General features: G+C 37.6%; 51 protein-coding genes, 2 riboswitches and 1 other annotated feature (1 of these 54 running past the window's edge). Of the genes, 43 read left to right on the top strand and 8 right to left on the bottom strand.

The features are described from left to right. The first annotated feature begins 534 nt into the window (after window positions 1-534). The 6 genes from glgB (at window position 535) to RDV78_02470 (ending at window position 10,116) form a co-directional block, all read left to right on the top strand. A complete protein-coding gene (gene glgB, locus RDV78_02445; protein MDS1029361.1) occupies window positions 535-2,439 on the top strand; it encodes a 1,4-alpha-glucan branching protein GlgB in 1,905 nt (634 codons plus the stop codon). Between the two features lie 39 nt (window positions 2,440-2,478). After that, window positions 2,479-3,684: a glucose-1-phosphate adenylyltransferase gene (locus RDV78_02450; GenBank protein MDS1029362.1), complete on the top strand. Its 1,206-nt coding sequence runs from the start codon at window positions 2,479-2,481 to the stop codon at window positions 3,682-3,684. Window positions 3,685-3,754: 70 nt separating this feature from the next. After that, window positions 3,755-5,188, top strand: a complete 1,434-nt coding sequence (gene glgA / locus RDV78_02455) for a glycogen synthase GlgA (protein MDS1029363.1) — start codon at window positions 3,755-3,757, stop codon at window positions 5,186-5,188. Between the two features lie 17 nt (window positions 5,189-5,205). Then, window positions 5,206-7,176 (top strand): glycoside hydrolase family 13 protein, encoded by a 1,971-nt coding sequence (locus RDV78_02460; GenBank protein MDS1029364.1) that lies wholly within the window; start codon window positions 5,206-5,208, stop codon window positions 7,174-7,176. Then, complete coding sequence (malQ, locus tag RDV78_02465; protein ID MDS1029365.1) at window positions 7,173-8,672, top strand: 4-alpha-glucanotransferase; 1,500 nt, start codon at window positions 7,173-7,175, stop codon at window positions 8,670-8,672. The genes RDV78_02460 and malQ overlap by 4 nt, the downstream gene beginning before the upstream one ends. Before the next feature lie 163 nt (window positions 8,673-8,835). After that, on the top strand, window positions 8,836-10,116 hold the full coding sequence (locus RDV78_02470) for an ArsB/NhaD family transporter (protein MDS1029366.1): 1,281 nt from the start codon (window positions 8,836-8,838) through the stop codon (window positions 10,114-10,116). 67 nt (window positions 10,117-10,183) lie between these two features. On the opposite strand, the gene glgP is transcribed toward RDV78_02470, so the two are convergent. Then, window positions 10,184-12,724, bottom strand: a complete 2,541-nt coding sequence (gene glgP, locus RDV78_02475) for an alpha-glucan family phosphorylase (GenBank protein ID MDS1029367.1) — start codon at window positions 12,722-12,724, stop codon at window positions 10,184-10,186. Window positions 12,725-12,878: 154 nt separating this feature from the next. Here glgP and RDV78_02480 point away from each other — a divergent pair, with 154 nt between their 5' ends. The 3 genes from RDV78_02480 to RDV78_02490 are packed head-to-tail and all read left to right on the top strand — an operon-like array spanning window position 12,879 to window position 15,410. Next, the gene (locus RDV78_02480; protein ID MDS1029368.1) at window positions 12,879-13,805 is read left to right on the top strand and encodes a metal ABC transporter substrate-binding protein; all 927 of its coding nucleotides are present in this window, start codon (window positions 12,879-12,881) and stop codon (window positions 13,803-13,805) included. Then, on the top strand, window positions 13,789-14,550 hold the full coding sequence (locus RDV78_02485; protein ID MDS1029369.1) for a metal ABC transporter ATP-binding protein: 762 nt from the start codon (window positions 13,789-13,791) through the stop codon (window positions 14,548-14,550). The genes RDV78_02480 and RDV78_02485 overlap by 17 nt, the downstream gene beginning before the upstream one ends. A 17-nt stretch (window positions 14,551-14,567) precedes the next feature. Beyond that, complete coding sequence (locus RDV78_02490) at window positions 14,568-15,410, top strand: metal ABC transporter permease (GenBank protein ID MDS1029370.1); 843 nt, start codon at window positions 14,568-14,570, stop codon at window positions 15,408-15,410. Window positions 15,411-15,475: 65 nt separating this feature from the next. Beyond that, window positions 15,476-15,653, top strand: a riboswitch (cobalamin riboswitch). Window positions 15,654-15,920: 267 nt separating this feature from the next. Here the strand turns inward: RDV78_02490 and RDV78_02495 are convergent. Continuing rightward, window positions 15,921-16,046 (bottom strand): hypothetical protein, encoded by a 126-nt coding sequence (locus tag RDV78_02495; protein ID MDS1029371.1) that lies wholly within the window; start codon window positions 16,044-16,046, stop codon window positions 15,921-15,923. 191 nt (window positions 16,047-16,237) lie between these two features. On the opposite strand from RDV78_02495, the gene RDV78_02500 reads away from it, so the two are divergent. From RDV78_02500 to RDV78_02520, 5 genes are all read left to right on the top strand, one after another. Then, entirely contained in the window at window positions 16,238-16,399 is a 162-nt protein-coding gene (locus RDV78_02500; GenBank protein ID MDS1029372.1) for a hypothetical protein, read from the top strand. A gap of 323 nt (window positions 16,400-16,722) precedes the next feature. Continuing rightward, window positions 16,723-17,361 (top strand): energy-coupling factor ABC transporter permease, encoded by a 639-nt coding sequence (locus RDV78_02505; GenBank protein ID MDS1029373.1) that lies wholly within the window; start codon window positions 16,723-16,725, stop codon window positions 17,359-17,361. Between the two features lie 10 nt (window positions 17,362-17,371). Further along, the gene (locus tag RDV78_02510) at window positions 17,372-17,689 is read left to right on the top strand and encodes a PDGLE domain-containing protein (GenBank protein ID MDS1029374.1); all 318 of its coding nucleotides are present in this window, start codon (window positions 17,372-17,374) and stop codon (window positions 17,687-17,689) included. 30 nt (window positions 17,690-17,719) lie between these two features. Further along, the gene (cbiQ, locus tag RDV78_02515) at window positions 17,720-18,505 is read left to right on the top strand and encodes a cobalt ECF transporter T component CbiQ (protein MDS1029375.1); all 786 of its coding nucleotides are present in this window, start codon (window positions 17,720-17,722) and stop codon (window positions 18,503-18,505) included. Continuing rightward, window positions 18,502-19,326, top strand: a complete 825-nt coding sequence (locus RDV78_02520) for an ATP-binding cassette domain-containing protein (GenBank protein MDS1029376.1) — start codon at window positions 18,502-18,504, stop codon at window positions 19,324-19,326. Before cbiQ (RDV78_02515) ends, RDV78_02520 begins: the two co-directional genes overlap by 4 nt. Before the next feature lie 127 nt (window positions 19,327-19,453). Here RDV78_02520 and RDV78_02525 read toward each other — a convergent pair whose 3' ends face one another. The 6 genes from RDV78_02525 to RDV78_02550 form a co-directional block, all read right to left on the bottom strand. Further along, window positions 19,454-20,305 (bottom strand): ATP-binding cassette domain-containing protein, encoded by an 852-nt coding sequence (locus RDV78_02525; protein ID MDS1029377.1) that lies wholly within the window; start codon window positions 20,303-20,305, stop codon window positions 19,454-19,456. A 67-nt stretch (window positions 20,306-20,372) separates the two neighbouring features. After that, entirely contained in the window at window positions 20,373-21,140 is a 768-nt protein-coding gene (gene cbiQ / locus RDV78_02530) for a cobalt ECF transporter T component CbiQ (protein ID MDS1029378.1), read from the bottom strand. Between the two features lie 3 nt (window positions 21,141-21,143). Continuing rightward, window positions 21,144-21,431 (bottom strand): energy-coupling factor ABC transporter substrate-binding protein, encoded by a 288-nt coding sequence (locus RDV78_02535; GenBank protein ID MDS1029379.1) that lies wholly within the window; start codon window positions 21,429-21,431, stop codon window positions 21,144-21,146. 1 nt (window position 21,432) lies between these two features. Beyond that, window positions 21,433-22,182 (bottom strand): energy-coupling factor ABC transporter permease, encoded by a 750-nt coding sequence (locus RDV78_02540; GenBank protein ID MDS1029380.1) that lies wholly within the window; start codon window positions 22,180-22,182, stop codon window positions 21,433-21,435. Window positions 22,183-22,193: 11 nt separating this feature from the next. Beyond that, on the bottom strand, window positions 22,194-22,958 hold the full coding sequence (cobK, locus tag RDV78_02545; GenBank protein ID MDS1029381.1) for a precorrin-6A reductase: 765 nt from the start codon (window positions 22,956-22,958) through the stop codon (window positions 22,194-22,196). 354 nt (window positions 22,959-23,312) lie between these two features. Further along, window positions 23,313-23,497: riboswitch (cobalamin riboswitch) on the bottom strand. 523 nt (window positions 23,498-24,020) lie between these two features. Further along, the gene (locus RDV78_02550) at window positions 24,021-24,494 is read right to left on the bottom strand and encodes a hypothetical protein (GenBank protein ID MDS1029382.1); all 474 of its coding nucleotides are present in this window, start codon (window positions 24,492-24,494) and stop codon (window positions 24,021-24,023) included. Window positions 24,495-25,086: 592 nt separating this feature from the next. On the opposite strand from RDV78_02550, the gene carA reads away from it, so the two are divergent. The 29 genes from carA to RDV78_02695 all read left to right on the top strand — a co-directional run. After that, window positions 25,087-26,154 (top strand): glutamine-hydrolyzing carbamoyl-phosphate synthase small subunit, encoded by a 1,068-nt coding sequence (gene carA, locus RDV78_02555; protein ID MDS1029383.1) that lies wholly within the window; start codon window positions 25,087-25,089, stop codon window positions 26,152-26,154. A gap of 26 nt (window positions 26,155-26,180) precedes the next feature. Continuing rightward, window positions 26,181-29,381, top strand: a complete 3,201-nt coding sequence (gene carB, locus RDV78_02560; GenBank protein ID MDS1029384.1) for a carbamoyl-phosphate synthase large subunit — start codon at window positions 26,181-26,183, stop codon at window positions 29,379-29,381. A gap of 106 nt (window positions 29,382-29,487) precedes the next feature. Then, window positions 29,488-30,240, top strand: coding sequence for a prepilin peptidase (locus RDV78_02565; protein MDS1029385.1), 753 nt, complete (start codon window positions 29,488-29,490; stop codon window positions 30,238-30,240). A gap of 54 nt (window positions 30,241-30,294) precedes the next feature. Beyond that, window positions 30,295-30,795 (top strand): type II secretion system protein, encoded by a 501-nt coding sequence (locus tag RDV78_02570; GenBank protein ID MDS1029386.1) that lies wholly within the window; start codon window positions 30,295-30,297, stop codon window positions 30,793-30,795. Between the two features lie 83 nt (window positions 30,796-30,878). Further along, complete coding sequence (locus RDV78_02575) at window positions 30,879-32,552, top strand: ATPase, T2SS/T4P/T4SS family (GenBank protein MDS1029387.1); 1,674 nt, start codon at window positions 30,879-30,881, stop codon at window positions 32,550-32,552. Between the two features lie 24 nt (window positions 32,553-32,576). Beyond that, window positions 32,577-33,797, top strand: a complete 1,221-nt coding sequence (locus tag RDV78_02580) for a type II secretion system F family protein (protein ID MDS1029388.1) — start codon at window positions 32,577-32,579, stop codon at window positions 33,795-33,797. A gap of 13 nt (window positions 33,798-33,810) precedes the next feature. Continuing rightward, complete coding sequence (locus tag RDV78_02585; protein ID MDS1029389.1) at window positions 33,811-34,215, top strand: prepilin-type N-terminal cleavage/methylation domain-containing protein; 405 nt, start codon at window positions 33,811-33,813, stop codon at window positions 34,213-34,215. Between the two features lie 4 nt (window positions 34,216-34,219). Beyond that, a complete protein-coding gene (locus tag RDV78_02590) occupies window positions 34,220-35,254 on the top strand; it encodes a prepilin-type N-terminal cleavage/methylation domain-containing protein (protein MDS1029390.1) in 1,035 nt (344 codons plus the stop codon). 1 nt (window position 35,255) lies between these two features. Then, the gene (locus RDV78_02595) at window positions 35,256-35,873 is read left to right on the top strand and encodes a hypothetical protein (GenBank protein MDS1029391.1); all 618 of its coding nucleotides are present in this window, start codon (window positions 35,256-35,258) and stop codon (window positions 35,871-35,873) included. 32 nt (window positions 35,874-35,905) lie between these two features. Next, window positions 35,906-36,910 (top strand): pilus assembly protein PilM, encoded by a 1,005-nt coding sequence (gene pilM / locus RDV78_02600; protein ID MDS1029392.1) that lies wholly within the window; start codon window positions 35,906-35,908, stop codon window positions 36,908-36,910. Between the two features lie 12 nt (window positions 36,911-36,922). Then, window positions 36,923-37,612, top strand: a complete 690-nt coding sequence (locus tag RDV78_02605; protein MDS1029393.1) for a PilN domain-containing protein — start codon at window positions 36,923-36,925, stop codon at window positions 37,610-37,612. Continuing rightward, window positions 37,602-38,321, top strand: coding sequence for a type 4a pilus biogenesis protein PilO (pilO, locus tag RDV78_02610; GenBank protein MDS1029394.1), 720 nt, complete (start codon window positions 37,602-37,604; stop codon window positions 38,319-38,321). Before RDV78_02605 ends, pilO begins: the two co-directional genes overlap by 11 nt. 131 nt (window positions 38,322-38,452) lie before the next feature. After that, window positions 38,453-38,683 (top strand) — a binding site (T-box leader). A 51-nt stretch (window positions 38,684-38,734) separates the two neighbouring features. Next, on the top strand, window positions 38,735-41,383 hold the full coding sequence (locus RDV78_02615; GenBank protein ID MDS1029395.1) for a valine--tRNA ligase: 2,649 nt from the start codon (window positions 38,735-38,737) through the stop codon (window positions 41,381-41,383). Window positions 41,384-41,401: 18 nt separating this feature from the next. Beyond that, window positions 41,402-42,700: a folylpolyglutamate synthase/dihydrofolate synthase family protein gene (locus RDV78_02620; protein MDS1029396.1), complete on the top strand. Its 1,299-nt coding sequence runs from the start codon at window positions 41,402-41,404 to the stop codon at window positions 42,698-42,700. 13 nt (window positions 42,701-42,713) lie between these two features. Beyond that, the gene (locus RDV78_02625; GenBank protein ID MDS1029397.1) at window positions 42,714-43,289 is read left to right on the top strand and encodes a Maf family protein; all 576 of its coding nucleotides are present in this window, start codon (window positions 42,714-42,716) and stop codon (window positions 43,287-43,289) included. An 87-nt stretch (window positions 43,290-43,376) separates the two neighbouring features. After that, window positions 43,377-44,063, top strand: coding sequence for a DNA repair protein RadC (gene radC / locus RDV78_02630; GenBank protein ID MDS1029398.1), 687 nt, complete (start codon window positions 43,377-43,379; stop codon window positions 44,061-44,063). 169 nt (window positions 44,064-44,232) lie between these two features. Then, entirely contained in the window at window positions 44,233-45,273 is a 1,041-nt protein-coding gene (locus RDV78_02635) for a rod shape-determining protein (GenBank protein MDS1029399.1), read from the top strand. A gap of 14 nt (window positions 45,274-45,287) precedes the next feature. Then, window positions 45,288-46,124 carry a rod shape-determining protein MreC gene (gene mreC / locus RDV78_02640; GenBank protein MDS1029400.1) on the top strand — a complete coding sequence of 279 codons (837 nt, stop codon included), beginning with the start codon at window positions 45,288-45,290 and terminating at the stop codon, window positions 46,122-46,124. Further along, window positions 46,125-46,628, top strand: coding sequence for a rod shape-determining protein MreD (gene mreD / locus RDV78_02645; GenBank protein MDS1029401.1), 504 nt, complete (start codon window positions 46,125-46,127; stop codon window positions 46,626-46,628). A 40-nt stretch (window positions 46,629-46,668) separates the two neighbouring features. Continuing rightward, window positions 46,669-48,747: a penicillin-binding protein 2 gene (gene mrdA, locus RDV78_02650; GenBank protein MDS1029402.1), complete on the top strand. Its 2,079-nt coding sequence runs from the start codon at window positions 46,669-46,671 to the stop codon at window positions 48,745-48,747. A 317-nt stretch (window positions 48,748-49,064) separates the two neighbouring features. Continuing rightward, window positions 49,065-49,457: a septum site-determining protein MinC gene (minC, locus tag RDV78_02655; protein ID MDS1029403.1), complete on the top strand. Its 393-nt coding sequence runs from the start codon at window positions 49,065-49,067 to the stop codon at window positions 49,455-49,457. A gap of 42 nt (window positions 49,458-49,499) precedes the next feature. Then, window positions 49,500-50,294 (top strand): septum site-determining protein MinD, encoded by a 795-nt coding sequence (minD, locus tag RDV78_02660; protein MDS1029404.1) that lies wholly within the window; start codon window positions 49,500-49,502, stop codon window positions 50,292-50,294. Between the two features lie 23 nt (window positions 50,295-50,317). Next, window positions 50,318-50,590, top strand: a complete 273-nt coding sequence (gene minE, locus RDV78_02665; protein MDS1029405.1) for a cell division topological specificity factor MinE — start codon at window positions 50,318-50,320, stop codon at window positions 50,588-50,590. A 115-nt stretch (window positions 50,591-50,705) separates the two neighbouring features. Beyond that, window positions 50,706-51,851: a rod shape-determining protein RodA gene (rodA, locus tag RDV78_02670; GenBank protein MDS1029406.1), complete on the top strand. Its 1,146-nt coding sequence runs from the start codon at window positions 50,706-50,708 to the stop codon at window positions 51,849-51,851. 1,303 nt (window positions 51,852-53,154) lie between these two features. Next, on the top strand, window positions 53,155-53,889 hold the full coding sequence (locus RDV78_02675) for a M23 family metallopeptidase (protein MDS1029407.1): 735 nt from the start codon (window positions 53,155-53,157) through the stop codon (window positions 53,887-53,889). Between the two features lie 8 nt (window positions 53,890-53,897). Continuing rightward, a complete protein-coding gene (locus RDV78_02680; GenBank protein MDS1029408.1) occupies window positions 53,898-54,776 on the top strand; it encodes a M50 family metallopeptidase in 879 nt (292 codons plus the stop codon). Window positions 54,777-54,885: 109 nt separating this feature from the next. Next, the gene (locus RDV78_02685) at window positions 54,886-56,763 is read left to right on the top strand and encodes a TIGR03960 family B12-binding radical SAM protein (protein MDS1029409.1); all 1,878 of its coding nucleotides are present in this window, start codon (window positions 54,886-54,888) and stop codon (window positions 56,761-56,763) included. Beyond that, window positions 56,760-57,464: a TIGR03936 family radical SAM-associated protein gene (locus tag RDV78_02690; GenBank protein ID MDS1029410.1), complete on the top strand. Its 705-nt coding sequence runs from the start codon at window positions 56,760-56,762 to the stop codon at window positions 57,462-57,464. Before RDV78_02685 ends, RDV78_02690 begins: the two co-directional genes overlap by 4 nt. A 14-nt stretch (window positions 57,465-57,478) precedes the next feature. Next, a protein-coding gene (locus tag RDV78_02695) for an Rne/Rng family ribonuclease (protein MDS1029411.1) crosses the window boundary here: on the top strand, window positions 57,479-57,671 show its 5' end (the start). The gene runs 1,493 nt beyond the window's last position; the window shows 193 of its 1,686 coding nt (coding positions 1-193); the start codon lies at window positions 57,479-57,481; its stop codon lies off the right edge, out of view.

Here is a 57,671-nt window from a genome sequence, read left to right on the forward strand (position 1 = left end):
AGTACATTAATTCTATTGAACCGCCGTATACCGAACGGTACGTACGGTGGTGTGAGAGGACGCTGAATTAATTAATTATTCAGCTCCTACTCGATTCTACTTCATGTTCAAATCCCCAAAATTTTATCACGGCTTGTGGAGGTAATCCACTTTGCACATTTAGTAGCATGTAGGAATATACTACCAAAGAATATTCTTGTTATTAATTTTAAAAAAAATATAGGTTAAAGTTCTAAAGCAGCCTCTGTAGACATAAGTTTAGATTTATAGTGGTCTTCTTGCCTCTTAGCTTCTGTACTAGAAAAATCCTTTCTTGGGCATAATTCTGATAAGAATACTATTGAAAGTTAATTAAAAACATAACTGTCAGCTGCCAGGTATAATTTGGCTGCTGTTTTTAGGTTCCGGTGCTATATTATGGAATAAAAAATTACATTTTTTTATTTAATCAAAAGGAATTATTTGGAAAAAATAGTAATATATTAAAGAAGCTAATTTGCCGTAGAAAAAAATACAAGAAAAGTAGGAATAGGAATGGATTATTTGACACATAACGACTACGATTTATATTTATTTCACGAAGGAACCCATTGTTTTAGTTATAAAATTCTAGGAGCTCATTTAATAGAACAAGATGGGGAAATGGGTGTTCGGTTTTCGGTTTGGGCTCCTAACGCTAGGGAAGTAAGGGTAGTTGGTAATTTTAACAATTGGAATGGCGTCAAACACTGCATGCAAAGGGTAAATAATACTGGACTATGGTCGATTTTTATTCCTGGTCTGGGCCAAGGTGAAATTTACAAGTATGAAATTCATACTCAGTACGGGCAGGTTTTACTCAAAGCAGATCCTTATGCTTTTTTTGCAGAGTGCAGGCCAAATACAGCTTCAATTGTTTATGAGTTAAATAATTATAAATGGCAAGATCAAGAGTGGCAAGAAAAGAAAGCCCCAAAAATATATAACCAACCGATGCTGATTTATGAGGTCCATCTTGGGTCTTGGAAATATAAGGATGGAAAACCACTAACATATCGGGAGTTAGCACAGGATTTGGTTAATTATGCTGTAGATTTAGGTTATACCCACTTGGAGCTTTTGCCTGTAGCAGAACATCCTTATGATGGCTCTTGGGGGTACCAAGCTACAGGTTATTTTGCTGTTACCAGCCGTTATGGGAAGCCAGAAGATTTCATGTATTTTGTGGACTGTTGTCACCAAAGAGGACTAGGTGTAATTATCGATTGGGTCCCAGGACATTTTTGTAAAGATGCTCATGGTTTATATAACTTTGATGGAACTAATTTGTATACATACCAGGAAACATGGCGCAGTGAAAATTGGGGTTGGGGTACCCAAAATTTTGATTTGGGCAGGCCGGAAGTCAGAAGTTTTCTGCTTTCAAATGCTATCTTTTGGCTGCAGGAATACCATATCGATGGAATCAGAGTAGACGCAGTAGCAAGTATGTTGTACTTGGATTACGACAAAAAACATGGTGAGTGGAGACCCAACAAATATGGCGGAAAAGAAAATTTGGAAGCAGTAGATTTTTTACAAAAACTAAATGCAACTGTTTTTAAATTTTTCCCCCATACTTTGATGATTGCTGAGGAATCCACAGCTTGGCCAATGGTTACTTGGCCCGCTTATGCAGGCGGCCTTGGTTTTAATTACAAATGGAATATGGGCTGGATGAACGATGTGCTGCGCTATATGGAAATGGATCCTATTTACCGCAAGTGGCATCACAATTTACTTACTTTTTCATTTATGTATGCTTTTTCGGAAAATTTTATCCTGCCGTTGTCTCATGATGAGGTTGTGCATGGGAAAAAATCTTTGCTAGATAAAATGCCAGGAGATTATTGGCAAAAATTTGCTAATTTAAGGTTGTTTTATGGCTACATGTTGGCACACCCAGGTAAGAAACTCCTGTTTATGGGCGCAGAATTTGGTCAGTTTATAGAATGGAATTACCAACAAAGCCTAGACTGGCATCTCTTAGACTATGAAATGCACTGGAAGTTAAAAAAATATATGCAAAGTATAAATAATTTTTATAAGCAAGAAAAAAGCTTTTGGGATTTAGATCACAGTTGGGAAGGCTTTGAATGGATTGATCCCCATGATTACTCCCAAAGTGTAATTACATTTATGCGCAAGGGACAGAAGGAAAATGAATTTATCATTGTCCTCTGTAATTTTACACCGGAGGTTAGATGGGTCTATCGCATTGGAGTGCCTAAGCCTGGCGAATATCAAGAAGTATTTAACAGCGATAAAGTAGAATTCGGAGGTTCCGGGCAAACTAATTCTCAGTTGTTAGAAACTGAAAATTTTCCTTGGCACAATCAACCCTACAGCTTGGAATTAAAGATTCCGCCTTTAGCGGTTATATTTTTAAAGCTTGTTAAGGAAAAAGTACATACAGATTGAGTATTTTATTTTGGCAAGAAAGCGCAAGGGGGAGACGAAATGACAAGAAAAAAAGAATGTGTGGCTATGGTTTTAGCCGGTGGCCAAGGAAGTAGGCTGGGTGTTTTAACAAAGAATTTAGCTAAGCCCGCTGTACCTTTTGGAGGTAAATATAGGATTATCGATTTCACCTTAAGCAACTGTACCAATTCAGGAATTGATACTGTAGGTGTTCTTACTCAGTACCAGCCTTTAACTTTAAATTCATATATAGGTATTGGCAGTGCCTGGGATTTAGATAGAAGAAATGGAGGGGTAACTGTTTTACCGCCTTATGTTAAGCAAAAAGGCGGAGAATGGTATAAGGGAACTGCTAACGCCATTTATCAGAATATGAACTTTATTGCTCAATACAATCCAGAGTATTTATTGGTTCTCTCTGGAGACCATATTTATAAAATGGATTACTCTAAGTTAATTGAATATCATAAGTTAAAAAAAGCCGCAGCAACTATTGCTGTTATACCAGTTTCTTGGCAAGATGCCCATAACTTTGGCGTTATGGAGACAGATTCAGGAGGTAGAATCATAAACTTTGAGGAAAAACCAGAATGCCCCAAAAGCAATTTAGCTTCTATGGGCGTATATGTTTTTAACTGGAAAACATTAAAAAAATATTTAATTGAAGACGAAAAAGATCCCAATTCATTTAATGATTTTGGCAAAAATGTTATTCCTTTAATGCTTAAATCCCAGGAAAAAATGTATGCTTATGCTTTTCAAGGTTACTGGAAGGATGTTGGTACTATTGAAAGTTATTGGCAGGCTAACATGGATTTGTTGAGTCCTGCGCCTCAATTGAAGCTTAACGATCCTTCCTGGAAAATATACTCTGTTAATCCAGTGTTGCCACCTCAACATATTGCCTCAACTGCTAAAGTGAGTAACTGCTTGATTAGCGAAGGATGTGTAGTCTGGGGTGAGATAACAAATTCAATTTTATTTCCTGGTGTTTACGTTGGAAAGGGAACTGTTCTAGACAATGTAATAATTATGCCCAATGTTAAGATTGGAGAAAACATTATCTTAAAAAATGCAATTGTAGGTGAAGGCACAGTCATTGGCGACGGCTGCCTAATTGACGAAAACAGCCCAGGTGCTCATTTAGTTTGCTCAAGAGAAAAAAATATTTTGGTAATTGAAGAACAGAGTAGATTATACAGCTTAGCATCTGCTGTAGATGAAACCAAACTTCCTGTAGCTTAACATTGTAGGAAATAACTTTAAAGTGGAAATGAATTTAGCTGTTCCGCTTGGATGGATGAAGGGTGAGATAATGCTAAAAGTACTTTTTGCAGCATCAGAAGGGGTACCTTTTGCCCAAACTGGGGGGCTGGCAGATGTAATTGGTTCTTTGCCCAAAGAGCTCCTAAAACTAGGCGTAGATGTTCGCATAATTATGCCTAAATATGGCATAATACCCTCGGTTTACAAAGATCAATTTCAAAAGTTGGCAACCTTTACTGTCCCGTTAGCCTGGCGGAAACAGTATGGTGGTTTAGAAAAATATGAATATGCAGGATTAACTTTTTATTTTATAGACAATGAATATTATTTTAAACGGGGTGGCTTATACGGCTACGGCGATGAAGGCGAACGCTATGCTTATTTTAGCCGTGCCGTCCTGGAAGCTTTGCCCCATTTAGATTTTAAACCAGATATTTTACACTGCCATGATTGGCAAACTGCTTTAATTTGTTTTTTTCTCAAGACTCTGTACCATAACATTCCCTTCTACCAGAACCTGAAAACTCTTTTTACTATTCACAACTTAAAATATCAAGGAGTTTGTCCCAAGGTTGTTTTAACAGATATCCTTGGGGTTGGGTGGGAATATTTCACAAAGGATTCTTTAGAATTTTACGATCAGGTAAATTTTCTTAAAGGTGGTTTAGGCTACGCTGATTTAATTACAACTGTTAGCAAAACCTATGCTGAGGAAATAAAAACAGCTTATTATGGGGAGCAGTTAGATGGACTGTTGCGGCAAAAGAGTGATAAATTAACAGGTATTATTAATGGCATTGATTATACTAACTTCGACCCAGCAATGGACGAGAATTTGTCAGTTCCTTACTCTTGGCAAAATTGTACTTTAAAACAACAGAATAAAAAATTTTTGCAAGAAAAATTAAATTTGCCTGTAAGAGATGTACCTCTTATAGCTATAATTGCTCGTTTAGTGAGTCAAAAAGGTTTAGATTTAATTGCTTGTGTTTTAAATGAAATCTTAGCTCAGGATGTGCAGCTAGTAATTTTAGGTACAGGTGAGTATAAATACGAAGAACTCTTTCGCTGGGCAGCACAGCACTATCCTAGCAAGGTTTCAGCCCAGATCACTTTTAATAATTCTTTAGCCCGGCAAATTTACGCCGGTTCGGACCTGTTTTTAATGCCTTCTTTATTTGAACCTTGTGGTTTGGGACAGATGATTGCTTTACGGTATGGCAGTCTGCCCATTGTCAGGGAAACAGGTGGTTTAAAAGACACGGTACGCCCTTTTAATGAATTTACAGGGGAAGGCAATGGATTCAGCTTTACCAATTATAATGCCCATGACATGCTGTACACAATAGAGAGGGCTCTTTCCTTTTACTACAACAAGGACCTATGGTGTCAGTTAGTGCAAAACGCCATGCAAACAGACTGCAGTTGGCAGCGGCCTGCCCAAGAATATCTTAAATTATATAATCTTGCAACTCTAGCTTAAGAATGAGGTTGATTGGAATGAACAAAATCCATATTTTTCACAATTCCCACGATGCCTTTTATCGGTTGCCTTTTGGAGCTGTACCTTGTGAAACTAAAATACTATTACAAATTGAGGTTACATCTGTTGAAACAATTAACAATGTGTATTTACGTGTATGGAAAAGTTTAGAGGCCCAAGAAGAAAAAATACCAATGGTACTTGCCAAAGAGTCAGGTCAGAAAAAAATTTATCAAGCACAGGTAACTGCCCCTCCTAAGCCAAATGTATTATGGTATTATTTTATGTTAAATGTTGGAGATAGGACTTATTATTACGGAAATAATGTTTTTAAAAGAGGGGGTATTGGTCAAATTTGGCAAACAACTTCCTTGCCATCTTATCAAATTACTGTTTATAAAAAAGATTTTACAGTTCCCCAGTGGTTTAAAGAAGGGATTATGTACCAAATTTTTGTAGACCGTTTTTATAATGGGGGGGAAGATGGAAAATTTTTAGATTGCAAAAAAAATTCTTATTTCCACAGTCATTGGGATGAAACACCCTTTTATATGTTTCACCCTTATACAGGCAAAGTTATTGGATTTGATTATTTTGGCGGCAATTTACAAGGAATTAGCCAAAAATTATCTTATTTGAAAGAGCTTAATATTAATACTATTTATTTAAATCCTATTTTTGAAGCAGCCAGCAACCATAAATATGATACAGGAGATTATAAAAAAGTCGACTCCATGTATGGCACGGAGAAAACATTACATGCTCTTTGTACAGAGGCGAAGAAACTAGGCATTAATTTAATTTTAGATGGAGTTTTTAGCCACACAGGCAGCGACAGCATTTATTTTAATAAAGAAGGAAGCTACCCTAGTGTAGGAGCATATCAATCCCCTAATTCCATTTATTTTTCCTGGTATCGTTTTGGAAAATACCCTACCGAATACGAATGCTGGTGGAATGTAGATACTCTTCCTAATGTGAATGAATTAGAGCCTTCCTATTTAGAATATATTATTACTGGTGAGGATAGTGTTTTAAAGCATTGGATGCGCCAAGGCGTTAAAGGTTGGCGCTTAGACGTAGCAGATGAGTTGCCTGATGAGTTTATCCAAATTTTTCGTAAAACCTTAAAGGAAATAGATAAAAATGCTATTCTGATAGGTGAGGTTTGGGAAGATGCCTCAAATAAAATAAGCTATGATCGGCTGCGGCAATACCTCTGGGGTGATGAGTTAGATTCTATAATGAATTATCCCTTTCGTAATATTACTATAGACTTTGCATTGGGGAGGAAGGACGCTACCAGTACTCACTTAGCTTTAATGCAGCTTTACGAGAATTATCCCTTAGAACATTTTTATGCCAACATGAATTTGTTGGGAGGCCATGATGTTGCCAGGATTTTAACAGTTTTAGGGGAAGCACCTCCTGAACATACTCTATCAAAAGCGGAAAAAGCTAACTATAAACTGCCACCGGAAAAGCATCAATTGGCGGTAAAAAGGTTAAAGTTATTAACACTTTGGCAAATGACTTTTCCAGGTATACCTTGTATTTATTATGGCGATGAAGCTGGTTTAGAAGGGTATTCAGATCCTTTTAATAGAGCTCCATATCCGTGGGGTAAAGAAAACTATGAACTTTTAAATTGGTATAAACAAATTACGACACTACGCAGTAAAAATGATGCACTTAAAACAGGAAAGTGGATTTGCTGTATTGCCCAAGGTGATATTTATGGTTATTTGCGCACAATCGAGGAAGGAAAAGATGTTTTTGGCCAAAAAAAACAGAACCAGACTTTTTTAGTGTTGTTTAATAGAAATACGGAACAAAAGATTAATGTAAAAATAGATGTAAGCCAATGGTGCTCAGGTAAGTTAAGAGATGTACTTAAGTATGAAATTTATAAACCTATCAACGGTTCTTTAGATATTACCCTTGCTCCCCTAGAAGGCAAGCTTTTATTAGAAGAGGCCGAAGTATGATCTTAGAAAGAGGGGCCGGTGTTTTACTACATCCTACATCTTTACCGGGCAAATGGGGAATGGGTGAGTTAGGCAGTGAAGCTGTTGCCTTTCTAGATTTTCTGCAGAAGAGCAAGCAAAAATATTGGCAGATTTTGCCTTTAAATACTGTGGGAGAATACTTTTCCCCATATCAATGCTATTCGGCTTTTGCTGGCAATCATTTATTAATTTCTCTCGAAAAACTAGTTCAACAGGGGCTTTTGGCAAAAGACGATCTAGCAGTGGAGAATGTTTTTGACACTAAAAAAATTGATTATAATAGGGTAAGATCTTTTAGAGAAAAATTGCTAAAAAAAGCATTTGCCCAATTTCGTTTGCAGCCAAAAGATCAATTTTATTGGCAGTTTGTTCAAGAAAATTGCTACTGGCTGCGGGACTATTGCTTTTTTATGGCTTTAAAAGAGTACTTTCAAGATGCTCCTTGGAACAAATGGGATCAAAAAATTGCTTTTAGAGAAGAAAAGGCTTTAGCATATTACCGAAAGCTCCTTGCTGCAGAAATTGAATACCACCAGTTTTTACAGTTTGTTTTTTTTCAACAGTGGCTGGAGGTTAAAAATTATGCTGGAAAACTGGGCATAAAAATTATTGGGGATTTACCTATTTTCGTTGCCCATAACAGCAGCGATGTTTGGGCTCATACCCAACTATTTAAATTAGATGCCCTAGGCAATCCTGAAAAGGTAGCAGGTGTGCCTCCCGATTATTTTTCCCCTACAGGCCAGCTGTGGGGTAGCCCTGTTTATAATTGGAGTGAGATGGAAAAAGATACATACCGATGGTGGCAGGAAAGGTTTAAGTTTTTATTAAAATTAGTAGATATTTTGCGAATTGACCACTTTAGAGGTTTTGAAGCTTATTGGGAAATACCAGGGAGTGCTAAGACTGCAGCCGAAGGAGAGTGGGTCAAAGGTCCCGAATCTAAGTTTTTTGCTGCTGTGGAAAGAAGTTTAGGCCCTCTTCCTGCCATAGCAGAGGACTTAGGCTTTATTACCCGTAAAGTAATAGAGTTAAAAGATCAATTTTCTTATCCAGGCATGAAAGTACTGCAATTTATACTAGGGGCTGGGGAAGAAGCTGATTATAATTTTGCTAATTACGATAAAAATAGTGTTATTTATACAGGAACCCATGATAATGACACAACCCTAGGCTGGTATGAAAAAGTTATTAAAGAAAATCCTATGCTTAAACAGCTTTTTAAAAAATATTTACAGCTAGACTCTAGGACACCTAAAGAAGAAAAGGTTTGGCAATTTATTAAATTTGCCTATGAAACTAAGTCTCAAGTAGCAATTATTCCTTTACAAGATATTCTTTCTTTAGGCAGCGAAGCTAGAATGAACTATCCTGGTACTACTAAGGGCAATTGGCAGTGGAGATTTGCCAAAGGAGACTTAACAAAAGAAATTGAGAAAAAATTAAGTTCTTTAGTCAAAATATGTGCACGCTAAGGCAATTTTATTATTGCGAAAGATAGATAATTGTGCTATTTTAACTTAATAAGGAAGCTGAATTATGGAAAAATTTTGACTTAGGCAGGGAAGTCAAGTAAATTGATTTTCCATTTTTATTTATGTTCTAAGTTTTAATTAGACAAGACCAAGAGGTGACGATATGTCCAGCGTTCTTGTATTAACTATCATAATATTTATAGGCACTTATGGACTGATTATTTCTGAAAAAATTCATCGTAGTATTGTTGCTATGTCTGGAAGTCTATTAATTTTATTTTTAGGCATTCTTAATTTTAAAGAGGCTAAGGAATACATCGACCTTAATACCATAGGGCTTTTAATCGGTATGATGATTATTGTCGGTGTTGCTAAAAAGACAGGTATATTTGAATATTTAGCTGTACAAGCAGTACGCTGGGCCAAGGGTAGGCCGGTTAAAATCTTGCTTGCTTTATCTGTTATTACAGCTGCTATCTCAGCTTTAATGGATAACGTAACTACAGTACTTTTAATTGTACCTGTTACGATTTCAATTACCCAGTCCTTACGGCTGAATCCTTTTCCTTTTTTAATTTCGGAAGTGTTAGCTTCAAATATTGGTGGCACAGCTACATTAATCGGAGATCCTCCCAACATCATGATTGGTAGTGCAGTTCCCCACTTGAGCTATCTAGACTTTGCAGTAAACCTGGGGCCGGTTTGTGTTGTAATTTTAGTTGTCACTGCTTGGCTAATTAGCCTTATTTACCGCAAAGAATTAGTTTTTAATGCTGAATTGTCTAGGAGCTTTATGCAGCAAGCTCCTAATGAACAGATTAAAGACTATTCACTAATGAAAAAATGTTTATTAGTCTTTAGTATAGTTGTCATAGCTTTTTTACTTCACCAGTTTTTACACTGGGAATCTTCGATTATAGCTTTAGCTGGAGCTTTTTTATTACTGATGATTGCCAGGGAAGATCCTGAAGAAATTTTATTAACTATAGAATGGCCTACAATCTTTTTCTTCATTGGTCTTTTTATTTTGGTGGGTGCTTTGGAAAAAGTAGGCGTAATTCATGCCTTAGCCGTAGGAGCTTTAGATTTAACAGGGGGAAATTTAGTAAGCACAGCTTTGTTAATTCTTTGGCTATCGGCTATTGTATCTTCTTTTTTAGACAATATTCCCTTTGTGGCTACAATGATCCCCTTAATTAAAACCCTTGGAGAATTAGGCGGTATTTCTAATCTCGATCCTTTATGGTGGTCTTTAGCTTTAGGAGCATGTTTAGGTGGCAATGGAACATTGATTGGTGCTTCCGTCAATGTAATTGTTGCTGGGATAGCTGAAAAAAACGGGATTCCAATTTCCTTTATGCGGTTTACTAAAGTGGGCTTTCCTTTAATGATAATTTCAATTATAATTGCTACGATTTATGTGTACCTAAGATATTTAATTTAACTAAAACAATAAGCAGGCAATTTGGCATAATAAAAACACCAAATTGCCTGTTGAAGTTTAAGCAAATTTAGGTTAGATTTATCCATTTAATTAAAGGAAGTTCAAAGGGATGAGCGAAATTAATTGAATTAGGACGAATACGTAGTGCATAACCTGATGTTCCCGAAGTTAAATTAATGCTACCTTTGTACAGAAATAGTTGAGGCTCCATTTCCTGGACAGAGTTCATGGGAATTAATTGAGGGTTTTCTAGGGACTGATTTTGCACCTTTCCATAAAGAATTTCCACAATAACTTCCTGGGGTTTGAGCTGGCCAAGCTTAACTGGGACTGTCAATTCTAGTTTTTTCCCTGCTGCAAGCAAGTCTGTAGTGTTAACCTGCACTTTTAAGGATTCTATATTTGCCCAATTGGCCAGGAGCCTTTCCTTAAATTGCTGCTGCTCTTTGGCTTTAAGGAAATTATTGGCTGTAAATTCCTTTTCCCTTTGAGCCGCTTTTAAGTAATAATGTGTATAATATTCTTTTACCATGCGCAGAGTACTAAAATACCAAGGGATGGTAGCTAAACAGTTTTTCATTAGATTAATCCATCCTATAGGCAGACCATTAATCCTTTCGTAATAACTGGGAATAATATTTTGCTCTAGTAACTCAAATAAGGAAGAAACGTCTTCCTGATCCTGTAAATCCTCGGAAGGATATAATTTAGCTATACCTATGCCAAAACCATTTTGACCATTGTATGCTTCAGGCCACCAGCCGTCTAAGGTACTGCAATTAATTACTCCATTTACGGCTGCTTTCTGACCGCTGGTACCGCTGGCTTCCAAAGGATATCTGGGAGTGTTTAATAAAACGTCTGCTCCTTGAACTAAATGGCGTGCTAAATTTATATCGTAGTTTTCCAAAAAAAGAATTTTCCCTTGAAATCTTGGGTCTTTTTCCAAATCGCATAATTGTTTTATCATCTGTTGGCCCGGCCTATCTTCAGGATGTGCTTTCCCGGCAAACATGATAACGACAGGTTGCTGAGGATTATTAACTAATTTAGCCAAGCGTTCCTTATCCCTTAATAAAAGAGTAGCTCTTTTATAAGTTGCAAAACGTCGGGCAAAGCAAATTAGCAATGTATCCTTTTTTAGATAAGCTGTATACCTCTTGCCTACCTCTGCTGTCTCAAAATTGCGATTTAAACGGTTCAAAATATTTTCACGGGCAAAGGCCAGCAGTTTTTCTTTGAGTAGAAGATGTGCTTGCCATAATTCTTCATCTGGTATGTCGTAAACTTTTCTCCACTGTTTTGCTTGGGTAATATTTTTAATCCAGTCACTGCCCAAATGTTTTTGAAATAGCTGCTGCATTTCTGTGGCTGTCCAGGATGTTGTATGAATTCCGTTGGTAATATAGTGGATGGGCATTTCCGAAAAGGGAATGTCTGCATACAAATCGGCAAAGATTTTTTTGGTGCTTTGACAGTGTATTTTACTAACTCCATTGACAAAACTTGAATAGTTAAGGGCCAATTTGCTCATATTGAAACCATTTCTTTGGCTGTCCCAACAAAGTGAAATTAAACTATCACGATTGATTCCTATTTTCTCATAAAGGTGACCAAAATAGTGATCAATCATTTCTACGTTAAAAACATCATGTCCAGCTGGAACAGGGGTATGAGTTGTAAAAATAGTATTGGCCTTAACGACCTCGCAGGCTGTAGGAAAGTCCAGCCCTTTTTGTACAAGTTCCCTAATTCTTTGGACAATTACAAAAGCGGCATGGCCTTCATTTATGTGCCAAACATTAGGTGAAATATTCAGGGCCCGTAAAGCTTTAACACCACCGAACCCGAGAATTATTTCTTGAGATAGACGGATAGACTGATCTCCAATATATAGTTTGGAAGTAAGCAAACGGTCATGGGGACTATTTAAAGCTAAGTCTGTGTCCAAATAATAGTTTTTAATACGCCCAATATTTTGTTCCCATACTTTAACGTAGACAAGCCTTTCGGGAAATTCTAGAGTAATAATTACTTCCTGGCCGTTAGGGAGGCAAGCAGGTTTAATTGGCATTTGGCTAGGATCAAGGGAGGAATTATGTACCTCCTGCCAGCCTTCCCCATTGATTTGCTGGCAAAAGTAGCCTTGCTTATAAAGAATGCCAACGCCAACTAAAGGAATGCCTAAGTCGCTGGCTGCCTTACAATGATCCCCGGCTAAGAGTCCTAAACCTCCGCTGTAAATAGGAGTTGATTCATGTATGCCAAATTCTGCAGAAAAGTAAGCAATTAAATCTTCATGGCCCGGATAATTTTTTTCATACCAGGTGCTGCCTTGCAAATATGTAGCAAAATCAAGCATAACTTTGTCGTACATATTTAAAAAAACTTGGTCATTACTTGCTGATTGAAGTTTTTCTTGCTTAATATTTAATAAAAATTCTACTGGATTATTGTCAGCCTGCTTCCATAAATCAACGTCTAGATAAGCAAAGAGGGCTTGGGTTTCCGGATGCCAGCTGAACCAAAGATTATAGGCAAGTTTACTGAGCCCGGATATTCTTTTAGGGATTTCAGGCAGTAGAGAAATAGTGCGAAAAGGGTACATCGGACACCTCCTAGGAAAATAAATATGTGCTTAACTCTTTATGCATTTTACGTTAATACTTTTCAGAATATGACCCAGATTACTTGACAAAAAAAAATAATAAGTTTAAATTAGTAAGTAATGACTACTATTGGAAAATGGGAAAGGAGTATTTATGAACACTTTAATTAAAAGGTCTAAGGCAGCTGTTCTGCTGGTTATACTTATGGTAAGCATTTTGACCACGGGTTGTGGCAAAGAAAATGCTCAAGTGTCAAGCGACCACCCGAAAAAAACAATTGTTACCTCTTTTTATCCTATGTATATTATGGCTTTAAATATTACCGAGGGTGTTTCTGACGTAGAAGTAGTTAACCTTACTAAGCCTATAACCGGCTGCCTCCATGATTACCAATTAACTCCCCAAGATGTAAAAACATTGGAAAATTCGAAGATTTTCATAGTTAATGGAGCAGGAATGGAATCTTTTTTAGACGAAGTAATTAAGCAGTTGCCAAACCTTAAAATTATTGAAGCCAGTAAGAATATTCCTCTAATTAAAAATCAGGATGGTAGTACAAATCCCCACGTTTGGGTAAGCATTAGCAATTATATCCAGGAGGTTAAAAATATCGAGGAACAGCTTGCTGTACAAGATCCCGATAATCAAGAAAAATATCAATCCAATACGGAGAAATACGTCCAAAAACTTGAAGCACTACGTTCCAAAATGCATCGAGAATTAAAAAGCGTTGCTGGTCGGGACATAATTACTTTTCATGAAGCATTTCCTTACTTTGCTAGAGAGTTTGGCTTGAAGATTGGTGCGGTTATTGAGAGGGAACCTGGGTCCGAGCCTAGCGCTAAAGAAATAGCAGAAACTATTAAACTTGTTAAAAAGAAAAATATACAGGCGCTTTTTGCAGAACCCCAATACCCAGATAGTGCTGCTCAAACTATTGCCAGAGAAACTCAAGCTAAAGTTTATATTCTCGACCCCAGTGTGACAGGGGATCAGTCGGCAGATAGCTATTTGCGAATTATGGAAGAAAATTTACGAACCTTAAAAGAGGCTTTAGTACGTGATGGAAACCAAACATAAATCGGGGTTAGTTAATGTAACTTGCGGCGGCTTATGTTGTACAAAAATACGGGACATACAAGTTACTCGGGGAAAAACTACAATACTACATGATGTAAATCTGCATATTCACTGTGGAGAATTAACAGCTCTTATTGGCCCCAACGGGGCAGGCAAGAGTACTTTGCTGAAAGCAATTTTGGGTGAAATTCCTCATCAAGGGAAGGTAGACTTTGTTTCTGCCGCTGGTAATATTGCCAGAAATCCAGTTATAGGTTATGTGCCTCAACATTTAGAATTTGATATTGGTTCGCCTATTAGTGTTTTGGATTTATTTTTTGCGAGCAAGACAGGTTCGCCTGTTTGGCTTTTTAACTCCCATAAATTGAGGCTCCAGGTACTAGAGAGTTTAGGTAGGGCCAAAGCAGAGCACCTTATTGACAAAAGGTTAGGTAATTTATCAGGAGGGGAGTTGCAGCGGGTACTATTAGCTTTAGCTTTAGAGCCTGTTCCTGATTTACTGCTTTTAGACGAACCTGTATCAGGTGTCGATTTTAAAGGAATTGGCTTATTTTACGAAATGGTTTCCGATTTGCGCAGACAGTTTGATTTATCAATTATACTAATTTCACATGATTTGGGACATGTTGCCAAATATGCTGACCGCATTGTATTTTTGAACAAAACAATTCAATGCGAGGGATCTCCTGAAGAAGTATTCAGGAACGATAAATTTATCGAAACTTTTGGTTATGTTAATATATAGACCCGGAGGCATCTCGAATGTTAGAAACCTATTATCTTTTAATGGAAAAGGTTTTGCCTTTTGCATGGGTCCAGCATCTTTTTATGAAAAATGCTTTTTTAGCTGTGCTCTTAATTACCCCTGTCTTTGGCATATTGGGTACGATGATTGTTAATAATCGGATGGCTTTTTTTGCAGATGCTTTAGGGCATTCAGCTTTAACGGGAATAGCACTAGGTGTAATTTTAGGATTAGTCAATCCTTTATGGGCTATGCTGCTCTTCTCAATTTTTTTAGCTGCAGCTATAATTTATGTTAAAAACTTTGTAACAACTTCCACAGATACTATTATTGGGGTCTTTTCTACAACTGCTGTAGCCCTGGGCATTGTTATTTTATCTCAGGGAGGAGGTTTTAATAAATATTCCCAATATCTAATTGGAGATTTATTAAGTATCTCGCCGGAAGAGATTAAGATCTTATTCTATGTTTTTTTAGGAGTGTTGCTTTTCTGGGGAGTATTATTTAACAAGCTGTTGATAGTAAGTTTAAATCCCACTCTGGCTAGAAGCAGAGGAATTAAGGTGCAGTTCTTAGAGATTTTCTTTGGAATTTTAACTGCTATAGTTGTTACAGCCGCAATAAAATGGGTAGGACTATTAATTATTAGTTCCTTGCTGATCTTGCCGGCAACAACTGCCCGTAACCTAGCTGGAAATGTACGGCAATATCACTTTTTGTCCATTGCCTTTGCCTTAGCATCTGGCATAATAGGTTTAATTTTCTCATATTATTGGGGAACTGCAACAGGTGCAACTATCGTATTGTGTGCAGCTTTATTTTGTATTATTACCTTCGGAATAAAATTACTTCACCCCTAAATAATTAAAAATAATTTTAAAAAAACATTGCTTTTTTTACGAAATTGTACTATAATATAGTTAATCGAATATGAAAATTAACAGGTGCTTTTGGAAAGCTTAAAAGGGAAGTCCGGTGAGAATCCGGCACGGTCCCGCCACTGTAATGGGGAGAAGCTCACATATGTCACTGGTGCAAACTGGGAAGGCGTGAGTTTTTTATGAACCATAGTCAGGATACCTGCCTGTTTTTGAGTGTAAAACCTAACTACGGGTTAATAGGAGGTTTGCTTTAATTTGTTAATTTTTCCTCCGGCCCTTAAAGCCGGATTTTTATTTGATAGAATTAAATACCACTGATACGCCCCTTCTGTAGATTCTTCAATTGCAGTGTATACCTAATACCCCCTAATATTAGGTAATATAAATTGAAAGAGTGAGAGGGGTATTTTTTTGCTCTAAAAATAAAAAAACAGGCAATTAAGTTGAAGACAAATACTCAATTGCCCGTTTTTAAAAAAGTATTTCTCCTTATTTGGTATAAGCCAATAAAATAACTTCTTTGCCGTTATGCTGGGCAAGTTTTGATTCAGCACTTTTGAGAGTGTTTAAATCTTCTTCTGACAAATTGGCAAAGTTATAATCTTCACGAGACATTTATACAAAACCCCTTTCTAAACATAATTGTTGTTGTTCTATCATCAGTATTTATTTTATTAATAATGTTTATACCCATTTTAATAGTCTGTTAAATATTTCCTAATAAAAATTTGACGGCAAATAATAGTTTCTACTTAAAGGCAAATATGCTATCCTAAGATTGAAACTAAAATAAAAGAGGTTCGCTTATGAATATGGTAATTGCCTGTACCGGACAAGGCAGAGAAAATATGTATGCGGGAACTGCCACAGACTTAGGCTATTTAATTGGAAATACAGTTTATAATTCCTTGACAAGCGGAATTGAGACTTATTTGGAAACTAAAGGGAAACCGGTTTATTGCAAATAAAATTTAAAAATAATGCAGGAATAATATATTTATTGTAGAATATATATCATCTAAATGGATTAAATACCATGAAGGTATTAAATATCATGAAAGTATTAGGTACCATGAAGGTATCAGGAAATGCTTGAAATGTTTTCGTGTTAAATCAAAACGTTTAAGCTAGCAAACCTGTAGTATTAAATTTTATATTTCTAGTAATAATCGACCAAGAAGGTCTTGCCTTGAATGAAGAGTAAAGGTAGGTTTTTTTGGTCTTTTTATTTTCCCTTTTTTTTGCCTGCATAGCAGGACTAATTATTTTAAATTATTTGGAGGTGTGTTAAATGCATATACCAGACGGTTTTTTAGATGCAAAAACATGGATTAGTACAGCTGTATTAAGCGGCGGTACTTTAAGCTACGGAATAGCTAAAACTAAACAAGTGCTTAATGAAAGGCAAGTACCTAAAATGGGTGTTATGGCAGCCTTTATTTTTGCAGCACAAATGATTAATTTCCCTGTTGCCGGAGGAACTTCAGGACACTTAATTGGCGGTGCTTTAGCTGCTATCACACTAGGGCCTTGGAGTGCTTCTTTAATTATGGCTACTGTACTCATCATCCAGTGTTTATTTTTTCAAGATGGGGGCTTAACTGCTTTAGGAGCTAATATTTTCATAATGGGTATCGTTGCCCCTTTTGTTGGTTATAGTGTTTATAAAATTATAGTTGGAAACTCCCAAGCTAAAGGAAGGGTGTTTATTGGTACATTTTTAGCTGGTTGGAGTTCAACTTTTATTGCTTCCCTAGTATGTACTTTTTTAATCGTAATATCCAATACTGTACCATTAAAGGTAGCCCTTCCGGCTATGGCTGGCTGGCATGCTTTAATTGGAATTGGTGAGGGTATTATTACGGCTATTGTTATTAGCTATTTAAGCAAAGTTAGAGCTGATTTAGTGTTTAATTCTACAAAGGTATGAGGTGGTTAACATGAAAAAAGAAATTTGGTATGGTTTGCTAGTGGCTCTTTTAATTGGTGTTTTCCTATCTCCTTTTGCTTCTTCAAGTCCTGATGGCTTGGAACGGGTAGCAGAGGATAAGGGTTTTTTAGCTAAATCAGAAGGCAGAGAAGTTGTGGGGGCTCCAATGCCTGATTATGTTCTCCCGGTTATTTCTAACGAAACTGTAGCCGGTAGTGCAGCGGGAGCAGTGGGAACTATTATTACTTTTGGAGCTGCCTACGGCTTGGCTAAAATTGTTTCGAAAAAAAATAAAAAGGTTGATCATTTGACCCAAAGTACTAAATAAAACTATAACAGAGAAGAAGAGTTGAGAGACATGGAGCTAATTAAAAACAATCTGGCGGTAAATACTAACTTTTTAGTTCAGTTAGATACAAGGGTTAAAATTATTTCTGTTTTGTTGATAATAGTTATAGCAACTAGTTTAAAGACTATTAATACCCTAGCTATAGCAGTGAGCCTTATGCTCTGTCTGTTAATCTATACCAGGGTGCCCTTTAGAGAATGTTTAACAAGAATTCTTTGGGTTCTTCCTTTTGCTGGTGTTATGTTGATTTTAATGCCCTTTGTTACTCCAGGCCAGGAAGCAGCTGTTTTTTCTTTAGGAGCTTGGAAAGTTGCCGTTACTCAGCAAGGAATTGCAAAGGCTTTTATGTATACGGGGCGGGTTTTAACTTCTGTTTTAGCTTTAAGCTATTTAACTTTAACTACCGATTTAAGTGAGCTGCTCCATGGTTTGCGGAAGGTGGGTTTGCCAGCAATTTTAGTTAATTTATTGGCTTTTACTATTCGTTATTTTTCCGTATTTCAGGAGGAATTAGAGCGTATGAAAGTGGCTCGGAAAGCCCGTGGCTTTCAGGCCGGCAAAAGTCTTCTCGATGTGCACACCATGCGCACTTTAGCAGAGCTTATAGGCATCTTATTTATTCGTTCTTATGAACGAGGAGACAGGGTATATAATTCTATGTTGGCTCGGGGCTATACAGGGGAGTTCTCCTGCTGTGGACACTGCCTTCCTTCTCTGAAGGAATGTTGTGCAGGTATAGTACTAGTAATACTTGTTTTAGGATTAAAAGCTATAGAACTAGGAGGGTTTATTTGAATATTATAGAAATTGAAAACCTATGGTATCGTTATAGCGATGGCACAACAGCACTTAAAGGAATGTCTATGGCTATTCCGCAAGGCAAAAAAACTGCTTTGTTAGGCCCTAATGGAGCGGGAAAATCCACTATATTGCTGCATTTTAATGGCATTAATTTGCCTCAAGAAGGCAGTGTCAGGGTTCTTGGGAAGGAAATAGATCGTGAAACGGAGCGCTGGGTTCGAACTAAAGTTGGCTTAGTTTTTCAAGATCCCGATGATCAGGTTTTTGCCTCTACAGTTTGGGAAGATGTTGCTTTTGGTCCCACTAATTTAAAGCTAAGTCACCAGGAGATTGAGCACAGGGTGGAAGATGCTTTACAAGCTGTGGGAATGCTTGATTTAAGAAACAAGGCTCCCCATCATTTAAGCTATGGACAGAAAAAAAGGGTAGCCATTGCTGGCGTATTGGCTATGAAACCGGAAGTTATTGTAATAGATGAACCAGTTGCCTATTTAGATCCTAAAGGGAAAAGCATTTTGTTTACTATCCTTAATGAGCTTCATGCTTCCGGAACCACTATTGTGATTGCTACCCACGATGTGGATTTGGCAGCTGAATGGGCTGAAAATATTATTATTATTAAGGACGGACAAACCTTAGCTTCAGGAGATACGAGTTTACTAACCCGAGCTGACTTAATCCAATCTGCTGATCTGCAGTTCCCTATTGTGACTAGAATATTTTTGGGGCTGCCGGAGTTGCAGTTAAAAGAAGCTCCCCGGACCATTGAAGGAGCAATAAAGACTCTTAAAGATATTCTCAAGTTAAATCAATAAGCAAAGTAAATTAGTAAAATAAATCAATAAGTAAATTAATAGACAGATAAATTAAGGCAATTATCCTTTGAAGGTGCTCTAGGGATAATTGCCTTTAAATTATTTTAACCATACCAATGATTTGTCATTAAATTACCTTGTCATTATCTGGAAGGAGACTGGCGAACAGCTCTTCCTTACTTTTAGGGAGAGGAGCGTTCGGCTCAACTAAACAGCGGCTTTTTAGCTCTTCAAATACCTCTACCAACCAAGGCTTGGCCAAGTCTGCTGCAGCTAGCAACTCTTTATCTTTAAAAATAGCGGCGGGAGTACCGTGGCCAGCAATTCTTCCTTTTTTAACAACGTAAATATAATCGGACCAGCTATAGGCTAAGTCTATGTCATGGGTTGATAAAATAATCGTTTTTCCTTGTTCGTTGAATTTATCTACTAAATCCATAATTTCTTTAGAATGCCTTGGATCTAACCAGGCTGTCGGTTCATCAAAAATTAATACCTCAGGCTCCATAGCAATGATATCAGCTATAGAAACTCTTTTTTTCTGTCCGTAACTTAATAAATGTGTAGGCTTGTGCTGGAGATGGGTAATTTCAGTAGCATTCATAGCTTCTTCAATTTTTGATAATACTTTAGCTTTTTCCCAACCCAGATTTAGAGGCCCAAAAGAAATTTCCTGTTTAACATTGGCAGAGAATAACTGACTGTCAGGGTCCTGGAAAACTATGCCTACATTTTTCCGAAGTTCAATTAAATCCTTGTGTTTGTAAGAAATATTTTGCCCAGAGTAACGAATATTTCCCTCAGTAGGCTGTAGAATGCCGTTAAAATGAAGAAACAAGGTGGATTTGCCGGCACCGTTAGGACCTAAAAATGTAATTTTTTTACCTCTTTCGATGGAGAGACTCACTCCATTTAAAGCTTTGGTTCCATCTGGGTAAGCATAATTTATGTTTACAGCTTCTAGTATATAATCAGCCAATGACTACTACCTCCAAAAATCCTAAATTTTCAACTACAGCCCCAAATACACATCTTACACAGCTATTCTATACGAAAAGAGCAGCTGACACAAAAAAAATTATCAGAAAGGTAATTAATACTAAATTTTTAGCTGATAAAACATATTCATTTTCCAAGACATTAATCTCGTTTGTGTAACATCTGGCGAACATAGCAGTTGTCATTTCCTCCGATTGCTGATACGCTCTAGAAAATAAGTTGGCAGCTAGAATTCCAATGGAATAATAAGAATTTTTAAAGCTGGCATAACCAAGCCTAGTTCCCTGGGATGTTTTCATTTTTTCTACCGTATCTAGGAGTATAAAAATAAATCGATAAATAAGAGCCATTAATTCTAAAAAAAGTTTAGGAACTTTGCATTTGCGCAGTACATAGATAATGTCAAGCATAGGAGTCGTCAGTGCTAAAAAGTATAAGCAGCTGACGGCTCCTAAGGATTTTAAAAAAATGTTTAGGGCAGTAAATAAACTTGCAAAGTGAATACCAAAAGCAACGGGTCCTATGTTCAAACCAATCCAAAAGTCAGTAGGTGCTTTTTCAATGGAAAGAGCAATTGTTAAAGTTCCAATTAACAAAAAGGCAAAAGGAACTAACATTAGCTTATAATAATAGTTTAATGGTATTTTAGCTAGACCTACTGTTAGCAGCAGCATAATCCCAATTATTAAAATAGAAATGAGATTAGAACTGGTTGCTAGGCAAATAATAAGCAGCGAAATAGCTAAAATAAATTTTTCAAGAGGATGAACAGTAAGTAAATTATTTGCGTAAGCATATTGGTCGATTTTTAACATTGCTTATTCCGCCTTATGTTTAACTTTACCTCGTAAAGTACCTAAATAGTAGCCTAATAAACCGGCACCTAGAGCAGCTTGCAAAGCAAAGAGCAGACTTTCTACTTCTCCACTAGGTGGTTCCCAAATTGGAGCAGCCCAAACATGATAATTGGGTTGTAATTCTGTAATAGCTTCTTCTGCCTGACTGTCAGCGCCGCTAAATGCTGCACTTTTATTAACAAATAAAGGTACTGCGGCTAAAAAAACAACTAAAGCAATTAAAATCATATTTTTAACAACAGTTCTCATTCTAGGCCCCCCTATTAATAATGGAAAGTTGTTTAAAATCCGTTGAGTTATACTTAGAAAGAGTATTGAAAATAATTACTGTTAAAATACCTTCGCTTATTGCTAAGGGAATTTGGGTTAAAGCAAAAACACTTAAAAATTTCATTAAAGATACGGTAAAACCTCCTACTGGCGACGGAAAAGCTAAGGCCAGTTGAACAGAGGTAACTATGTATGTTAATAAATCACCTAAAGCAGCAGCTAAAAAAACTGAAAGGGAAGTAGGAGTCCCTATTTTTTGCCCTGCTTTATAAATACCGTAAGAAATTAGTGGACCTGCGACAGCCATGGAAAATGCATTGGCCCCAAGAGTTGTTATTCCCCCGTGGGCAAGGAGCAAAGCTTGGAAAAGTAAAACAATAATTCCTAAAACCGTCATTGGTGTAGGTCCAAAGATTATGGCACCTAGGCCGACACCTGTTGGATGAGAAGAGCTGCCAGTAACTGAAGGTATTTTCAAAGCAGAAAGCACAAAGGCAAAGGCACCGCAAACTGCTAACAACATTTTAAGGTTGGGATGCTCTTTAGTAATTTTAGTAATGGAAATAAAGCCGTAAATTAGAAAGGGCAATGTAGCTGCAGCCCAGATTAAACACCACTTAATAGGTAAAAAACCTTCCATAATATGCATGGCGTAAGCTGCTTGGGGAACACCTGAAAAGATTATTAGTAAAGGTAAAATACATTTAAGATTTAACTTATGTAGTTTCAACTTTTTTCACCTCATCGAATAGCTTTTTTCACTGTTTGCATCAGAGTAAGATAATCTTTAACTTCTAAGTGGCAGCTAAAAGTAGGTCTCTTAATGATCACCAATGGTATTTTTAGCTCAAGTGCGGCAGAAATTTTAGTATCAGTTCCGCCAGCGCGTCCGCTTTCTTTAATCACAACTACACCGGCGTTAAAAGTTTTAAACATTACCCGATTCATTTCTTTGGAAAAAGGACCTTGCATAGCAATAATATCTTTTAATTTTAGACCAAAATCTTGACATTTTTTTAGAACCTTATGATCCGGCAAAACCCTAACAACGATTCTTTTGCCTGGAGCAGAGGGATGCTCTAAAAATATTTCTAAATTATTTGTTCCTGTAGTTAGGAAGATAGAATTGCCTAACTCGAAAGCCTTATCTGCACCTTCCTGCCAAGTAGTGACAGTATGGATAAGAGAGTTGTTTGGAATTTTTACTTCCTCACGCACAAAGTGTACATGAGCAATATCCTTGCTCTGACATAGTTTGCTAATCATTTTTGATGTCTGAGTGGCAAATGGGTTTGAGGCATCTATAACAAAATTAATTTTATTTTTTTCTAAGATAGCACTAAGGTTTTCAAAGTTAAGTTCTCCTGGGAAAATTTTTTCCCCTTTTTCCTGGGCTATGTCCCTGCCGTAGTCAGTAAAGGCAGCAGCCATAACTTCTAGTCCTTCATGCTGTAATAAATCCAATATATCTCTGCTTTCCTTTGTTCCTGTTAGTACTAAAATCACCCTTGCTCCTCCTTGAAAAAATCTCTAAGTTGCAAGTAACATAAAAAAGTCCCTAGCTAAATCGCCAGGGAGGAAGTACTTAAAAAAGGGTAGCCTTACCTAACCACCTCCCATAAAGTAAAGTGATTAAACAGGCCGGACTGCTGCTTCAGGCATCAGCAGGTATTTAAGTTGTCGTCCGTTCATTTAAATACCCTCACCTTTAGAGCAAAAAATAAATCCATTTAATCTTTATCCCCCAAGATAAAGTACCTATCATAATATTAAATTCTAAAATTAAACCCTCTGCAGGATAGGCAGAGGGCAAATCGAACTGATAAAGAATTCAATTAGATTTACGCCTATCTTCGTAGGTGTATATCAACTTAAAACCTCAGGTTTCCTGACTTCAGGTCACTGCCTTTTTATAACCTTCCCAGGCTTACACCCAGTGGTACAATATAAAAAGACTACCTCTTTACAGTGGCGAGACCGTGCCAGATTTACACTGGCTTCCCTGCTGTTTTTGCCAAAAAAGCAAAACTTGTTTTAAGTAATATTAAGTTCTATATAATTTTAACATAGTGTGCAAGGGAGTGACAATACTTTATTTTGCGCATTTAAAGTTCAAACCTGATGATATCCTTGTGGAACTAATGGATATTGATTGTTCGATAATTAATTTTATTTTACTATTACTGATCCATTTGGCAGGAGGATTATCACTCCATCTACCGGAATACACTACTTGTTCGTAAGAGAATGTTTACAATCACGTGTAGTGCGGCCAGGCAAGGTCGTTAATTCTAGTGGGTGAAACCCCCACCTGAGTAATGCCTGAACAGCAACTCCGTAGCTAGTTTTTGAGACTTGTAGGGCAATGTTGGAGAACAACCCGAGCATCCGGTGAAGTTCTGCCGGTATTATTGCTATGAAAATATGACATGATATATAACTCTTTCTTATTTAAGACGTTATATATTATTCGCTCTTTTAAATTATTTTTCTTATATAGAACGTATCACTTGATTGCAACAAGTTGAGCTTGCCTTTAGAAACCCCTAGATATTGCTCAAATCATTCTTAAAAAATAAATTGGTATAATTTTAAATGGTTATCTACAGAAAGATATGCTTTTGTTCTAGTATTTTTTATTGATTTTACGTCAATAACATAAATAGATCCGTCTGGCCAAATAAATAATTCACCGGAGGGAAGCTTATCTTTTTCACGTAAATCGACAAATAATAAGCCTTTTTCTTGTAATTTTCTCCCATTTTGCATAAACTTTTTTTCTTCTTGTACTGTTAATTTTTTAACAGTAACATCTTTTAATTGATTTAGAATTTTATTTATCTGATTCGAATTTCTAAAGATGTATTTTGGAGTTCCCTCTTGTTCTAAATAGACTGATATAGTGTTTATTTTTTCTTTGTTTAATATTAGTGCATCTAATTTAGTCTCTTTTATGGGTTGATTTTCCTTACTGCAAGCAGCTATGAAAAATAAAAATAATATAATGATTACTGTAGTTACTCCAATAGTTTTTTTATTCACTTTTTACGAAACCCCCATCTCAGAAAATATAAATTTATAAGAAAACCTCCATAACTACAGAGGAGAAAAGCAATCTTAAGCTTTTCCATGAAGATAATATCTTGTTTAGGAATCAAGATGATTATTGTTCTTATATATAAGACAAATGCAAATCGAAAAAGTTCCAAAAAGTTTAAAATAATTTTGAAAAAAGCTTAAAAAAATAAATATAAACACCGATGTAAACGCCAACAGGTAAAAAACTTGACTTGATCTATTTCTCAGGTTAAAATATAAAAGATATCTACAATTTGATATTTGCTCCTTTAAAACTAGTACTGCGAGACTAGTAAGGAGGTTGAGCTTAATTAATCAAGACTTATTAAAGACTTATTTAATTAGTTTTTTATGCCTTCTTGCCGCCTGCAGGAAGGCTTTTTTAATCGGCATAACCAGTTAGGTGATGCATAAAAAACTTATTTCTTGTATAAATAGCAAAAATATATTGATTTTTATTAATTTTTATGCAAAAATTTGCATAAGTATAAATGCAAAAAATGTTTAAGAATATCCTTAGTTAATATACCTCAATAAAGATAAAGGTGGCGGTATTATGCAGGGACATTTAGTATTGGAAGATGGCAGTGTTTTTAGCGGGAAAGCTTTTGGCTGCCAAGGTAAAAGAATAGGTGAAGTAGTATTCAATACTTCTATGACAGGATATCAACAGATTTTTACAGACCCATCATACTGTGGACAGATTATTACCATGACTTACCCTTTAATTGGCAATTACGGAATTAATCCTGAAGATATGGAAGCAAGTAGATCCTTTGCCCAAGGGATTATTGTACATGATTTATGTACAAAGCCGAATAACTGGAGAGCAACTAATACCTTAGAAAATTTTTTAATAGATCAGGGGCTTATTGGATTATCTGGTCTAGACACTAGAGCTTTAACCATTCACTTAAGGCAGTTCGGCAGCTTACGGGGGATCATTGCAGCGGGTGAATATGATTCTCAGGAACTGCTGGTAGAATTACAGCAGGCAAAAAATGTGGATCAATCATTTGTGAGCAGGGTTTCGACGTCTAAGCCATATACTTTGCCAGGGGGACCTTGTCATTTGGTTGTTATTGACTTTGGCTCAAAACAAAATATTATCCGCTGGTTTAATCAAAAAGGCTGTACAATAACAGTTGTTCCCTATAATACCTCAGCAGAGGAAATTTTAGCTTATGAACCCCAAGGAGTTATTTTATCTAATGGTCCTGGGGACCCTCAAAATGTCCAGGAAGTCACGGAAAACATTCTAGGTCTTTTTGGCAGGGTTCCAGTCTTGGGTGTTTGTTTAGGTCATCAACTTTTAGGTTTAGCCTTAGGTGGAAAAACTTTTAAACTTCATTTTGGCCATAGAGGAGGCAACCATCCGGTACAAGATGTTCAGACCAGGAAAGTATTTATGACATCCCAAAATCATGGCTACGCCTTGGAGAAAGAATCACTTCCAACAGATGAAGTTGAAGTTTCTCATATTAGCTTATTTGATGAAACAGTTGAAGGTTTAAGGCACAAAAAACTGCCGGTCTTTTCCGTTCAGTTTCACCCAGAGGCAGCGCCTGGGCCTCTAGATAGTGCTTATATTTTTCAACAATTTTTAGATATGGTTCTTAGTTAATTTTAACGGAGAGAAGGGAAAAAGAGATGCTGCAAACTGGGTTGAAAAAAGTATTAGTAATTGGTTCCGGCCCAATTATTATTGGGCAGGGAGCTGAATTTGATTATGCGGGTACGCAGGCTTGCCGGGCGCTTTTGGAAGAAGGACTGGAAATCGTTTTAGCTAACAGTAACCCAGCTACAATTATGACTGAGCGAGACATGGCCCAGCATATTTATTTTGAACCTTTAACAGAAGAATATTTAACGCAAATTATTGCTAAAGAGCGTCCAGATGGGTTACTGCCTACAATGGGAGGACAGGTAGGACTAAATTTAGCTTTAGAATTAGCCCGTAAGGGGGTTTTAGAGCAATATGGTGTAAAGCTGTTAGGAACACCCATTCAAGCCATCGAACAATCGGAAGATAGAGAGCAGTTCAAAGAAAGCATGGAAAAAATCGGAGAGCCTGTTTTAGAAAGTTTTATTGCAACTACTGTGGAAGAATCCGTTCTATATGCCAAACAAATAGGCTACCCTGTAATTATTCGTCCAGCCTATACTTTGGGAGGCACTGGTGGAGGCATTGCCAGCAATGATGAGGAAGTGCGTGCTATTGCCTTTAGAGGTTTAAAGGCCAGCATGGTAGGTCAAGTCTTAATTGAACGTTCAGTAGTCGGTTGGAAAGAAATTGAATACGAAGTAATTAGAGACCGCAATGACAATTGTCTTGCTATTTGTAGCATGGAAAATATAGATCCTGTTGGCATTCATACTGGAGATAGTATTGTAGTAGCACCAGTTCAAACCCTGTCTGACGTTGAACTGCAAATGCTTAGAACTGCGGCTTTAAAAATTATTCGAACTTTAAAAATTGAAGGAGGATGTAATGTTCAGTTTGCATTAGATCCCCAAAGTATGCAGTATTGCGTTATTGAAGTCAACCCCAGGGTCAGCCGTTCCAGTGCTTTAGCTTCTAAGGCAACGGGTTATCCCATTGCTCGGGTGGCTGCTAAAATTGCTGTTGGTTATACTTTGGATCAAATTAAAAATGCTATAACGAAGAATACAACGGCTTGTTTTGAACCGGCCTTAGATTATGTTGTAGTAAAAGTACCCCGTTTTCCTTTTGATAAGCTGTCCGGGGAACGAAACCTGGGTACTCAGATGAAGGCAACAGGGGAAGTAATGTCGATTGATCGTACTTTGGAAAGGGCATTATTAAAAGGTTTAAGGGGCTTGGAACTGCGAATTGGCGGAAAAAATGAACATGACATTAAAGAAGCCTCTTTAGAGGAAATTGAAGAACAACTGCAAATTGCCAGCGATTTGCGGATTTATTATATTTTCGAAGCTTTGCGCCGGGGTATGACTATCGAGAAAATTGTGCATTTAACAAAAATAGATTTGTTTTTTGTGGAGAAATTTAAAAATATTATTCAGCTGGAGCAACAAATTGCCCGGGAAAAAGGCGTGTTAAATGTAGATACAATTCAACAAGCGAAAATAATGGGCTTTAGCGATGCTTGGATAGCTTCCTTAATTGATATACCGGAGGAAAAGATTACTGAATTTAGGCAAAAGCAAGGAATCAAGCCGGTTTTTAAGATGGTAGATACTTGTGCTGCAGAGTTTGCAGCAGTAACACCGTATTATTACTCCTCCTATGATCAAGTAGACGAAGTAATAAATAAAACAGGACGTAAAATTCTCGTAGCTGGTTCGGGACCAATTCGTATTGGGCAGGGAGTAGAGTTTGACTACGGTTCCGTAGAGTGTATTAGAGCTTTGAAAAAAGCTGGAATCAATACTATTGCTGTGAACAATAATCCAGAAACAGTTAGTACGGATTTTGATATTGCCGACAGCTTATATTTCGAACCTCTAACAGCAGAAGATGTACTGCACATTGTAGATAAGGAGCGGCCGGAAGGCATAGTAGTCCAGTTTGGAGGCCAAACAGCCATTAATTTAGCCAAAAACTTAGTTCCTTGGAAAATACCAATTATGGGTACAAGTATGGAAGCTATTGACAGAGCTGAAGATAGAGAAAAATTTGATCAGGTTTTAACCAAACTAAATATTCCTAAACCACCTGGTTCAGGGGCGGGTACCAGGGAAGAAGCCAAGGCTATAGCCCATAAATTAGGCTACCCAGTGATGGTGCGTCCTTCCTATGTGATTGGCGGCCGGGGCATGGAAATTGTTTATAACGAGGAAGAATTATCATTATATTTAGCAGAAGCATTGGAATTATCCCAAAGCTGTCCCATTTTAATTGATAAGTATTTTGAGGGCAGAGAAGTAGAAGTTGATGCTGTTTCCGACGGAGAAGATATTTTAATACCTGGAATTATGGAACATATTGAAAGAACAGGGATCCATTCCGGGGATAGTATTGCAGTTTACCCTGCCTTTAGAATCTCGGATTTGGCAATAAAGAGAATTGTTGAGTATACCCGGTCTTTAGCTAGGGAATTGCCAATTATTGGGCTGTTAAATATCCAATTTATTGTGCAGGGGGATGAAGTCTATGTTTTAGAAGTGAACCCTCGTTCTAGCCGGACAGTTCCCTTTTTAAGTAAAGTAACGGGGATTCCTTTGACGACAATGGCGACTAGAGTAATCCTCGGTGAAAAAGTTGCGGAACAAGGCTATGGGACGGGACTTTATCCGCCGGCTCAACATATTGCTGTAAAAGTACCTGTTTTCTCTTTGAATAAGCTAACTAAGACAGATACTTCCTTAGGGCCGGAAATGAAATCTACAGGAGAAGTTATGGGCATTGACTCCAATTTAGCCGCTGCTTTGTACAAAGGCTTAATAGCCGGAGGATATGCACTGCCAACTAAGGGAAAAGTTTTGGCAGCAATAGCCGACCGCAATAAAAAAGAAGCTTTACCCATTTTGCAAAGCTTAAGTGCCTTAGGGTTTAGTTTACATGCTACGTCTGGAACTTCCAGCTATCTACAAGAAGCTGGCTTAACAGTTGAAACAGGAACTAGTCAGGAATTATTGGATCAGGTCAAGAACAAATCCTTTGAATTAGTTATTAATACACTTACTAAAGGAAAAGATGGGGAACGTTTTGGATTTCTGATCCGTCGGGCTGCTACTGAAAATGGGATTACCTGTCTAACTTCACTGGATACAGCTAATGCTATAGTGAAAATCATAGCTAAGATTATTGAAGGGAAAAACGAAATTGGAGTTAAATCCATCCAAGAATATATTAGCGAAGGGAAATAGACAAAAATCCCTATTTTCTTTGCAGGAATTTGATAAAATTAGCTAGAATTTATACCTTCGTTATAAATCAGAATAACGAAAGCTTTATTTCTTTTATGGAGAAAAAATGAGTTGCGTCTACTTAATTGTTTTTTTTCTAGGATTAATAATGGGCAGTTTTTTGGCTCTTTGCATTACAAGGATTCCACAAAATCAATCTATTCTATTTCCTCCTTCCCATTGCGAAAAGTGCAATGCTAGCTTAAAACCTTGCGAGTTAATTCCTGTTTTAAGCTGGTTGTTTTTAAAGGGGAAATGCCGTTACTGCCAAAGTCCCATACCGATGGAAAATACGTTGGTGGAAATTTTGACTGGTATTTTATTTATGGCTGCCGTCTATTTTCTAGGTTTAAGTTATCAACTGCTGCCTTACTTAGGATTAATTTGTGTTTTAATTGTGATCAGTTTTATTGATTATAAACACTATCTAATTCCTGATAGCGTGTTGCTGGTAGGCTTAAGCATAGGTTTAGTGATTAATGTATTTTATCCTTTTATTAATTGGGTAAACGGGGCAATAGGAATATTAGCTGGCGGAGGTTTGCTGTACTTTTTGGCCGTAGTTAGCAAAGGTGGTATGGGAGGAGGGGATATTAAACTAGCTGCCCTGCTAGGCTTTTATTTAGGATGGCGAAAAATATTACTTGCCCTTTTTGTTGCAACTTTTTTGGCAACTATTGCAGGAGGTTTTTTAATCTTAACAAAGCAAAAAAGCCTTAAGGATTATATTCCTTTTGGGCCATTTTTGAGTATAGGGACTACCTTAATAATTTTTTTAGGAGATCAATTTCTTATTTGGTACTTGACCATAATTATATAAAACTAGTTCTAAAATATATAAATAGTTGGCAATAGGGTGAAAGGGGTTTAAGAGTTGAAAAGAATAAAGGATAACCATGGATTTACCTTAATTGAATTAATGATGGTAATAGCTGTTATTGGAATCTTGGCTATGGTTTTAATACCTAAAATTAGTGCAATGAAAATAACGGCTCAGGAATCCGGGATAGATGCTAATATTAGAATAGTTGAAGCACAAGTCACAGCATTGATTAATAAGTATGGTACTGATGAAATTAGCGATTTTGAAGCGAAAGTAGCAGAGAAATTAGAAGGGAACATTATAAATCCTTTTACTAAAAAGGATAAAGTTGGCACTTACGACGATAGCGATGCTAAAAAAGAGGCTGTTATTTATTCGACTGGCGATAACAAAGCTCCTAATGATGAAGAATTATTCAAAGCTTGGGATAATGATAAAGACAGAAAAGGCTCAGTCGCTTACGGAGCTTTTGAAGAGGATGACCAACTAAAATGCATAATTTTTGGTTACGATTCTGTGGGTAACAAAATAGGAAGAGTAACAGTAGAGTAACTAGTAAATAAAAATGCTGATGCTGACCATGTCAACATCAGCATTTTCTCAATTGATTTCTAAATCAAAAGCAGGTGCAGAACATGGAAGAGAAAAAAATTCGTCTAGGGGATATGTTAATCCAGGCAGAGGTTATTACCCCTAGCCAGCTTGAAGAAGCGCTGGCTTATCAGAAAAAAAGCGGGAAGCGGCTGGGTAGGATACTGCGGGAAAAAGGCCTGGTGACCTGGCAGGATCTACAGAAAGTTTTAGAGAAACAATTAGGAATTGAGAGTATTAATTTAAAACATACAGCCGTAGATCCGAAAGTAGTTCGCTTACTTCCTGAAAATGTAGCAAGACGCCATGAAGTGATCCCGGTAAAGATAATTAATAACAATTTATACTTGGCAATGGCAGATCCTTTAGATCAAATTGCCTTACAGGATGTGCGGCTGTTAGTTCAAATGCCTGTACAGCCGCTGTTGGGAAATAGAGAAGATATCTTAGCTAACCTTGATCGTATCTTTAGTCAAGTAACTGCGGCCAAAGCTGCAGCAGACTATTCGCAAAACCAAAACGGAATCGGCGGTTTGGATGACGTGACTCTTGATATTAATTCAGCTCCTATTGTGCGTTTAGTCAACTCTATTCTGGAAAATGCAATAATTAGTGGAGCTAGTGATGTGCATCTTGAGCCAAACCAAAACCAAATGCGAGTGCGGATTAGGATTGATGGTATATTACGGGAAGTCCTCGAAACTAGTAGCAAAACCCATGGTGCTGTTAGCAGTAGAATTAAAGTTATGGCAGGATTGGATATTGCAGAAAAAAGATTACCCCAAGACGGACGCATTTTGCTTAATGTAGATAACAGAGAAGTTGATTTAAGGGTCTCTACTATGCCTACAACTTATGGAGAAAAGATTGTTTTGCGCATTTTAGATCGGGCTAATTTTTTCGTAGGGAAAGGGAATTTAGGACTAAGTTCGGCAGATGAAGAAAGATTTGATCGTTTAATTTCCAAACCCTATGGAATTATTTTAGTCACAGGTCCTACAGGAAGCGGAAAAACTACGACTCTTTATTCTATGTTGTCGGAGCTTAACGACAGTACTAAGAATATTATTACCTTAGAAGATCCCGTAGAATACGATTTGGAAGGAATAAACCAAACTCAAATAAATACAAAAGCCGGACTTACTTTTGCTGCAGCTTTACGATCCATTTTGCGCCAGGACCCAGATATTATTATGATCGGAGAAATCAGGGATGGGGAAACTGCGGAAATTGCTGCCAGAGCGGCTTTAACGGGACATCTTGTCCTAAGCACTCTACATACTAATGATGCACCTAGTGCTGTAACTAGAATTACCGATATGGGAGTGCCGCCTTTTCTGCTCTCTTCAGCCTTACTAGGTGTGGTGGCCCAACGTTTAGTGCGTAGAATATGTTCGGAATGCGAGGAACCCTTTCCGGCGGGGGAAAGGGAAAAAATGATTTTAGGCCTTCCCCATGACGCTTCGTGGGAATTAAAGCGGGGCAAGGGCTGCGACTATTGCCATGGGACAGGGTATCGGGGCAGAGTAGGCATTTTTGAAGTTATGGAAATTAATAAAGAACTGCGCCGCTTAATTGATAAACAAGTTGCAACAGAAACAATTAGAGCTATGGCTCTTCAACAGGGTATGCTGACATTATATGAAGATGCCAAGCAAAAGGTACTACAGGGCTTAACGACTATTGAAGAAATGTTGAGAGTGACTTATTCTACATAATTAGCTAAAACTGGAGTGATTAAAGTGCGGTCATATAGTTATCGAGCTATAAGTGTACAAGGAAAAATGACTGAAGGCTTTGTAAGCGCGGAGAATACTGCCCAAGCGTACAGCAGTCTGAAAAAAGATGGCTATATCCCTGTGGAACTTAAAGAAACTAGGGAAAAAAACTTTAATTCTCTTCAGAACTTATTTTGTCAGAAAAAGCAGCTAAGTTACGAATCCCTGGGCAACATTTGCCGTCAGCTTGGGTTAATTATGATGACCGGGATTAATATTTTAAAAGGCTTAGAAATATTGGCCGCTCAATCGCCGGATAAAGCAACTCGTCTGGAAATCAATAGGATTTACCAAGAAGTGCAAAAAGGTCGGAGTATAGCTGAGGCTATGAGCGATCAAGGTTCTTTAATACCTAAGCTCTTAGCTGGAATGGTGGCAACAGGCGAAGCTAGTGGTACTTTAGAACAAGTATTGTACAGTATGGCACAATTTTATGATAAAGAACATCGTATGCGGCAAAAAATTATATCTGCATCCGTTTATCCTGTGGTTATGCTGTTTTTGGCAGCGGGTTTAATGCTCTTTTTTTTCAATTTCCTTTTGCCGCAAATTACGAATATGCTTATTTCTACTGGAGCAAGACTGCCTTTTCTAACCATAATTGTTGTGGACATATCTGAAGTTACTACTCATTATTTTTTTGTATTGTTCCCAGGGTTACTGCTGATCTTCTTTGTCCTTTTTAAATACGGTCAAACGCCAAGGGGTAGAATTCAAAGAGACACTCTGCTGCTGAAACTACCTATTTTAGGCAGAATATTACGCAATGCAGAAACAATGCGGTTTGCTTTAACTGCGCATGTTCTTTTTAGAAGTGGTATACCTTTGCTGGAAGGCTTGAACTATGTTCAACAAAATTTAAGTAATTCGCTGGCTCAAAAAGCAGTGGAGTATGCTATCAAGGGATTACAGAGGGGAGAAACTTTAGCTTCAAATTTAGGAAAAGCTGAATTTTTTGATGCCATGTCCTTGCAAATGATTAGTATTGGAGAAGAAACAGGTGAACTGGAAAGAATTCTTCAGGAAATGACGGAGTATTATACTCAGGAAGTAGACGCTGGTTTTGCCAAACTTATGTCCTTAATTGAACCCGCAATGCTTGTCGTAATTGGGGGAGTGGTTAGTATTGTTATCTTATCTGTGATGCTGCCCATGATGAATATGATTAGCAGCCTAAAACACTAAAGGAGAGCGGAAAATGACTGTTACAGAAACTAAATTTCCCCACCAGCAAGGAATGACTTTAATCGAAATTATGATGGCTGTAACGGTTTTGGGTATTATACTTTTATTTATGATTCAGATGTCAACAGCCAGTAGCAGAATCAGCGATGATAATTTTGCACAAGCCCAAATGATTGAATTAGCTCGCTCCGAGGCAGAAAAAATTAAAGCAAACGCTAGCTATTGGGGCAGTAATGGAAATATTACTTACCCACCAGGGTCTTCCACTGCTGAGGCCGAACGAATTTTCAACGTTAAATATGAGTATAAGTCAGCGACTCCATTGTCTGGTCAAATGGTAACTATAACCCTAACAAGCAAAAACGCAGATACTTATACACTAACTTTTTGGTTGCCCGACAAAGAGGGCGGGAGCTGACGAAATGAGCATATTTAGGACTAATCGAGGATTTACCCTGCTGGAATTAATGCTGACCACGGCACTGTTAGGAATTTTCTTTAGCATCATTTACGGTTTCTTGAATTATAATTTTAAATTCTTGAATTGGACTGCAAAGGAACAAGGTGATTTCCTAGAGCTAAGAACTGTGCTAAGTGAAATAGTAGAGGAATTACAACAGTACGAAGAAATAGCTTATAAAGACGCTGTTACCATTCAAGTGGATAGTGGTCGGCAACCAGATCTGAAATTAACTGCTTATTTAAAAAAAGCAACTACCATTCGAAATATCAAATGTCAACCGCAAAATGATGCTACAATACTTATAATGATTGAAGGCGGAGAAGGTTTAAAGCTATCCACCAAGGTACGCACTAGCCGCCACAATAGTGCACAAAATTCACTACCTCCGCCCCCTGCAATTAACTATGAACCTGCAAGCTATGCGATTTATACAAACAAACTAGTACTCAATAATAATGGGGAAATTAAATTTGACCTTTTTATGGGTACTGCAGACCTTGGGAATAATATTAGATTGGACGGAACTGTTTATTATAAAAATTACGTAGATTTACCTGCGGACGTAAAAAAAGTGCAAGACGATAATTTTATCGATGTTGAATTCCTAAAATTATACGATGAAGGTTGGTATAAAAATAATGGTTTTAATTTGTACAATGAGAATGACCATTTTGAACTGAAAGACAATCAAAAATATTACATTAAAGGGAATTACACGGTTAATATAAAAGAGGACGGACACCTCGAAAATGTTACGATTGTCTGTACAGGCAATGTTACATTTAATGACACTAACAATAAAAACAAATATGAAGGACAGAATGTCTGGATTATTGCTCCCAACGGGTCAGTTACTTTTAAGAATAATTGCCGCCAAACCGGGATAATCATTGCTAAGCAAGTCGAGGCAAAAAACAATTTTTATTTTGACTATCAAGAATACCCTGAGCCAGAAGAACTTCCCTATCAAATAATTACTAAAGGTGTGAATTGATTTGCCAGGTTTTTTCTTTAATAATAAAGGGGTTGCTCTGCTGACAGTTGTTGCTGTTATGGGAGTCCTACTGGTTATTGGATCTTCCATACTGTATATTGCTTCAACTGATAGTCGTTTGGTATATGACTATAGCAATGCCCCTCGGGCTTTTTATGTGGCAGAAGCCGGGGCAGATTTAGCTATCGAAAAATGGAAGTCCTATATAATCAATTTGCCGGAAAAAAAAGATGACTTAGGCAAGCCTACGGGTATAATTGAAAATGCAAATATTGATTCATTTCTAAATTTATTAGACAATAAATTGACCTTAGATACCGCTGACAGTTCAAGAAATGTCAGCGGAAATCCTAGGTATGAGCTGGAGAAAGTTTTTCGTCAGTCTTACAACTTAAATAGTAACGATCAGTCCCTGTGGCTTTCATATACCTGCAGTCAAAGCGGCCAGTTAGCGAAAACTGTACAAGGCTCCAATGCTCATTATTTAACACTGGACATTAAAGCAAATTATCAAGATAGTATTGCTGACTATAGAGTAGTACTATGGTATTATAACAACCGGAATATCGGCTCTTATAAAGGTTTTGGTACTGCTTCAGCCACAGATGAAACCCATTGACTGACAATAACTGCAAAGACAGGTGTGAAGATATGCTAGATTTTATGAAGCGTAAATCAATTTTGTATCTTGATATCCGTGGTGATGTAGTTAGGGCTGCCCAAGGCTGTCCTGCAGATAGCAACTTGTCTATTGATTTTGCTGGCTTTGGTACTATAACACTCCCTGGGTTTCTAGAGCCTGCAGCCGAAGAAGCGGAACTGGAAGCCAATGCGAGTAAACTGAAAGCCTTTCTAAGAGAAAATAATATTACTGCCAAGAAGGTAGTGGCAAGTTTTGGACAAAAAGGGATTTTAACTAGGACAATTAAGGTGCCTAAAATGGAACCTGGGGACTTAGCCAGTATGATGAAACTAGGAATTACGGATCATTTACCAATTGATTTAGAGGAATATGCTTTTGATTATAAAGTTTTAACGGAAGTAGAAGAAACGGATGGAGCCTATTTAGAAGTAATGGTTGTTGCCGTAAAACATTTTGAGATAGGGCGTTGCATGACCTTGTTGGAAAAAGTTGGTCTAAAGCCTATAGTGCTAGATGTTTTGCCCAATGTGCTCTACAGACTTTTTGGTTTTTCAAATTTTGAAGATACTATGGTTATTGACGGGGGAAGAGAAGGAACTCGTTTGGCTATTTTTCAGGGCAGAAGTTTATTTATGTATAACGATCTTCCCTTTGCTTTAAATGATGAGGAAGAAGCACAGGATTTTGCCACTCTGATTATGGAGCTGCAGGGATATGTGGATTATTTTTCTTCCCGAAACTTTGGCAAAAATATCGATCGAATTTTTGTCTTAGGAGAATTAGCATTTTCCGCTTCCTTACAAGAAACACTACAAACTAGATTTGAGCTGCCCCTGAATTTTGGCTTGAAAAATACGGAGTTTACTTTAAATAAAAATGAAAGTCTGCTACCTCTACTTCCCGTTTATACCGGTGTTTTGGGTTTAATGTTAAGAGAGACGGAATGGACAGTTAATTTAAATATTATTACGCAAGTTAGAAAAAAATTCTCAGGCACTTCATTAGGTACATAAGGGGTTGTTCTTTTGATTACAAAGGTTAAAGATATTAACTTTTTACCTGACTGGTATATCCAAGGGAAGACTAAACAAAAGAAAATGATAGTACTTGCTGTAGTGACAATTTTGGTCTTGGTTATGTTGCTGGTGCCTCAGCTAGTGCTGACTTGGTATTTGTCAATGGAACAACAGAGGTTCAATTATTTGCAACATAAATATGACCAGCTTGGGGCAGCAGCTGCTGAGACAAAAATACTGCAGAAAGAAATATCGCGGCTTGAGAAAAAGATTAGCCAGTATCGTGAGTTCGGGCAACAAAAACGTAGCTGGCCGGATTTGCTATCCGAACTCAATCTTTATGTGCCCGATGGTGTTTGGTTTGAATCTTTGCAGCTGGCAGCTGATTATAAACCTATTGAAGAACAGAAAAATCAATCGGCAGAAGATGAACAGACCATGCAGAGTACGCTCCAAAATGCGCTAACTTCAGAAAATAATGTTGTTCCAAAAGGTGAGCTAGAAGCTGTACCAAGCAAGGTTATAATTGTTGGAAAAAGCTACTCACTGGAACAAATTGGCAAGTTTGTTTATCAGCTTAGCCAATCTACCTATTTTTCTAAAGTAGAGGTTAAAAATATCATTAGAGAAAAACAAACTGGCATTTCCGAGGTAGTTATTTTAGCAGAATTTAAAGAGGGTAACGTTCATGAAAATTAAGGGGCTAACTCTATTAAACAAACTAAGCAAAAGAGAAAAGATACTGTTTTGTATAGTTGTTGTTAGTGCCTTAGTTGCTCTATATCTTTACCGGTATTTTTTTCCCGCGTTAAATAACTACCGGAAACTTGAAACGCAAATTCAAAAGTTAAAAAACAACATAGAAGTCATGGGAAATGCCCGGGAATTAAAAGCCCTGGAACAAAAAAAACTGCTGGAAACAAAACAGGACCTAGCCCAAGCCACAACTAAGTTTTCAACGAATTTACAGGATGGACTTTTTTTAGTCCGCTTTAGTCGTAAATTGCAACAAGAAAATGTTGTTTTAGACAAGTTTAGTCCTCGGGAGATAGTTACAAAAGAGGATATAATAATTTTACCGATAGATTTAGAGCTAAACGGTAATTACCTGCAAGTAGTGAAAATAGTTGCCTTTTTGGAAAATCAAGAAAACTTAACGGAAATTCGTGACTTGAAGTTAGAACCGGAAATAAAACAAGACTCTGAGCAGGGCAGCGAGCCTCCGCTAAATGATATTAATAATGGCGCGGTAAACGCTAGCCTCCTTTTGCTAATTTATTCTAAACCTACTCCAGAAGGGAAACTAGTTTTGAAGGATCTGCAAAACTGGCAATATGGCAGGGCAAACCCTTTTGTGAGTTTAGAGAAAAAAACAACATCTGTCGATGAAAATAATACTAAGGAGTAGTCGGTATTAATTGTATAAAAATTGCTAAAAATACTATTTATAGTACTTCAAGGTAAGTCGATTCCATGTTTATATGGCACTGCTGCCTTGACACTATATTGGAATCAAGCTATATTGAATAAGAGAAATATATTTAGACGATGAGAGGGAGGAGTATTCCTAATACCTTTCCAGAGAGAGGAACCTTGGCTGGAAGTTCCTTAAGAGAATAGGAAGAAAGTCGCCCTGGAGTTGTTTAGCTGAAAACAGTAGGTTAGCCGGGTTTGCCCGTTACAGCAGCTAGAGAGTATGCGTTATTATATTAATTTTTTGATTAACGCAGGAAAAATAAGGTGGTACCACGGAGTTCCTTCGTCCTTTAGATGAAGGGGCTTTTTTAATTAGAAAATAAATTAGATTTAGGAGGCAATTTCATGGGTTCAGAAGCAAAGCTCTCTTCTACATATAATCCTAGGGAGGTAGAAGAAAAATGGTATAGATTTTGGGAGGAAAATAGGTTTTTCCATGCTGAAGCAGAAAAGGATAAGAAACCTTTTACCATTGTTATGCCACCGCCTAACGTGACAGGTTCTTTGCACCTAGGACATGCTATGGATAATACCCTTCAGGATATTCTAATTCGATTCCGTAGAATGCAGGGATATAATGCCCTTTGGGTTCCCGGAACTGACCACGCTGGCATTGCTACTCAAGCTAAAGTTGAAGAACATTTAGCGAAAGAAGGAATAAGTAAGTATGGTCTAGGCAGAGAAAAATTTATAGAAAAGGTTTGGGAGTGGAAACACCAGTACCATGGGAGAATAAGTAAGCAACTGCGAAAAATAGGTTCCTCTTGTGACTGGGAAAGAGAACGTTTTACTATGGACGAAGGCTGCTCAAAAGCTGTCCGGGAAGTATTTGTCCGCTTGTATGAAAAGGGTTTAATTTATAAAGGCAGTTATATTATCAATTGGTGTCCAAAATGTCACACTACTATTTCAGATATCGAGGTTGAGCACCAGGAACAGCCAGGCAACCTCTGGCATCTAAAATACCCATTAAAAGATGAGGATGGGTACGTAGTTGTAGCTACAACTAGACCGGAAACCATGCTGGGAGATACGGCAGTAGCAGTTCACCCGGATGATGAAAGGTATACTGAGCTTGTTGGAAAAACCCTAATTTTACCAATTGTTGGCCGGGAAATACCCATTATTGCAGACAGTTACGTAGACCCAACTTTTGGTTCTGGTGCAGTAAAAATTACTCCCGCCCATGATCCTAACGACTTTGAAATGGCTTTACGACACAATTTACCCCAAATTGTTGTCATTGATAAGGATGCTAAAATGACTGCTGATGCAGGAAAATATGCAGGCTTAGATCGTTATGAATGTCGAAAAAAAATAGTGCAAGAATTAAAGGAAATGGGAGTTCTTTTAGCAATAGATGAACATTCTCATGCTGTAGGACACTGCTATCGTTGTGATACAGTTATTGAACCCTTAGTTTCCAGCCAGTGGTTTGTTAAAATGCAACCTTTGGCAGATCCAGCTATGAAAGCTGTTCAGGAAGGACAGACCAGATTTGTTCCGGAAAGGTTTACGAAAATTTATCTTGGCTGGTTGGAAAATATCCGTGACTGGTGTATATCACGTCAATTATGGTGGGGCCACCGAATTCCTGTGTGGTACTGTCAGGACTGCGGGGAAATAATCTGTCAATCTACAGATCCAGACGTTTGTTCAAAGTGCGGCAGCCACCATTTAGAGCAAGATCCTGATGTCTTGGATACCTGGTTTAGCTCTGGCCTTTGGCCATTTTCCACATTAGGCTGGCCGGAAAAAACTGCAGAATTGGAACATTTTTACCCCACGTCTGTTTTAGTTACAGGCAGGGATATTATCTTCTTCTGGGTAGCGCGCATGATCTTTACAGCTTTGGAATTCATGCAGGAAGTACCTTTTAAAGAAGTATTTATCCATGGCTTAATTTTAGATGCCCAAGGACGTAAAATGAGTAAATCCTTAGGGAATGGTGTTGACCCTATACAAGTAATTGACGAATATGGGGCAGATACACTGCGCTTTATGTTAGTTACAGGAAACACACCAGGTAATGATTTGCGTTTTCAACTTGAACGTTTAGAGGGTACTAGAAATTTTGCCAATAAAATTTGGAATGCTGCCCGTTTTGTACTGATGAATCTCAATGATTACCGGCCAGGCAGTCAAAAACCCCAATTTACCTTAGCTGACCAATGGATTTTAACTAAATATAATCAGACTGTTCAAGGGGTTACAGATTTTTTAGAAAAATATGAACTGGGGGAAGCAGCAAGATTAATTTATGAATTTATCTGGGATTATTTCTGCGATTGGTATATTGAACTGGCTAAACCAAGATTGTATGGCAAAGAAACTGCCGAAAGCAAGTTTACAGCTCAATCTGTAGTTCACTTTGTTTTAGAAAATACATTAAAGCTTTTGCATCCTTTTATGCCTTTTATTACAGAAGAAATCTGGCAGCAGCTGCCTCATGAAGGGGAAACGATTATGCTTGCCAATTGGCCGGAAGTAAAGGCAGCTTATGATTCTCCTGAAGCGGAACAACAAATGGATTTAATTATGGAAGCAATAAGGTCCATTAGAAATATTCGTGCCGAAATGAATGTACCTTTAGGTAAAAAAGCAGAGGCCATTATTTTAGCAAGGGAAGAACAGCAATACCAAATTTTCAACATAGGTAAAAAATATTTAGAACAATTAGCTGCAGCCCAGCCTGTAAAAATATACGCTAACCTGGAAAGTAAACCAGAAAAGGCTGCTGCTGCTATTGTAGGAGACATTGAAATTTATTTGCCTTTAGAAGGATTAATTGATTTACAAGTCGAAGTCAAGCGTTTAGAAAAAGAATTGGCCATAGCTCTAAAAGAATTAGACAGAGTAACCAATAAATTAAATAACAAGGGCTTTTTAAGTAAAGCTCCTGCTGAAGTCATTGCCAAAGAGCAAGGCAAGCAGCGGGAAATGCAGGTGAAAGTTAAAGCTGTTCAAGAAAGATTGGCTATGCTAAAAGGTTAATGAAAGGTGAAGCAAAAAATGAATTTTCCAGAAGCATTAGAATATATAACAGAGCTAACTAAATTTGGCTGGAATCCGGGTTTGGCAAGAATCGAAAAACTGATGGAAATCCTTGACCATCCGGAAAAAAGCCTCAAAGTGATTCATGTTACCGGAACCAATGGCAAAGGATCTACCTCAGCAATGATCAGCAATATTTTACAAGCAGCAGGTTACAAGGTGGGGCTATTTACTTCGCCTCACCTTCACACCTATACAGAAAGAATACAGATTAACGGAGCACAGATACCGGAAGAAAGAATGGCTCAGTTAGTGACGGCTTTAAAGCCTAATTTAGAAAAGATGGTTGCCGAAGGCTTTGAACATCCTACGGAATTTGAAGTAATAACTGCCTTGGCTTTACTGTACTTTGCTCAGGAACAAATTGATTTTTGTGTTTTAGAAGTTGGCTTAGGGGGTGCCATAGATTCGACAAATGTGGTTCAGCCTTTAGTTGCAGTAATTACTAATATTGCAATGGATCATATGGATTATTTAGGCAATACCTTAGGGGAAATTGCTAAAGTTAAAGCGGGAATTATTAAGCCTGGCTGTAAAGCAATAACAGCATCTGATCAGGCCGAGGCCCTATCCGTAATTAGAGAAGTTTGTGCTGAAAAAAATGTAGATCTCTATGAAGTGGGAAAAGATATTATATATCAAATCAAAAACTTAAGCTCAGAAGGGACCTGTTTTGATTTAAAGGGCTTAGGCAGAAATTATGTTGATTTATGGCTGCCTTTAATTGGTTCTCACCAAGGACGGAATGGGGCGGCAGCAATTGCAGCTGTAGAAGCATTAAGCTTTTTTGATATTCAAATTTCTGAAGAGGCAATACGGGAAGGACTGCAGAAAACAATTTGGCCGGGAAGATTAGAATTAGTTAGGAAGAATCCGCAAATACTGATTGATGCGGCACATAATTTAGAGGGGGCTCTCTCCTTACAGCGGGCAATAAAAGAAATTTTCCACTATAAGAACCTTGTTTTTGTTTTAGGAATGCTAGCCGATAAAGAAAGGGAAAAGGTTTTGGATGTATTGGGACCTTTAGCTCAAAAAATTGTCATTACTAAACCAAACAGTCCCAGGGCAAATAACTGGGAGGAATTGGCCCTTATGGCTCAAAAATATACGGAAGATGTTTATCGGCAAGAGGACATTGCCCAAGCTGTAGAAAAAGGAATCAGCTTGACTGGCCCCGAGGATTTACTTTGTATTACAGGGTCTATTTACATGATTGCTGAGGCGAGAGCTTATTTACTTTCTAAAACTGATTAAAAGAGGTTAGGCCATGACAAATATAGTTTTAGCGTCTTCATCGCCAAGGCGTAAGGAATTGTTGGAAGTTTTAGGGTTGAATTTTCAGATTAGTACGAGTGCAGTAGATGAATCAATTGGGGAAGGTTTATCACCTTCCCAGGCAGTTGAATGCTTAGCCTTAAAAAAGGCACAGGCCGTAGCCCCAAAATATCCTCGCAGCCTTATTATTGGCGCTGATACAGTAGTCGCTTTAGATAATTTGCTTCTAGGCAAACCTAAAGATGACGATGATGCTTTAGCTATGCTATTAAAACTCCAGAATAGGAGACACCAAGTCTATTCGGGCGTTGCACTGGTGAACACTTCCACAGGTGAGTATAGCAAAGCTCATGAAGTAACAAATGTTGAGTTTAGGCCAATTGGGAAAGAAGAAGCGTTAAGGTATATAAAAACTAGAGAACCTGAAGGCAAGGCTGGAGCATACGCTATCCAGGGTTATGGCTCTATTTTTGTGAAAAGAATAGAAGGAGACTATTTTAATGTAGTAGGGTTGCCCTTATTCCTCTTAAGCAGACTGTTTAAAAACTATGGAGTAGAAGTATTTTAAAATTATAGCAAAGTAATTTTGTTGGAATATCTGGGAAATTAAGTTATAATGAAGCTAAGTACAAATTTAATTAGCGGAGAGATAGCGATGGAGTATCACTTAACCATCAAAGAACTTCCAGATGAATTACGTCCTAGAGAGAGAATTGTGCAGGCCGGCCCTGAGGCACTTAGCAATACAGAACTTTTAGCCATTTTATTAAGGACAGGCAGCCAGAAGCAATCTGCTTTGGAACTGGCAAATCAAATCTTGCGGGAAGCCGAAGGGCTTTCCTTTTTGGTAACAGCTTCTTTAGAAGAACTAACTGCTATTCCAGGTATAGGAGTAGCAAAAGCAGCACAAATTAAAGCAGCAGTAGAGATAGGTAGGCGTTTGTCGGCTTACCGTATCGAACCTAAAGTTACCATTCAATCGCCGGATACTGCTGCTAATTTATTAATGGATGAAATGCGCTTTTTAGATCGGGAGTATTTTAAGACACTTTTTCTGAATACGAAAAATCATGTTCTAGGATTGGAAACTATTTCCATAGGAAGTCTTAACTCATCAATTGTCCATCCTCGGGAGCTATTCAAACAGGCTGTTAAAAAGAGCGCAGCTGCCATTATCTTAGCACATAACCACCCTAGCGGGGACCCTACACCCAGCAGAGAAGATATAGATGTAACTAAACGCCTCATTGAAGCTGGAAAAATTATGGGAATAGAGGTTTTAGACCATATAATAATCGGTAACGGTACTTATGTTAGTCTTAAAGAACGTGGTCAGATGTAACGATTTTTTTACATGACTTTAGATAGTTGCCCAAATCTTTCCCTTGCTGAGCTTTCTTCATTCATTTATAATTATTCGTAGCAATAGATACATGCTTTAACATAATATTACATAATAATACATTTTACGATTGATGTATTAACGAAGGGCTTGGAAGGGGATAAATAAGTTGTATTTCTCTAGAGATTTGGGTATAGATTTAGGAACTGCTAATACATTAGTTCATGAAAAAGGAAAAGGGATTATTTTACAGGAACCATCTGTAGTTGCTATGCAGAAAGATACAGGAAACGTTTTAGCTGTAGGTGAAGAAGCTAAAAAGATGATTGGACGTACTCCGGGAAATATTGTAGCCATTAGGCCCATGAAAGACGGGGTAATTGCTGATTTTGACGTTACCCAGGCGATGCTGCGTTATTTTATTAGTAAAGTTGCCAAAAAAACCATGTTCGCAAGGCCCAGGGTTGTTGTAGGTGTTCCCTCTGGTGTAACTGCTGTGGAAGAAAGAGCCGTTCGTGAGGCGGCTATACAGGCTGGAGCAAAAGAAGCTTACTTAATTGAAGAACCTATGGCTGCTGCAATTGGAGCAGGTTTACCTGTTCATGAACCCACAGGAAACATGATTGTAGATATAGGCGGAGGAACCACAGAAGTTGCAATTATTTCTTTAGGTGGTATTGTTACCAGCCGCTCAATTCGTATAGGCGGAGATGAAATGGACGAGGCAATTGTCCAACATATTAAAAAGAATTACAATTTAATGATTGGGGAACGTACTGCCGAAGAGATTAAAATGCAAATCGGAGCGGCATATTTTGCTAACCGGGAGCAAGATGCTGAAAGGGAGAAGAGTCAGTATCCTGTTCGTGGTCGAGATTTAGTAAGTGGACTGCCAAAAACCATAGAAGTTAGTGCCAAAGAAATACAGGAAGCCTTAGCTGAACCAGTAGCCAGCATTTTAGAGGCTATTAAAGTATGCTTAGAAAAAACTCCTCCTGAATTAGCAGCAGATATTATGGACCGTGGAATCGTACTGGCAGGAGGAGGTTCTTTGCTTTGGGGGTTGGACTATTTGGTTAGCGAGGAAACTGGGATGCCTGTGCACATGGCTGAGGATCCTCTTACCTCTGTTGCCAATGGAACTGGCAAAGTGTTAGAGAATATTGAGGTTTTAAAGAGAGTATTAATATCCCCTAAAAGGCTAGGATAAGAGGGTGTTTGGGTGTGGCCCGTTTTCGTATCAAAAAAATACAAATAATTTGTTTAGTGCTGCTGGTTATTGGAGCTGTTACAGTGCATATGACGGCAGCTGCTAACAATTTTTCTACTCCTGTAACTAACTGGATTCGTAATATTTTAGCCCCGCTGCAAAGCGGGGTTACTATTGTTACTAAGGGTACAGGAGATACCTTAAAAGGGCTGCTGTCGTTTAAAAGTATTCAAGCAGAGAATAAAAGACTAAAAGCTCAAATTGATCAATTAACGGCTGAAAACAATCAGCTAGAAGAGTATAGACAGCAAGATCTTAGACTTAGGCAAATGTTGCGTTTACAAAGCAGTCTGGGCTCGAATTACGAACTTGAAGCCGTTGAAGTAATTTCTCGTGATATTAAAAATTGGAATAAGGTTTTAACAATTAATAAAGGTTCAGCCAATAACCTTAAAGTAGGTATGGCTGTTATGAGTTATGCTGGTTTAGTTGGAAGGATTAGTCGTGTTGGAGTAAATACGGCTGATGTACTTCTACTGCAGGATAGGCAAGGAGCCGTGGCGGGTCTAATTCAAGCTTCACGTTTTCCGGGTGTAGTGGAAGGAACTACAGATGATTCTGGATTGCTCCAAATGATTCATTTGCCTTATGATGCACCTGTACTAAAAAACCAAATTGTTATTACTTCTGGCCTAGGCGGCGTGCTGCCTAAGGGCTTAAGGATTGGTTATATAGTTAGCGTTAAAACAGAGCCTGACGGTCTAATGAAAAAAGCATTAATTAAACCTTTTGCCGATTTTAACAGATTAGAAGAATTATTAGTTGTTACAGAGGTAAAAGGGGGCAGTTAAATGTCTAGGTATATTGTTTTAGGAGTGCTTTTATTAATTAGCCTGCTTTTAGAGTCCACTGTTTTAGACTATTTTAAAATTGCAGGTACAAAGCCGGATTTGCTTTTGCTTTTAGTTGTCTTTAGTGGCCTATTACATGGGCATGTAGTGGGTGCGAAAACAGGTTTTATCTTTGGCTTGGTGGAAGACCTATATACAGGAAGTTTTTTGGGCTTGAATGCCGTATCTAAGATGCTGGTGGGATACTTAGTTGGCTGGAGTGAGACAAAAATATTTAAGGAAAACCTATTTATTCCTGCCTTGACTTCCTTTGTTTCCACGTTTCTGGCAAATATTATTTATATTGTCATAGCTATGCTTGCAGGGATCGATCACAAGATTATTGCTTATGTTTGGCATGATACCTTAACTTTAGCTTTGTTTAATGCATGCCTTGCTCCTTTCTTTTATGGGAAATTTTATCAGGAGGCAAAAAAAGGAGTATTGGCGGTGAAAAGGTATTGATTTTTGACTTACTGCCTTGGGAAAAAGGGGTAAACGGCAAATGGAAGAACAACGAAAAAAACTAAAGAAAACTATGAACTTTTTTTTAGCTACCTTAATCCTGATCTTTGCTGGGTTAGGAATTAGGCTTATTTTTTTACAAGTTTTTAGAGCAGAAGTGTATCAAACTAAATCACAGCAAAATCAAATGCGTTTGCTAGAAATTGAAGCTAGAAGGGGAGAAATATTAGATCGGAAAAATCAAGTTTTAGCAACTAGTAAACCAGTATTTACTATTTCCCTGGCTCATTTGGATAAACCACAAGAACAAGAACAATCCATACGGAAACTGGCGGAATTATTAAACCGGCCAGATTTAACCGCCGATGTAATTGGGGAAATGGTTAAAAGCCACCCCCAAAAGTATGAACCAGTTGAGATTGTGAAGATACCATGGGGAAGAGAGTCTGTAGAACTGATCAGTAGAATTGAAGAAAATAGGAGTCAACTTCCAGGAGTTAGTATCTTGGAGCAGCCCCAACGGTACTATCCTAACGGCAGCTTGGCAGGACATTTACTTGGCTTTATTGGGAAAATCAATGAACAGGAATTATCCCGGTATGGAAAGGACATGTACGGCTTAAACGATAAGATTGGCAAATTTGGTTTAGAAAAGGCTTTTGAACTAATTTATAAGGACGGCAAAGAAGTTGGTTTAAGAGGAAGAAAAGGTGCTGAGCAGGTCGAAGTAAATGCACGAGGACAAGTAGTTCAAGAAATGCCATTAGTGATTCAACCTGTTCCTGGAAATACTATTAAACTGACCATTGATGGAAAACTGCAGAAAACACTGGAAAAATCCATGGATGATGTAATTTCCCAATTAAAGACTGCCTATCCAAAAGCAGGTGCTGGGGCAGCGGTAGTTATCAATGTGAAGACTGGTGAAATTTTGGCATTAGCCTCCAAACCAGACATGAATCCCAATGACTTTGTTGATGGTACTTACGCCAAGAAGCTAGACTACTATAATAATAAAAACCTTTTGCCTATGTATAATAGAGCTGTTCAGGCTGCTTATCCCCCCGGTTCAACTTTTAAAATGATTACGGGAATGGCAGGATTAGCTTCAGGCAAGGTTAAAGTAACAGATTCCGTTGTTTGTAGTGGCGCCTATTGGAAACCACCGTATATTAAATGTTGGGGTGTCCACGGCACTGTTAACTTCTACCATGCTTTTGCTGTTTCCTGCAACACTTTCTTCCAGTATGCGGGAGATAAAGCTACTATACAGTATATTGATCAAGTGGCGAAGGAATTTGGCTTAGGCAGTAAAACTAAAACGAGTGGTATTTTAGGTGAATCAGCCGGGGTCCTTCCATCACCGGAAAGGAAAGCGGAACTAAATGAAAAATGGGTGAAAGAACAATATGAAGACAACCTACAAACATTAGAAGCAAAATATAAAGTTCTGCTAGCTAAAGCAGATGAAAAAGAGCAAGACAAGTTGCTGCAGCAGAAAAAAGATGATCTGAAAGTAATTAAGGATGAATATAGGACTAATTATGACTTTTATGTAAAATGGAGGCCCTACGAAACTTACAATACCTCCATTGGACAGGGAGACAATAACTATACAATGCTGCAGATGGCTAATTATATAGCAACTTTGGCTAACGGAGGTAAGCGTTATCGACCTTATTTGTTAGAAGAGGTAATTGCACCAGATGGAAGAGTTATAGAGAAATTTGGTCCTAAGTTAGAGCATAAAGTTTCCTTAGACCCACAAATTCTGAAAGAAGTAAGAAGGGGCATGTTGGCTGTAACCCAGCCGGGAGGAACTGCCTGGAGTTTATTTAACAATTTCCCTGCGGATATTCAAGTGGCAGCAAAGACAGGTACAGCTCAAACAGGCCGCAAAGGCGATGATAAAAACAGTGAATTCCATGGCGTATTTGTAGCTTTTGCTCCCTATGATGACCCGGAAATTGCTTACGCGGGAATTATCGAATATGGAAGACACGGAGGCACTTCAGCTGGTTTAGTTGCCAAAGCTGTTTTTGAAGAGTATTTCGGTATTACCCCCAAGAGCCAAGATATTAAAACTAGGGTTTTACAGTCTCCATTATTGGAAGAATAGTTAAAGCTGGGCAAAATGGCAATTATTTACCATTTTTGAGCCTAGCTTTGATTTTTTAACAAGAAAGTACTAGAGTCAACCTAATTTTGTATCAAAATGTCCGAATATGCGAGAATAGCAAAGAAAAAAGCTTGTTCTTTTTCTATTCTTAAGCAGGATTTGCCTTTATTTACGTAGAAACATATTGACATAAGGTTGAAGGTTTATCAATAAATGGTAGAGTATTGCTTTATTTTTTTGTAAAATTCTTGGTAATATTTATTATGAGCAATCCTCCCATGGATTCAAGCTACATTGAGCGGAATGGAGCTTCTACTATGACGCAAACAAAAAGTGTACAAGTTAAAAATTATATTCCTGCAGAGGATGAAACAATTTTAATCCAACGTACTATTAGATCGGGGCAAGTTATCCGTTATCCTGGCAATGTTGTGGTAATGGGTGATGTAAATCCCGGGGCAGAAATTGTAGCCGGTGGAAATATAGTCATAATGGGGCATTTAAGGGGTGTTGTACACGCAGGTGCTTTTGGAAATGAACAAGCTGTAGTAGCGGCATTCAAATTGCAGCCAACCCAGCTTAGGATAGCAAACCATATTACACGTGCTCCTGATGAGGAGGAACTCCCGCCTCAACAACCGGAGATTGCTAAAATTAAAAACGAAGTTGTGGTAATCGAACAGTTTCATCCTTGGATTAAACATGCTTAAATTTTTACTGACATACTAATTGGGGTTAGAGGAGGAAATTTGATGGGAGAAGTAATAGTAATTACCTCAGGAAAAGGAGGAGTAGGTAAAACTACTTCTAGTGCCAATATTGGTACAGGATTAGCAGCAATGAATAATAAAGTCGTTTTGGTAGATACAGATATCGGATTGCGTAATTTAGATGTAGTCTTAGGTTTAGAAAATAGAATTGTCTATGATATTGTCGATGTTGTTAATGGACATTGCCGTTTAAAACAGGCTTTAATTAGAGACAAGCGTTTTGAAGATTTGTGCCTGTTGCCGGCAGCCCAAACTAAGGATAAAACAGCAGTAAATCCCGAACAAATGAAAGAATTATGTGCTGTTTTACAAGAAGAGTTTGAGTATGTGTTAATTGATTGCCCGGCAGGAATTGAACAGGGCTTTAAAAATGCAATCGCTGGTGCCCAACGTGCAGTTGTAGTAACTACACCAGAGGTTGCTGCTGTTAGGGATGCGGATCGGATTATTGGACTTTTGGAGGCAGCCGAAATTGCTGCTCCTAAGCTGGTTCTTAATCGGTTTAGACCAAACATGGTTAAAAAGGGAGATATGATGGATATTCACGATATTATAGATATCTTGGCCATCGATATCCTTGGTGTTGTACCTGAAGATGAAGCAATAGTCGTTTCAACCAATAAGGGTGAACCTGCTGTTCTAGACAATACTTCTCGGGCGGGACAAGCATATCGCAATATTGCTCGCCGCATAACCGGAGAAGATGTACCATTAATGAACTTGGATGCAAACGATGGTTTTATGAGTAAACTTAAAAAATTCTTTGGTGTGGGCTAAGAATAGGAACGGAGGTATGGGCCGTGTTGGATTTTTTTCAACGACTTTTTGCGAAAGATACAAATAATGCCAGCAAAAAAGTTGCTACAGAAAGGTTGCGTTTGGTATTGGTACATGACCGGGCTGATATATCACCCCATTTATTACAATCCCTGAAAGAAGATTTAATTAAAGTGATTTCCGAGTATATGGAAATTGACCAAGGTAATCTGGAAGTAAGTTTAGCCAATGAAAGCGATTCCATAGCTTTAGTTTGCAATATTCCTGTCTTAAGAATGAAAAGATCTGCAAGCTAATAATTTGCAATATTTTCAACTGCTCTTCAAGAGCAGTTTTTTAGTTTATCTAGAAATTCCCCCTAGAAGCACCTTCGGCAATAAGCTATAATAGCAACGTGGAAGGTGAAACTAAATGTTCGACAAAAAATTATTAAAAAATTTAGATATGACTTTTTTATTGGGGATAATTGCCATATTAATTATGAGTGTTTTTGTTTTAGCAAGTGCTTCAGCCCATGTGATGCCTAACGATGTTTATTACTTTGCTAAGAAGCATTTGATGTTCATTGTTACAGGTTTAGGCATGATGATTTTTATTGGCAGCTTAAATTATGTCCAGTTAGCCAGAATGCAGAGGCTGCTGTACATTATCAATATTTTAATTTTACTTATTGTGTTAATTCCTGGCATCGGCAAAACCTCAAACGGTGCTCAAAGCTGGATTGGCATCGGCAGCTTTACTTTGCAGCCTTCGGAATTTGCTAAGGTAATTTTAATTATTACTTTTGCTCAATTTTTAAGCAATAAGCAGGGCAAATTAAATACCTTTAAGGATTTTATACCTTGCTTCTTATATGTGTCTGTTCCATTGCTCTTAATCTTATTACAGCCTGATTTAGGTACTTCTTTAGTATTTATTGCTATTATGTTTGGAATGATGTTGGCTGCGGGTGCTAACCCTAAAATTTTAGGCGGCTTGTTTTTTGGCGGAATACTCTTTATTGTAATTACCTTATGGATGCACTTTCATTTTGGTTTACCTTTGCCTTTAAAAGATTATCAAATAATGCGTTTGGTAGTTTTTTTAAATCCTTATAACGATGGCAAAGGAGGATTAGGTGCAGGTTACAACATTATTCAGTCTCTGATTGCTGTTGGCTCTGGAGGAATTTGGGGTAAGGGATTGGGACATGGTTCCCAGGGGCAGCTTAATTTTCTACCGTACCATCATACAGATTTTATTTTTTCCGTGATTGGAGAAGAGCTTGGTTTAATTGGTGGATTATTGTTACTAGCGTTGTATTTTTTAATTCTATACAGAGCTTTGCGCATTGCTATGCAGGCAAAAGATATGTATGGTTTACTATTGGTTATGGGTGTCGTTTCGATGTTTACATTTCACATTTTAGAAAACATTGGCATGGCAATCGGGGTAATGCCCATTACAGGTATTCCTTTACCCCTCTTTAGTTATGGAGGTAGCAATATGTGGGCCAATCTAGCCGCTTTGGGATTAATCTTAAGCGTTAATTTGCGGCGGCAGGTTATCGCATTTTAATTTAAATTACTAATAGCCAAGAATTTTTCTTGTGCTATTTTTTTATTTACGTGTTGGTATAAATATTTCTAAGCTTTGGTTTGGAAATATGCCCAATAAAATAATTAGTAATATTGAGAGATAATAAAATAGTAATTGCCAGACTCAAAAGAAGTACTAGAATTTTATCAAGAAAGGTATGTATATAACTGTCAAAGTTTAATCTGGCATAAAGAAGTTTAACTATAAAGCCGTGTAAGAGATAAACATTTCTCGATCGAGCGCCAAAAGCACTGAAAACAGTTTTATTTTTAGGTACAAATAACAACATCCAAATTGAAATTAGCACAGCAATGGCATAAATTATTAATCGGTAAATACCAGCATACCAATGAGCTGCATGAAGGAATTGATAAGAATAGCATCCGTAAAGCCATCTATAATCAAAATAATTGAGAAGAATATAAATGAAAAAACAAATAAGCAGGAGCAAGATGGGGAAATATTTTTTCCTCCAGTACAAAGACAATTTAGCTAGTAAATTGTCTTTGCGAGTATAATAGCCCATTAAAAAGAAGGGAAAGAAATATATTGTTCTAGAAACACTTAAATAGCTGCCAATTGTATTATCATATCCGGCTAGAATAGCTAAAATTATGGAAATGCAGATGGGATATTTCAGTTTGGTAAAGTAGGGTAGGATCATTTTCCAAATAAACAAAGAAGCAAAATACCACATTAACCAGTAGGGAGTTAGTAAAGAAAATTTGTAGCTAAAATCTCCGAGTACTAACCTGTTAAAAAATAAGTACAAAAGTTGAAAAACAACATATGGGAGGAAAATAGAATTAATAGACTTGATATAGTCAATTTCATTTTCGCAACTATGGGAGAAATAGCCATTAATAAATATAAATAAGGGCATATGAAAAGAATAGATAAAAACATAAAAAACTTTAAAGCTTAGATCATTTACAATGAACGGCTCTATCATATGTCCCAGCACAACTAAGGCAATTAAAAAGAATTTAAGGTTATCAAAGTAATAATCACGATTTAGTTCAGAATACACAAAATTCCCTTCTTTTTCTGATGATAAAAATTATATGCTGATTATAGCAAAAAATATCTACAAATTACGACAATTTAGCATAAAAAAATAACCACACTAAAAACAATACCATATTTTAGGCTAAGGTTGCAACGGATAGCTGCAAAATACAAAACCCCTTTTGTGTAATAAAGTCCCAATATATTCATATATTGCTAGTAGAGTAAATGCTAAAAATTATTAAAAATTAATTTTAACGCAGGAGGGGTAATCTTGAAGGGATCCTGGCAAAATAAGGATTACAATAATTGGTATGATAATCTGGACATTGACAAATATAAAACTGCTTCACTAAGTTCTACTTATGGTTATAAAAGAAAAAATTCTTTTCTGAAACACCTATGGATTAAGCAATTCTTTGGAGCACTTATTTTATTTGCTGTTTTTTTAGTATTCTTTTCCTGGAAAAGCCCCGGAGTTGTTAGCATACAGGAAAATGTAAGATATTTATTGGCAGAAGAAAAAAGCGATTTTACACCTGTTTTAGAAACAATGGTCAGGGAAGGATTATGGCTAGATTCCTACGACCTGCAGGTATACCGTTCAGAGTTACCTATGTCTATTCCTGTTTCCGGAAAATATGTGCAAAATTTTGGCTGGGTAGAAACAAATTCCGGTGAAAATAAGTTCCATCCAGGTATAGATATCGAAACTGAGGCTGCTGCACCTGTACGGGCAGCTTTAGATGGTAAAATTTCAAAAGTAAGCCATAAGCAAAATTTAGGCAGAATAATAGAAATTACTCACCAAAACAATACTGTTACAATTTATGGTTTGCTAGGGGAAATTCTGGTTGATGAAGGCCAATTAGTTAAGCAGGGAGATATCATAGGTAAAACAAAAGCTGGGGAGCAGGGCCAGCAGGTAAAACTGCATTTTGAGGTTCGAGAAAAGGGGAAAGCTATTGACCCCTTGGATAAAATAACTAATAACCAGGGTACCATTTAAGGTGTAAAATGAAAATCGCTGAGTTATGGGGAGTAAAAATAATTATTAATGATTTTTTTCTGCTTTTAATTTTGGCCTACGGAATGCTTGGAGTATTGCCGCAGGTATTTATTATTTTTACCCTAATATTAATTCATGAAATGGCTCATATTAGGGTTGCGGTTCAGGCAGGAATAAAAGTTAAGGAAATTGAGCTCTACCCTTTCGGAGGCGTTGCTCGAGTTGAGGGAGTACTACAAAGCAACCCTCAACTGGAAATGAGAGTTGCTCTTGCCGGCCCCTTTATGAATTTTTTATTGTGGACTTTAGGCTTTATTATCCATAGTAATTTTCATTGGCAAGGAAGTTTGTACCACTGTTTTATGCAGGCCAATTTAACTATGGGATTGTTCAACCTTCTTCCGGTATTACCTTTAGACGGGGGCAGGATTTTAAGAGCATACTGGGCTAAAAAAAGTGGGGATTTACAAAAGGCTACCTGGCAAGTTGCTCTTTGGGGAAAGTACTGCGCCGCAGCTTTAATTATAGGTGGTTTAATTAGTTTTGCATTACACTATACTGACCTAATGGCTGTTATTACAGCACTTTTCATTTTTATTGCTTCCCGCAAGGAAGAGGAGGCATCCCAATACATTTTCCTGCGCTTTTTGCTGAGAAAAAACCAGGAAATCAGCAGCAAAGGATTACTGCCTCTTAAATGTTTTAGTGCTTTAGATACTTTACAAATAAAGGAAATAATTACAAAATTCAGTCCAAATATGTATCATCTAGTTATTGTTTTAGATAAAAAGGGAAATTTTAAAGCTAGGATAACAGAACATGAGCTGTTAAGAGCTTTTTTTCAATTAGGTGGTTCCTGTACTTTGGGAAAAATGATCCAAGGCTAGTAATTTGACAATAGAATTATTATGCTTAGAATAAAGGGAAAAATAGTATTGTGTAGAAATATTTATATTTTACGTACTAACAAGTTTATTGAGATAGCGGAGGATAAAAATGCGGCAACTAGTCGAAGAACAATTACTGCCAAGGGTAACAAAACCAATACGTTATCAGGGCAATGAATGGAATTCTATCCATAAAGATTGGTCGGAAATAAAAGTTCGTCTTGCTTTTGCTTTCCCAGATTTATATGAAGTGGGGATGTCACATTTAGGGTTGCATATACTCTATGGGCTAGTTAATAAAGAAAAAGACTTTTTAATGGAACGAGTTTTTGCTCCCTGGGGTGATATGGAAGAATTAATGGGCCAAAATAATGTGCCTTTATTTAGTTTAGAGTCTTACCATCCGGTAAAAGATTTTGATTTGCTGGGCTTTACTTTGCAATATGAAATGAGTTTTACCAATATTTTAAACATGCTAAATTTAGCAGAAATGCCACTACTAGCCAAAGACCGGGATGATAGTTTTCCGGTGGTCATAGGAGGAGGCCCTTGTGCCTATAATCCGGAGCCATTGGCACCTTTTTTTGATATTTTTGTATTAGGAGACGCAGAAGAATTATTATTGGAGATTCTAAATTTAGCTAAAGAAATGAAAAAGCAGTACGGAGACAGACTGCCTAAAGAAAAATTTTTACAGCAGGTTAGTAAACTGCAAGGTATTTACGTACCTTCCTTCTATAAAGTGATTTATTCAGAAGAGGGTAAAATCGAAAGCATTGAGCCTGTAAATGAAAATGTTCCTGCTAAAGTCCAAAAAAGAGTAGTTAAAAATTTAGACGAAGCTTACTTCCCTACGAAACCCATTGTGCCTTTTGCGGATACAGTGCATAATCGTGTAATGGTTGAAGTAGCCAGAGGTTGCACTAGAAGCTGTCGCTTTTGCCAGGCAGGTATAGTTTATCGGCCGGTTAGGGAACGAAGCCAAGAAACACTGCTGCAGCAGGCTAAAGAACTTGTCAAAAATACTGGCCACGATGAAATTGCTTTGACTTCTTTAAATACTGCCGATTACAGCTGCGTAGAACCCCTAACCACTGCTTTATTAGATAGCTTGCAAGAGGATAAAGTTGGTATTTCCTTACCTTCTTTAAGAGTAGATGCTTTTTCTGTCAATTTAGCCAAGAAGATTCAAGAAGTACGGAAAAGTGGTTTAACCTTTGCTCCGGAAGCAGGAACCCAAAGACTGCGGGACGTGATTAACAAGGGTGTAACTGAGGAAGATTTAATAACAGCAGTTTCCGGTGCCTTTGCAGCAGGTTGGACCCATATAAAACTTTATTTTATGATTGGTTTACCAACAGAAACAAAAGAAGATATTGCTGGCATAGCAGACTTGGCTTATCGAGTTCTTAATAAAGGAAGGCAGATTCTAACAGGGCAAAACATTAAAAAACCGCCCCGGGTGACAGTTAGTGTTTCTTCCTTTGTGCCTAAATCCCATACGCCTTTTCAGTGGGTTCCCCAAGATCCAATTGCTGTTTTACAGGAGAAGCAGCAGTACTTAAAGAGCCTCTTAAAGGATCGGCGAATTACCTATAATTATCACGATGCCAAATTAAGTTTACTGGAAGCAGTTTTTGCCAAAGGAGACAGAAGGCTTGGGGAAGTTTTACAGTTGGCTTGGCAAAAGGGATGTAAATTTGATAGTTGGTCTGAGTACTTTAAATATAATACTTGGTTAAAGGCTTTTGAGGAAATTGGACTGGATCCGGAATTTTATGCATACCGAAAAATTGAGTTGACAGAGATGCTTCCTTGGGAACACCTGGAAACAGGTGTTAGCAAAAATTACTTACGTAAGGAGTTCGAGAAAGCAGTTCAAGGAGAATTAACTAAGGACTGCCGTTTTAGCAGCTGCGGGGCATGTGGTATTTGTTCTAGTTTAAAGGTCAAACCTGTGTTTCAAAGGGAGGCTAAAAGTCAATGAGGGTAAGAATTAGGTTTGCAAAAGGAAACCAAGTAAGATTTATTTCCCATCTGGAATTAATGAAAACATTTGAAAGAGCAATTCGCCGGGCAAGGATTCCCATTGCTTTTTCCGAAGGATTTAATCCTCACCCTAAAATGTCCTTTGCCACAGCATTGGCTGTAGGGGTTACGGCAGATACAGAATATCTTGATTTGGAGTTGCGGCAGGAAATGAGCCCTGAAGAAGTTTGGCAAAGGCTCCGGCAGAATTTGCCGGAAGGCTTTCGTATTCTGAGCAGTCACTTAGTTAACTCCAAAACTCCTCCATTAATGAGCATTGTGGCCGCGGCGGAATACGAAGTTAAGGTTAAATTAATAACTGAACAGCATAAAGCCCAAATTGATCAGGCCATAGAGCACTTGTTAGAGCAAGATTCAGTTACGATAGTTAAGAAGGGTAAAAAAGGATTGCAAAATAAAGAAATTAGAGCGGGGATTTTTCAGCTGGAATGTTTGGCAGTGGAAAATGGCTGGGCCACTTTTAAAATGTTTGTCCAGGCAGGAAGCAAGTGTAATATTAGGCCGGAAGAGGTACTAAGGGCCATCCGGGAAAAGGAAAATATTCCCCTAGACCTGGGTTTGGTAATTGTTAACCGTACTGCTTTATTGGCTGGCCAAGAGGGGCATTTTGTTTCACCTCTGGAGCTTAGTGGGGTTTAAGGAGTTGAAGACTCGTGTTTAAAGAAATTGTGATTCAAGCAAACCCTCTAGAAACAGTAGCTGCAGTATTGGAAGATCATAGATTAGCCGAAATTTATTTTGAAAGATCCATGGAACAGCGCTTAGTCGGTAATATTTACCGAGGTAAAGTGGAAAATGTTTTACCTGGGATGCAGGCTGCTTTTATCGATATTGGTTTAGAAAAGA

Source organism: Bacillota bacterium LX-D (genome assembly GCA_031628995.1).
Lineage (GTDB): Bacteria > Bacillota > DUOV01 > DUOV01 > Zhaonellaceae > JAVLUO01.

Coding starts and splice junctions, on each gene's coding strand:
- glgB (MDS1029361.1), top strand. CDS start 535: ATGGATTATTTGACACATAACGACTACGATTTATATTTATTTCACGAA.
- RDV78_02450 (MDS1029362.1), top strand. CDS start 2,479: ATGACAAGAAAAAAAGAATGTGTGGCTATGGTTTTAGCCGGTGGCCAA.
- glgA (MDS1029363.1), top strand. CDS start 3,755: ATGCTAAAAGTACTTTTTGCAGCATCAGAAGGGGTACCTTTTGCCCAA.
- RDV78_02460 (MDS1029364.1), top strand. CDS start 5,206: ATGAACAAAATCCATATTTTTCACAATTCCCACGATGCCTTTTATCGG.
- malQ (MDS1029365.1), top strand. CDS start 7,173: ATGATCTTAGAAAGAGGGGCCGGTGTTTTACTACATCCTACATCTTTA.
- RDV78_02470 (MDS1029366.1), top strand. CDS start 8,836: ATGTCCAGCGTTCTTGTATTAACTATCATAATATTTATAGGCACTTAT.
- glgP (MDS1029367.1), bottom strand. CDS start 12,724: ATGTACCCTTTTCGCACTATTTCTCTACTGCCTGAAATCCCTAAAAGA.
- RDV78_02480 (MDS1029368.1), top strand. CDS start 12,879: ATGAACACTTTAATTAAAAGGTCTAAGGCAGCTGTTCTGCTGGTTATA.
- RDV78_02485 (MDS1029369.1), top strand. CDS start 13,789: ATGGAAACCAAACATAAATCGGGGTTAGTTAATGTAACTTGCGGCGGC.
- RDV78_02490 (MDS1029370.1), top strand. CDS start 14,568: ATGTTAGAAACCTATTATCTTTTAATGGAAAAGGTTTTGCCTTTTGCA.
- RDV78_02495 (MDS1029371.1), bottom strand. CDS start 16,046: ATGTCTCGTGAAGATTATAACTTTGCCAATTTGTCAGAAGAAGATTTA.
- RDV78_02500 (MDS1029372.1), top strand. CDS start 16,238: ATGAATATGGTAATTGCCTGTACCGGACAAGGCAGAGAAAATATGTAT.
- RDV78_02505 (MDS1029373.1), top strand. CDS start 16,723: ATGCATATACCAGACGGTTTTTTAGATGCAAAAACATGGATTAGTACA.
- RDV78_02510 (MDS1029374.1), top strand. CDS start 17,372: ATGAAAAAAGAAATTTGGTATGGTTTGCTAGTGGCTCTTTTAATTGGT.
- cbiQ (MDS1029375.1), top strand. CDS start 17,720: ATGGAGCTAATTAAAAACAATCTGGCGGTAAATACTAACTTTTTAGTT.
- cbiQ (MDS1029378.1), bottom strand. CDS start 21,140: ATGTTAAAAATCGACCAATATGCTTACGCAAATAATTTACTTACTGTT.
- RDV78_02535 (MDS1029379.1), bottom strand. CDS start 21,431: ATGAGAACTGTTGTTAAAAATATGATTTTAATTGCTTTAGTTGTTTTT.
- carA (MDS1029383.1), top strand. CDS start 25,087: ATGCAGGGACATTTAGTATTGGAAGATGGCAGTGTTTTTAGCGGGAAA.
- carB (MDS1029384.1), top strand. CDS start 26,181: ATGCTGCAAACTGGGTTGAAAAAAGTATTAGTAATTGGTTCCGGCCCA.
- RDV78_02565 (MDS1029385.1), top strand. CDS start 29,488: ATGAGTTGCGTCTACTTAATTGTTTTTTTTCTAGGATTAATAATGGGC.
- RDV78_02575 (MDS1029387.1), top strand. CDS start 30,879: ATGGAAGAGAAAAAAATTCGTCTAGGGGATATGTTAATCCAGGCAGAG.
- RDV78_02585 (MDS1029389.1), top strand. CDS start 33,811: ATGACTGTTACAGAAACTAAATTTCCCCACCAGCAAGGAATGACTTTA.
- RDV78_02590 (MDS1029390.1), top strand. CDS start 34,220: ATGAGCATATTTAGGACTAATCGAGGATTTACCCTGCTGGAATTAATG.
- pilM (MDS1029392.1), top strand. CDS start 35,906: ATGCTAGATTTTATGAAGCGTAAATCAATTTTGTATCTTGATATCCGT.
- pilO (MDS1029394.1), top strand. CDS start 37,602: ATGAAAATTAAGGGGCTAACTCTATTAAACAAACTAAGCAAAAGAGAA.
- RDV78_02615 (MDS1029395.1), top strand. CDS start 38,735: ATGGGTTCAGAAGCAAAGCTCTCTTCTACATATAATCCTAGGGAGGTA.
- RDV78_02620 (MDS1029396.1), top strand. CDS start 41,402: ATGAATTTTCCAGAAGCATTAGAATATATAACAGAGCTAACTAAATTT.
- RDV78_02625 (MDS1029397.1), top strand. CDS start 42,714: ATGACAAATATAGTTTTAGCGTCTTCATCGCCAAGGCGTAAGGAATTG.
- radC (MDS1029398.1), top strand. CDS start 43,377: ATGGAGTATCACTTAACCATCAAAGAACTTCCAGATGAATTACGTCCT.
- mreD (MDS1029401.1), top strand. CDS start 46,125: ATGTCTAGGTATATTGTTTTAGGAGTGCTTTTATTAATTAGCCTGCTT.
- mrdA (MDS1029402.1), top strand. CDS start 46,669: ATGGAAGAACAACGAAAAAAACTAAAGAAAACTATGAACTTTTTTTTA.
- minC (MDS1029403.1), top strand. CDS start 49,065: ATGACGCAAACAAAAAGTGTACAAGTTAAAAATTATATTCCTGCAGAG.
- minD (MDS1029404.1), top strand. CDS start 49,500: ATGGGAGAAGTAATAGTAATTACCTCAGGAAAAGGAGGAGTAGGTAAA.
- rodA (MDS1029406.1), top strand. CDS start 50,706: ATGTTCGACAAAAAATTATTAAAAAATTTAGATATGACTTTTTTATTG.
- RDV78_02680 (MDS1029408.1), top strand. CDS start 53,898: ATGAAAATCGCTGAGTTATGGGGAGTAAAAATAATTATTAATGATTTT.
- RDV78_02685 (MDS1029409.1), top strand. CDS start 54,886: ATGCGGCAACTAGTCGAAGAACAATTACTGCCAAGGGTAACAAAACCA.
- RDV78_02690 (MDS1029410.1), top strand. CDS start 56,760: ATGAGGGTAAGAATTAGGTTTGCAAAAGGAAACCAAGTAAGATTTATT.